The sequence below is a fragment of the Brachybacterium sp. genome (assembly GCF_052095815.1).
Lineage (GTDB): Bacteria > Actinomycetota > Actinomycetes > Actinomycetales > Dermabacteraceae > Brachybacterium.
Window position 1 is genome coordinate 56,872 of the sequence record NZ_JBQDLF010000008.1, and the last position, 55,902, is coordinate 112,773.

Sequence of the window (55,902 nt, forward strand, 5' to 3'; positions counted from 1 at the left end):
CCGCCACATCGCGATCTGGGGAACGGCCGAACCCTCGGGTGCCTGCTCGACCATCCGCCGCAGCCGCTGCGCGTGATCGGCGGTCATCGGCAGCACCAGATCCCAGGCCAGCAGCTCCGTCAGATGGATCGTGCGGGCGGTGTGCTCGAAGGGCCGCACATAACCTGATCGCTCGAGAGCGAGCTCGGTGCGGTCATCCATCGGCATCCCCTCGGCTTCCCAGCTGGTACCGGCCGACCCCACCTCCACCTTCCCGACCAGGTCGCTCTCCAGGATCGCGGCGCGCAGCATCACCGCGGCGGCCGGGGATCGACAGACGTTGCCGGTGCAGACGGTGAGCAGGCGAATGGGCGACATCCCCCTATTGTGTCAAGCTCGGGGCGCTGCGCGCGCAGAACCGCCGGGGAACGTACACTGGTGACGGGAGTGCATGCGGTGCCCGCGGCAGCGCGAGAGCATGATCGCCAGGGCATGATGGCCCGTGACCACGCAACGACGGCTCAGGAGGACACCCATGGCCGACATTATCCGCGCCCACGACGACGACTGGTCGCTCGTGCGCGAGATCCGTCTTCGGTCCCTCAGCACGGACCCGGCCGCCTTCGGGCAGAGCTGGGACAAGGAATCCACCTATGAGGACTCGGTCTGGGAGCAGCGCGTGCGCGATGCCGCCTGGTTCCTGGCCGTCGAGGACGGACAGCCGGTCGCCGTGGTGGCGGCCCGGCGCGAGGAGGACTCCCCCGCCAACGAGCGCGAGCTCCAGGCCATGTGGGTCACCCCGAACTCTCGCCACTCCGGGATCGCCGGGAAGCTCGCCGAGGCGATCTTCGACTGGTCCCGCGAGGACGGCGCAGACACGATCACCCTGTACGTGGGCCCCCGGAACACGGGTGCTCGCGCCCTGTACGAGAGCCTCGGATTCGCCGACACCGGTGACCGCTGGGAGATCGTCGAGGACGATCCCGATGGGGCCTGGCTGAAGATGGCCCGCGGTCTCTGACGCCCGGTGGGCATCAGCACTCGGCTGACCTCCGCCCGCGCCGGGCTCCGTTCGCTGGCCGCGCGCGGCGGTGACGACCGTCCGCACTGGGCGGCACGCATCGAGAACGTCAAGAACACCGCCGTCGGTCATGCCCTGCGTCGGCTCAGCTGGGATCTGCGGCTGCAGCCCTTCCACGGCTACGGCTCCACCGAGCGGGTCCGGGTGCTGGCGAAGGTGCTGTACGCCTCCCCCGGCACCCCCGCAGACTTCCACGACCAGCCGGTCCACGACCTGCGCACGATGGCGGTGCGCGGCTGGCGGAACTTCGCCGGGCAGGTCGCGCCGCACCGCACCGTACAGATCCTGCTGGGTGATCAGCAGTTCACCGCGCGCGCGGACCGCACTGGCATCGTGGACGCGATGCTCGAAGTCTCCCTGCCCCCCGGCCAGCATCAGGCCGTGCTCTGGACCGTCGCCGGCAACGAGGTCACCGCGGACGTGACCGTCTTCGCGCCGGAGACCGAGGTCGGCATGGTCAGCGACATCGACGACACCGTGATGGTGACCTGGCTGCCGCGCCCGCTGCTGGCCTTCTGGAACGCCTTCGTCGTCCACCAGTCCTCCCGCCAGGTGGTCCCGGGAATGCCGATGCTCTACCAGCGCCTGGTGCGCGAGCACCCGGCGATGCCGGTGTTCTACCTGTCCACCGGCGCGTGGAACGTCTTCCCCGTGCTCAAGCGCTTCCTCTACCGCAACGGCTATCCCGATGGCCCGCTGCTGCTGACCGACTGGGGCCCCACCAACACGGGCTTCTTCCGCTCCGGTCCCGAGCACAAGCATCGCGCCCTCGAGCAGCTGGCCACCGAATATCCCCACATGCGGTGGATCCTGGTGGGTGACGACGGGCAGCACGACCCCACGATCTACGCCGAGTTCGCCGCGCGCCACCCCGAGCTGGTCGAGACGATCGCGATCCGCCAGCTCACCGAGCCCGAGCAGCTGCTCGCGCACGGCTCGCGCCGCCCGCTCCAGGACGCGGCGCCCGCGAACGGCTCTCCGCTCACCCTCGCCGCTCCCGACGGCCACGGGCTCCTCGCCGAGTTCCAGAGGGCCGGGAAGATCTCCTCATGACGACGTCATCCCTCGAGACCGGGAAGCACAGAGAGATCCTGCTGCGCACCGCCCACGACGACGACGCAGACGCCGTGGCCGTCCTGGTGCAGGCCGCCTACCGAGGCGAGGGCGGCTGGACCACCGAAGCGCATCTGGTGGACGGTCAGCGCACCGATGCGCAGGAGGTCCGCGGGATGCTCGCGGACCCCGCGGTGTCGCTGCTGGTCGCTGAGCTCGCCGGGCCCGACGGTTCCTCCGGGCCCGCCGGTGAGGTGGTGGGCTGCTGCTACACCCGCCGCGAACCCACCGACGCCGACGGGGTAGACCGTGCCGAGCTGGGCCTGTTCGCCGTGCACCCCTCGGTACAGTCCCGAGGCCTCGGCGCCCGCCTGCTCGAGGCGCAGGCCGAGCACCAGCGCACCGCCGGGGTGGACATGCTCATGATCCAGGTGCTGCAGTCCCGGCCAGAGCTGCACGCCTGGTACGAGCGCCACGGTTTCGTTCCCACCGGGCACAGCGTCCCCTTCGCAGGCGAGGCCGACTGGTTGAAGGTCGAGGGGCTCGGGATGGACGTCATGGAGCGGCCACTCTGCGCACTCTGAGCGGAGAACCCCCTGTCCAGAGGCGGTTTCTCCGACTAGTCTCAGAGGATGAACACCGACGTCCATCACCCCTCCGCAGCCCGCTACGACCGCACCCCATACCGTCGCGTCGGCCGATCCGGCGTGCTGCTGCCCCCGATCTCACTGGGCTTCTGGCAGAACTTCGGCGAGAACCGCGACCCGCTCACCCTGCGCACGATCGTCCGCCGTGCCTTCGACCTCGGTGTGAACCACTTCGACCTGGCCAACAACTACGGCCCTCCGCCCGGCAGCGCCGAGACCCATGTGGGCCGCATCCTCGCGCAGGACTTCCGCCATCACCGCGACGAGCTGGTGATCTCCACCAAGGCCGGATACCGGATGTGGGACGGGCCGTTCGGCGACGGCGGGTCTCGCAAATACCTGCTGAACTCGCTGGATCAGTCCCTGGAGCGCCTGGGGCTGGAGGACGTGGACATCTTCTACCACCACCGCGAGGATCCCGAGACCCCGCTCGAGGAGACGATGGGCGCGCTCGCCCATGCGGTGCGCAGCGGCAGGGCGCTCTATGTCGGCGTCTCGAACTACTCCCCCGAGAAGACCCGGCAGGCCGCGCGGATCCTTGCGGATCTCGGCACCCCGCTGCTGATCCATCAGCCCTCGTACTCGATGTTCAACCGGCATATCGAGAACAGCCTGCTCGATGTCGTCGGCGAGCTCGGGGTGGGCCTGGCGGCCTTCTCCCCGCTCCAGCAGGGTCTGCTCACCAACCGGTACCTCTCCGGCGTGCCGCAGAGCTCGCGCGCCGCCGGCACCTCGTCCTCCCTCTCCGAGCAGCAGGTCCTGGGCGAGGACTACCAGTCGCGGGTGCGCGGTCTGTCCCAGATCGCCCACGAGCGCGGCCAGAGCCTGGCCCAGCTCGCGCTGGCCTGGGCGCTGCGGCACCGGCAGGTCAGCACCGCGCTGGTCGGAGCCTCGTCGGTGACGCAGCTCGAGCAGAACGTCGCCACCCTCGAGAACCTCGAGCTGACCGACGAAGAGCTCACCCGGATCGATGAGTTCGCCATCGACGGCACCGCCAGGCGCTGAGCTGCCCTTGCACGACGCCCGATCCGGATCCCGGTCCTGCCCCTGCACGCCCCCGCCCCCACCCCTTAACCGCTCCCGCACGACATCGAGTGTTTGGTTCTGTGCACTGGGGGGGACCAGTGGTGCACAGAACCTACGACTCGATGAGTTGCCGCGGGCAGAGGGACTGCCGCGGGCAGAGGGGCTGCCGTAGGCGGATGAGCTGCTGCGGCGGGCGGGCTGCCGCGGGCGGGAATCAGCCGGTGTTCTTCAGCCCCGCCGCGACGCCGTTGATGGTGGTCAGCAGTGCACGCTGCAGCTCAGGAGAGAGCTCCTCGCCGCGCTCGGTGGCGGCACGGGCCCGCTGCAGCATCGCGACCTGCATGTAGGAGATCGGATCCAGGTACCGGTCGCGCACCGCGAGGGTGCGCTTGAGCACCGGCTGATTGTCCAGCAGGCCCAGCACCCCGGTGAGCCGCTCGATCTCGGCGACCGAGAGCTCGTACTCCGCCTTGATACGGTCGAACAGCGGCCACAGCCGCTCCGGCACCAGCGAGTGCACGTAGTGCGCGGCGATCGCCATGTCCGTCTTCGCGAGCGTCATCTCGACGTTGCTGATCACGGTGCGGAAGAAGTGCCAGTTGCGGTACATCTCGTGCAGATCAGGCTCGAGCCCTGCCTCGCGCGCGGCCTTCAGGCCGGAGCCGGCACCGAACCAGCCGGGCACGATCTGCCGCGACTGGGTCCAGCCGAACACCCACGGGATCGCCCGCAGGCCGTCCAGGCCCTTCTCGGAGGTCGCGCGCTTGGAGGGGCGCGAGCCGATGTTCAGGTCACCGAGCTGCTCGACCGGCGTCGAGGTCACGAAGTACTCCGGCAGATCCGGGTCGTCCGCCAGCGTGCGATAGCGCGCATAGGAGGCATCAGAGACCTGCTGCATGACCTCGCCGAAGCGGTCCAGCTGCTCAGGCGTCGAGCGCGGGGAGGTGTGCAGTGCGGAGCCCTCGAGCACCGCCGCCAGCGACAGGTCCAGGTTCTCCCGGGCCAGCGTGGGCAGCGTGTACTTGTCCGAGATGACCTCGCCCTGCTCGGTGAACTTGATCTCGCCCTCGAGCACGCCGTACGGCTGGGCCAGGATCGCGTCATACGTCGGGCCGCCACCACGGCCGACGGAACCGCCGCGGCCATGGAACAGGCGCAGCGTCACCCCGTGGCGGGCGGCGACATCGCGCAGCTGGCGCTGCGCCTGATGGATCTCCCACTGGCTGGTGATGACGCCGGAGTCCTTGTTGCCGTCGGAGTAGCCGAGCATGACCTCCTGGAGGTCGCCGCGCAGGCGCACGATCTCCCGGTAGGACGGATCACTGAGCATCTCGTCGAGGATCTCCCCGGCGTGACGCAGCTCGGCGACCTCCTCGAGCAGCGGTGCGAAGCTGATGTCCGAACGGTTCTGGTCGCCGCCGGGCAGGGTGACCAGGCCGGCTTCACGAGCCAGCAGGGCGACGGCGAGGATGTCGTCGGCACCGTGCGTCATCGAGACGATGTAGGTCTCGATCGAGGACTGGCCGTACTGCCGATGGGCGTCCCGGATCTCGCCGAACACCTTGTAGGTGGTGCGGGTGGCGTCATCGAGGATCGTCTCGTCTTCGGCGAGCGCGGTGCCGACCAGCGGGCGCCGGCTCGCGAGCTCCGCGGCCAGCACCTTGGTGCGCTCCTCGCGGCTGAGCTCCATGTAGGGCCGGTCCAGCTCTCCGACACGGTCGAAGAGACGGGCCAGCACCTCATGGTGCTTCTCAGAGTGCTCGCGCACGTCGAGGACGGCGAGGTTGAGGCCGGATCCGGCGAGGACCTGCTGGGCGACGGCGATCGCACCGTCGGCCGCTCGGCGTCCGCCGTGGCGGTTCAGGGCGCCGCGCAGGATGCTGAAGTCGTCCTGCAGCTCCTCGGAGTCGTAGTAGTCCTTGCCGTGGACATGCGGCTCGCCGGTGCGGATCCGCTCGCCGGTGGCCTTGAGCTTGGCGCGCATGGTGCCGAGCTTGAGCCGGTAGGGCTCCTGCTCGAACATCCGCTGCTGCACTTCGTCGACCTCGGACTCGAAGGCGAGGTCCGCGTCGATGCTCGCGCGCAGCTCCTCGTCCTGACCGGTCATCTCGCTGGAGATCGACAGGTCGCCGATGAGCTCGGAGACGACATCGATCGCGAGCTCGACCGCGGTCTCGGCCTGGAGCTGTAGCACCTCGCGGGTGACCTCCGCGGTGACGAACGGGTTGCCGTCGCGGTCGCCACCGATCCAGGAGCCGAAGCGCAGCGGCACCTGACGCTCGCGCAGGTCGGCGCCATGGGCACGCAGCTCCTCGCGCAGGTCGTCGAGGAAGCCCGGCATGGTCTGGCGGTACAGCTGGGTCAGGTAGTAGAGCACATTGCGCGACTCGTCCTGGGGGGTGGGACGCTGGCGGCGCAGCTCGTCCGTCTGCCACAGGGACTCGATGAGCTCGGAGAGCAGGTGATCCTGCCTGCGCCGCTCGGGGGTGCCGTCCTCGGTGTCGTTCTCGAGGATGTCCGAGATCTTGCGGAGCTTGGTCAGCACCGCCCGACGGGATGCCTCGGTGGGGTGAGCGGTGAAGATCAGGCGCACGTCGAGCGAGTCGACGGCCTCCTGCAGGCCCTCAGCGCCGACGGACTCGTGGACGGCCGCGACGGTGCGCGGGACCCAGGACTCGGAGGCCGGACGTTCCTGCAGGGAGCGCACGCGGTAGACCTGCTCGGCCGCATTGGCCAGCAGGAAGTACTGGGCGAACGCCCGGGTCAGAGCAGTGGCCTGCTCGATGGGGAGCTCGGCGAGACGGTTCTGGACGTCCTGGGCGCTGGCCTCGGAGTCCGAGGACTTCGCATCCTTGGTGAGCTTGCGGACCTGCTCGACGAGGTCGAGCATCTCCTGACCGTGCTGGTCGGCCAGCGTGCGGCCGAGCAGGGTCGACAGTCGTCGGACGGTCGCTCGCAGTGGGGCGTCGATATGGGGATCGTCGCCGACGACGGGGAACTCGCTCGTCAAGGTCGGGACGGCGATGGCGTCGGTATCTGGCACAGGGCCTCCTGGGGTCGGCACGCCGAGTAGCGGCCGCCGACACAAGCAGGGCGACCGCGTCGGCGCGGAACGAACGGGCACAGACTACAGCGAGGAGCCGTCGGCGCACCCGCAGGGGACAGTCCGCGGACCGCAGCAGGTCAGCCTGCGGTCCGCGACGGGTCTTTCAGAGCACGGCGCGCAGGAAGTCCTGGGTGCGCTGGTTCTCGGGTTCGCTGAAGATCTTGTCCGGCAGGCCTTCCTCGATCACGGACCCCTTGTCGAACATCATCACGCGGTCGGAGACCTCCCGCGCGAACTGCATCTCGTGGGTGACGATCAGCATCGAGATGTCGGTCTCGGCGGCGATGTCCTTGAGCACCGCGAGCACCTCTCCGACCAGCTCGGGGTCCAGCGCCGAGGTGACCTCGTCCAGCAGCAGGATCTCCGGATCCATCGCCAGGGCGCGCGCGATCGCGATGCGCTGCTGCTGGCCGCCGGAGAGCTCCGAAGGGCGGGCATCCTTCTTCCAGCCCATCCCCACCTTGTCCAGCAGCGCCTCCGCCTTCGCCTCGGCCTCGGCCTTCTTCAGACCCATCACGTGGACCGGGGCCTCGATGATGTTCTCCATCACGGTCATATTGGGGAACAGGTTGAAGTGCTGGAAGACCATGCCGATGTCGGTGGTGGTGCGGCGGCGGCGCTTGTCCGGGATGCGCACGCGCTTGCCGCCCTGCTCCTCGTACTGCAGCGGAGTGCCTCCGATGTGGATGTACCCACCGGTGAGCTCTTCGAGCGTCATCACCAGGCGCAGGATGGTGGTCTTGCCCGAGCCGGAGGGTCCGATCAGGGTGACGCGCTCGCCCTTGGTGACCGTGAAGTTCAGATCGTCGAGCACGGTGTTGTCACCGAACTTCTTGACCACGTCGCGGAACTCGATGTGGGGCACGCCGGGCACGCCGGGGTGCGCAGTGTTCTCAGGCAAGTTTCTTCTCCAGTCGTCGGATCAGGAGGGAGGTGGGATAGCTGGCCGCCAGGAAGATGAGGCCGGCCAGGGTGATCGCCTCGGTGTACCGGAAGTAGGTCGAGCCGTAGTTCTGCGCGACGTTCAGGAGCTCCGGGACGTAGATCACGAACAGGAACGGGGTCTCCTTGAACATGGAGATCGCGTAGTTGCCCAGGGCCGGCACGGTGTTGCGGATCGCCTGGGGGACGACCACCGCTCGCCAGGTGCGCATCCGCGGCAGGGAGAGTGCCGTGGCCGCCTCCCACTGGCCCTTGGGCACCGAGTCGATGCCGGCGCGGTACACCTCGGCCATATAGGTCGTGTAGTGGATGCCCAGCACCCAGATGCCGATGGAGAGCGAGGAGTCGACGTACGGCGAGAGCACGAGGTTCGCGAAGACCAGCTGGACCACCAGCGGCGTCATGCGGATGAACTCGACCACCCAGGTGAAGGGGGTGCTGATGATCCTCGGCGCACTGCGCCGGATGATCGCCACCACCAGTCCGAGGACAAGGGCGATGAGGGTGCCGAGCACTGTGGCGATCAGCGTGATCTTGAAGCCGTCGAACAGCAGGTCCGGAAGGACTGCGAAGGCGTGGTCCCAGCTCCACCAGGAATTCTGCGGGGTCATGCCAGACCACCTCCCATCGGCGTGCCGGAGGCCGCGACGGAGCGATCACGGACGACGCGCGCCGTGCGCCCTCCTGAGGGGGTGGTGCCGGGTGCCTGGAAGAGCGAGCGCCATGCCGTGCGCAATGCCGGGCCGCGCCCGATCTGGTGCTTGGCGCGGATCTCCAGTCCGTTCATCAGGATCACGATCAGCCAGGCGATCAGGTAGTAGGCCAGCAGCGCGAAGGAGTACGCGAACCAGGTGCCGGTGCGGTCACGCAGCTGCTCGACCTGGAAGAAAATGTCGTACAGCAGCACCGTGCTGACGATCGCGCTGCCCTTGAGCAGCTGGATCCACAGGTTGGACAGAGACGGGATCATCAGCGCCCAGGCCTGGGGGATCACGATGCGGAACATGCCACGGGCCGGGCTCAGGCTGAGCGCGCTGACCGCCTCGTACTGCCCCGTGGGCACCGAGCCGATCGATCCGCGCACGACCTCCGCGGCATAGGCCCCGTAGTTCAGGCCGAGGGCGAGGACGCCCACCAGCAGCGGCTCGAGCCGGAACCCGAGCGGGTACGGCAGCTGCGGGAGCACGAAGGCGAGCCAGAACAGCTGGACCACGAGCGAGGTGCCGCGGAAGAACTCCACGAACACGCGGGCCACGCCGCGCACGATCAGGACCTTCGAGAGCTGCGCGAGGCCGAACACGAACGCGATCACCAGCGCGAGCAGCGCTCCCAGGACCGTGGTCAGCAGGGTGACCTGGAGCCCGTCGAGGATCAACGGCATCCGGTCCAGCACCAGCTGGAGGTTCGGGCCGAGGTCCTGGAAGAAGCCGATCACTCCATCCATCTGTACATCACCTCTCGGTCGACGAACGGCCCGGCGCGACCCGCGAGGGGCCGCGCCGGGACGCCGTCATCGATGGAGCTGGGGTCACTGCAGGGAGGACAGGTCACCGCTGCAGAGGATCTCGCTGGTCATCTCCTCGGGCGGCAGCTCCTCCTCGCTGAAGCCGAAGTCGCCGACGATCGAGAGGTAGCGCTCGGGGTCCCCGATGATCGCGGCGAGCTTCTCGTTGTAGGCGTCCAGCAGCGAGGTGTCCTCCTGGCGGAAGACGGTGCCGCCTGCGCCGACCTGCTTCACACCGTCGATCTCCTGGACGAAGCTCTCGGTCACCTCGACGTCGTCGACGGTGTTGTCGGCGAGCCAGTTCAGGGAGATCGCGGTGAGGGCGAAGGCCGCGGCATTGCCGGCCTTGAGCGCATCCACGCCGTCCTGCGGGCCGCCCACCTCGATGCTGTCCAGGCCGAGCGCGGCGACATAGTCGGACTCGACCGCGCCGGACATGGTGGCGACGGTCAGACCCGAGTCCACGAAGGAGTTCATGTCCACCAGGCCCTCCGGGTTGCCCATGGGCACCATCAGCGCGGTCGTGTACTGGAACTCCGGCTCGCTGAACGCGGCCTGCGCACAGCGGTCCGGGAGGATCGACATGCCAGCGCTGACCGCGTCGAACTGCCGGGAGTTCAGGCCCGGGATGAGCGAGCCCCAGTCGGTGAGCTTGCCCTCGACCTTGTCGATGCCGAGCTCTCCGAAGATCTCCCGGTGCAGGGCGAGGGTCGCGCCCATCAGCTCGCCGCCCTCTTCGAAGCTGTAGGGAGCTTCCCCGGCGAAGCCGACGGTGATGGTCCCGGCGTCCTGCAGCTGGCTGAGGAGGTCTCCCCCGCCGCCGCCGTCGCTGCCACCGGCCCCGGTGTCCTCGCCGCCTCCGGTGCTGGTGCGGCTGCAGGCGGCCAGCCCGCCCAGTGCGGCGGCCGACAGGACCAGACCGCTTCCTCGGATGAAGTGTCGGCGGTTCTGCATGGAGATGCTCCCTTGGCGTGTATGTCTCGTGCTCTGCGGTGATGTACGACACTACCTGCTGTCCGACAATCCGCAGATCAGCAATTCGGATCACACCCACGCTAACGGTACCCAAGGGGTGAAGATCGACCTCGAACCGCTTTCGTGATGGTGTCGTGACCCGTGCGGCAGGCCGGCCCCGAGCCGAGATGTGACAGCGATGACTCGCCACGTGCATGCCTGCACCGGTCGGAGGGCGGATGATTAGATGACGCCCCGCGCGTATCGCGCTCGAGCACAGGAGGATGCGATGCCACCTCGCCAGGAAACGGTCCGGCTGCCGATGATGCAGCCCATCCGCCGCCCTTCGATCATCGATCAGGCCGAGCTCGAGCTGCGCAATGCGATCTATTACGGCGACCTGCGCCCTGGTGACACCATCCCCGAGGTGCAGGTGTCCAAGCAGATGGGGATCTCGCGATCCTCGCTGCGCGAGGCCTGCCAGCGCCTGGTGCGTGACGGTCTGCTCACCCAGATCCCGGGCCGCGGACTCTTCGTGACCATGATGGATGCCGAGACCATGTCGGACTTCATCGACTACCGGCTGGGGATCGAGATGCAGGCCGCCTCGATCGTGGCCGATCGCGTCAGCATCCTGCGGGCGAAAGGCGACGACGGCGCTGTCGAGTCGCTGCTGGCCCCGCTGCGCGATGCCCTGGAGCGGACCCGGCGGGCGCTCGAGGCGGAGGAGGTCATCGAGGCAGGCAACGCGGACCTCGAGCTGCACCAGCAGATCGCCGAGCTCGCCCGGAACCGGTTCCTGATCTCCGCCATGAGCACGATCGTGATCCTCACCCGGATGGGGAGCTTCTCGGACCCGCGCGGCTTCGGCGTGCGGGCCGACATCACGGCCGCCCACGAAGCGCTGCTGGACGCTCTCTCGGCGGGCGATGCCTCACGTGCCCGCGCGGTGCTCCGCGAGACCCTGCAGGAGCTGGCTACCCGCCTGCGCAGCGGGGAGAGCCAGCAGGACGTGGTGCGCGACCCCGATCTGCTGGAGTCCGACGGTCCTGAGTGGACCACCCTCGGCGAGGACAGCCAGCTCTCCTGAGCGCTGCCGCCGTCCCCGACCGGTCCGACAGGTCCGTCCGGGATGCGAGAAGGCCCCTCCCCCGCGGTCATGCCGCAGGGTCGGGGCCTTCTTCGTGCCGATCATCCGGCCGATCAGAATCGGCCATCGGCGGAGACGAGAGGATTTGAACCTCCGAGGCGATTTTGGTCGCCTACTCCCTTAGCAGGGGAGCGCATTCGGCCGCTCTGCCACGTCTCCTGGTGCTGGCTCTCGCGCAGCACGCCGCCACAGCATACGGGAGGCCGGGGAGTGCACCAAAGCGAGAGCGCGCAGATCACGTCACATCTGTGAGCAACCCGTTCAGAGGCCGAGCTTCTCCTGCAGCAGCGCGATGTGCTTCGGGGTGCCGACGCGGTACTTCACGAAGGTCAGCACGCCCTCAGCATCGATCCCGAAGGTGGAACGGATGGTGCCCTGGACCAGCTTCCCGTACATGTTCTTCTCGCCCCATGCGCCGTAGGCCTCCATCACCTGGTGGGTCTCATCCGAGGCGAGCGTGTAGGGAAGCTCCTGCTCGGCGACGAAGCGATCGAGCTCTGCCACCGGGTCCGGGGACACCCCGATCACGCGGTAGCCGGCATCGAGGAACAGCTGGTGGTTGTCTCGCAGATCGCAGGCCTGTTTCGTGCACAGGGAGGTGTTCGCCGCCGGGTAGAACCACAGCAGTACCGGGGCGCCGCGCAGCGCGGCGAGATCCACCCGCCCACCGCCGGCGGTGGGAAGGTCGAAGGCGGGGGCGGCATCGCCTACGGCGAGCTTCACAGGCGCGGACGACGCGGGTGCGGTCGGCTCGGGCGCGGACGACGCGGTTGCGGACGACTCGGGTGCGGACGGCATGGGTCTCCTGACGACGATGAGGTGACTGCTCAGCCTAGCGGCGCAGTCTGCGGCGTCCCAGGTAGACCTGCCGGAAGCGGCGCTCGGCGTGCCGATCTCCGAGCAGCAGCAGCTGCCCGGGGGCGGAGGGGATCGACTCGGTGTCATAGCCCACGGTGCCGTCCTCGTCGAGGACCGCGACGATGTGGCAGCCGGTCCTGCGGCGCACCGCGTCATCGCGCACCGATCGGCGCACGAGCGAGGCGGGCCGAGGCACCAGGAACAGCTCGTTGCCCTCGGCGACCAGCACGCGATGGCTGAGGCCCGCGTGGTTCCACAGGTCGGTCGCGCCGGTCGTGGCGTAGGAGAGCACGCTGTCCGCGCCGGCCCGGTAGAGCGTGGCGACGTTGCGCTCGTAGGTGGCGCGGGAGACCACCTGCAGCTCGGGCCGCAGGCGCCGGCAGAACAGCGTGAGGTAGACGTTGAGGTCATCGTCGCGCGGGGTGACCAGCACGGCCGAGGCGTTCTCGAGGCCCGCCCGGCGCAGCACCCGCTGATCGGCGGCATCCCCCTCGACCACGGCGTAGCTCGCCGTCCCCTCGAGCACCGAGTACGAGTTCTCGACCCGGCCCGGCATCACCTCGACGATCGTGTTGGGGATCCCCTCGTCGCTCAGCGCACGGGAGGCGGATCTCCCCACCCGGCCGCCGCCGAGGATCACGACGGGCTCCTCGGAGACCTCCTCGCTCTGGAACTGCTCGTCATACTGGGCGAGATCGGCCGCCTGCCCGGCGAGCACCAGCACCGTGCCGTCGGTGATCCGCAGATCCGGCGTCATCGCTCGCAGCCTGCCCTTGCGCATGATCGCGAGGATCCGCACCCGTGAGCGCAGCAGGGGGATCGCCTCCCCCAGCGTGAGGCCCACCAGCGAGGTGCCGTGGGCGGCCGCCTCGGCGATGAGGGTGGAGCCGAAGGAGCCGATGGCGTGGAACCGCCCGGTCGAGCCGAGCACGCGAGAGGCCATCTCCCTGCCCAGCACCGCTCCGAGCTCGAGCACGTGATCGGCGCCGGCGAGATCGAGCACGTCGACGGAGACCGGCTTCGAGGCGGTCACCGCGATCGGCACCCTGGCGGCGGCCTGGCGCACCGTGAAGGCGACGTTCGTGTTCGCGGTGTCCGAGAGCGTCGAGACCACCAGGCGCGCCCGCGATGCTCCGGCGTTGCGATAGGTCATCGCGGAGTCCAAGGGACCGACGATCACCTGTCGTCCCTGGTCATGCAGCTCTCCGGCGAGTGCGATGTCCTCGAGGACCACGACGGCGGCCACCTGCGACCGCTCAGCCCGGGCGGCGAAGGCCTGGGTGACCGCGTCGGAGCCCACCAGCAGCACGTGATCGCGCAGGGTCGGCGGAACCTTTCGCGGGGTCCGTGCGGCACGGCGCCGGTCCAGCCAGGGGGTAACGACGTACTGGATCACGAAGAAGGGAAGCAGCACCAGCATGTAGACGACCCCGCTGAGCAGCACCCACAGCGAGAACAGCCGGCCCAGGTCGGAGGTGAAGGTGATGTCCCCATAGCCCAGGGTGGACATGGTCGTGATGGTCCAGTAGACCGCGCTGGCCCAGGAGTGATCCGTCACCTCCTGCGCCATCAGGACTTTGAAGACCGCGGAATGGATGATCACCATCAGGGCGCCGATCCCGAGGATCACGACTCCGGCCTTCGACCGTCGGCCGACGAACAGAAGCCGCTCCACGCGCGTGCGCTCACCTGTCGACAGGCCCATTGCTGTCCTCTCCACGGCCGTTCGGGCTGCTCGCCCGTCCGGTGCTCTGACCCGGCTCGCGGGGTCCCTCGGTGCACAGTAGGCCTCACTGGGCACAGGGCGCATCCGACGGGGCCCCGCTGAGCGGAGCGTCACCGCCGGGCTGTGCGCTCGGCCGGCTGTGCTCAGGCGGTGTCGGGCCCGTTCTCCCAGGCATGGGCGACGAGCTCGGCCAGCGTCGCGGTGTCGATGTCCTCGAGCTTCCTGACCCAGACGCAGCCCGCACCCCGCCGGTGCTTGCCCAGCCGGTCCAGCAGCTCCTCGGAACGGGGGAAGCCCTGGATGCCGTAGAGCGCGAGCTCGGCCCTGCGGGGGCTGAAGCCGAGCTGGAAGGTGTCACCCTCGCGGCCGCTGGCGTAGCGGTAGTGGACCTCGCCGTAGCCGATCATGCTGGGCCCCCACATGGTGGCCCGCTCCCCCGTGGCCTCGCCGAACATCTCCAGCAGCATGGCGCCCTCGCGGCGGCGGCGCGCATCGAGCCCGGCGACGTACTGCGCCGGGTCGACCTCCGTGGCGTGGGTGGTGATGTCCGCAGCGCCCGTGCCCGTCGCACCCTTGGTCACGACGTCCTGTCGCTGTGCGGGCGCGGGCGGGTTGCGGAAGGGGACCCCATGGAGCTCGAGCACCGCCTGCAGCCGACGCCCGGCCGCCGGACCCACTCCATGCAGCTGCGCGAGCTGCTGCCAGTCGAGGCCTGCGAGCTGACCGACGGTGTGCAGATCGGAGCCGGCCAGGGCGCGAGCAGCAGGCCGGCCGACGCCGGGGACATCTCCGATGGAGGTGGACAGGTCACTCATGGAGGGAGCGTAGAGCAGTGGCTCCCGCCGCACCTTGCACCCGCCGGTCTTCCCCCGGCTGTCTTCACCCGGCTGTCTTCACCCGGCGAGACCGCTGAGGCCGCTGAGACCTGCACCGTCGGCCCGGGCGATGGAGGCCCGGGGGACGAACTGCGTCGGCAGCCCGAGATGTGCGGGGTCCGCCTCCCGGAGGGTGCCCTCGTGGAGCATCTCGATCGCCCGCGCGCCCATGTCGTAGCGCGGCACCCGGATGGTGGCCAGGCCCGGGGTGACCATGGCGGCGAACGGGATGTCATCCCAGCCCACCACGCTGATCTGGCCAGGCACGTCCACGCCGTAGCTGCGCAGGCGCTCCATCAGCGCCAGCGCCATCAGGTCGTTGTAGACCAGCACTGCGGTGGCATCGGTCTGCAGCAGCGCCTCGGCCGCAGCGCGGCCGCCGTCCGCGGTGGGAGGGAAGGGACCGATCTCGACCCAGTCCAGCTCGGCTTCGGCGCAGATACGGCTGATCACGGAGCGGCGCGCCCGGTCCGAACGACTGACGGCGGGTCCACCCACGTATCCGAGGCGACGGTGTCCGAGCCGACGCAGATGCTGCACCGCCGCGGGGATCCCCGGCTCGGGATCGGCGTAGACGCCGGGCAGCTGAGGCGAGACCCGGTTGACCAGGCTGAGCCGGGTCAGAGTTGCGGCCTCGCGCAGGGAGTCCTCATCCATCCGGCTCGAGCACAGCATGATCCCGTCGACCTGCGGGGCGAGAGTGCGCACCAGAGGCAGCTCACCGTCCGGGGACTCCCCCGCGTCGGTGATCAGCAGCTGGGCGCCGAGCTGGTGGGCGCGCGCCTGGGCTCCCTTGAGCACCGCAGGAAAGAAGGGATTCTCGAGATCGGGCACGATCACCCCGTACACCCCGGCGCGGCCGGTGATCAGCGCGCGGGCGGTGCGATTGGGGCTGTACCCGAGGTCGGCCGCAGCTGCTCGGATGCGGGCCAGCGAGCTCGCGCCGACCATCTCGGGGCGCTGGAAGGCGCGGGACGCGGTCGCGATGGAGACCCCTGCCTGCCGGGCCACGTCCTTGAGCGTCACCGCCATGCTCGCCTCCTCTGCGACCTGCAAAGTTTGCAGTCACTGCGGAGAGCATAGCCGAAACATGGCCCTCCACCCAGGCCAAATGTATGCAATCGTTTACGATGTACGGCGATGGTGGCCGTCGGGACAGCGGACGTCCCTCACCCATCCGAAATGGAGAACTTCATGACCCTGCGCAACGACGCCCTCGAGGCGAGCATCCGCTACGACGGCTCTGCCCGCTCGCTCCAGCTCATCGCCTCCGCGGCGACCGCGCTGAGCTCCTTCGAGGGCGAGGCCGCTGCAGCCGGTGAGGGCCACGTGCTCACCGGCCCCCTGTCCACCGCGAACGCCAAGGCGCTGCAGGCCGCCTTCCCCGCGCTGCGCCCCCAGAAGATCGGCGGCCACCGCACCTCGATCGGCACCGGCGACCGCACCGGCCTCGCCACTCCCGGCCAGGCGCGCGCCTTCGCCACCCAGGGCGCCGGCGTGATGCCGGTCCTCGCCCAGCAGTCGATCCGCGAGATGGACCGCCTGGGCCGCAACGCCCAGTCCGTGATGGATGACGCGATCTTCGGCCTGGTCGAGGCCGGCTGGGACAGCGGCTTCGGCGCCGACTGCGACCACATCAAGACCACCGAGGGCATCGACCGCGGCCTCGACGCGGGCTTCGTGATGTTCACCCTCGATCCGGGCGACATGGTCGCCGACGTCACCGCCGGCGTCTCCGAGGCCGACGCCGCGGCGCTGCCCTGGGACCAGCTCGAGGACTCCCTCGAGGCTCTCAAGCAGCGCTACGTGGGCATGACCCTGGACGTCGGTCATTCGCAGATCGAGGTCACCGAGCAGGACGTCCTCACCGCCGCCGTGAAGTACGGCCGCGCGGTCGTGGAGTCGATGCGCCTGTACCGCCACGTCACCGAGAACGCGAAGCACGAGGTCGAGATCGAGTTCGCCGTCGACGAGACCGCTTGGCTGACCACCTTCTTCGAGCACTTCTACATGGCCTCGGAGCTCAAGCGCCTGGGCGCCTCCTGGTTCAGCTTCGCCCCCCGCTACGTGGACGGCTTCGAGAAGGGCCTGGACTTCCTGGGTGACGCCGAGGAGCTGCGCACGAACCTCGAGGCGCACCACGCGATCTCGCAGCAGTTCGGCGGCTACAAGATCTCGCTGCACTCGGGCTCGGACAAGTTCTCGATCTACCCGCTGTGCGTCGAGGCCACCCAGGGCCTGGTGCACCTGAAGACCTCCGGCACCAGCTACCTGTGCGGCGTCGAGATCGTCGCCGCTCATGACGCGGAGCTCTTCTCAGCCATCTGGGACATCTCCCGCGCCTCCTACGTCGAGGCCCGCGCGAGCTACCAGGTCTCCGCCCACGAGGATCGCACCCCGACGTCGCTGGAGGGCGTGGACCTGCTGGAGCTGATCCGCTCGAACGACGCCCGCCAGATCCTGCACGTCGGCTATGGCGATTCGCTGAACGGGAAGGACGCCTCCGGCGCTTCGATCCACGACCGCTTCCTCGCAGTCGTCGCGGCGAACCAGGCCCAGCACACCGACGTCCTCGCCGCCCACATCGGGAAGCACGTCTCGCCGTTCGCGGCGCCGCTGGCTCGCTGATCCCGCAGCATCCTCAGAGGGCCGGTTCGCGTTTCAGCGCGGACCGGCCCTCCGGCGTATGGCAGCGGTGCAGTCCGGCGTTCCCGCCGAGCCGCGGGTCCTCGTCTCAGCCCCGCGTCTTCCGCGCGATCCGGTGCGGCAGCAGTATCAGCAGCGCGGCCATCAGGCCGAGCAGCAGCAGGCTGACTCCCACGGCGATACCCCGGCTGAGCACCACATCGATCACGAAGCCGGCCACGGCGCTCAGCAGCACCCCGAGCAGCAGGATGGCGGCGTGCAGCAACGTGTTGGCGGTCTTGACCATCTCGTCCTTGGCCCGCTGGCGGAACAGTCGACGGTGCATCCCGACCGGGGTCAGCAGCAGAGCGACGATCAGCAGAGCGAGCAGCAACAGTCCGAGATACCAGCCGATCTGGACCGGGTCGAGCTCCTCGAAGCGCGACTGGAAGGGCAGCACCACCAGGAACGCTGCGAGGATCTGGGAACCGGTCTGCAGCACCCGGATTTCCTGGAGCAGCTCGTTCCAGTTGCGATCCAGCCGCTCGGCCGCGGATTCCTCACGCTGGTAACGCCCCGCGGTCGGCTCCTGCGCGGCGGGCGAGACCTTGTCCGGGCCCTCGCCTGGAACCCCGTCTGGAACCTCGTCTGGAACCTCGTGGACGCCCATCGGCTCAGTGTAGAACCAGCGTCGGCGGTGCAGGACCCGCCCCGGCGGCACGGCCGGTGTGCGGGCCGTGGAACGATGGGTGCCAGGACGATATGAGGAGTCGCGGATGCTGGGTGCGTTGATCGGGACCGCCTTCTGGTGGGCGGTGTATCTGCTGGTGTTCCGTCGGGATCGCCGACGGGTGCGCAACGGGGTGCTGCTGCTGATCGCGCTCTATTCGAGCCTCTCGACGCTGGCTCGCCTGGTCTCCACCGCGCTGCCCCTGGGCGATCTGCTGGTGCTCGTCGGGGCTGGCGTGGCGCTGCTGGGCGTGCTGGTCCTGGGCGTCTTCCTGGTCTGGAACGGGTTGACGATGGTGCGCAAGGAGGGACGCTCTCTGGGCAACCTGCTCTCTGCGCTGGCGGGACTGGCACTCCTGGGAGCGCCGGTGGGCTCCGCGGCAGCGGTGCTCACGATGACCCCGCTGGGCCTCGGCGCCGGGGCGCTGCTGGCTCTGCTCGCCCTCCATGTGGGGTTGGCGTTCCTTGTGTTCCTGTGCGCCTCGATCCCGTACCAGCTGTTCCCGCGGCAGCTGGCGACCAGCGGCGTGATCATCCACGGCTCCGGGCTGATCGACGGCAAGGTCCCGAAGCTGCTGCGCAGCCGGCTGGACCGCGCAGTTGCAGAGCGCGAGCGGCTGCTCGGCGCCGGGCTGGATCCTCTGCTGGTGCCCTCGGGCGGCCGCGGCGACGATGAGCCGCGCGCCGAGGCCGAGGCGATGGCGGAGTACCTGATCGAGGAGGTGGGGGTGCCGGCGGAGCGGATCCGGGTCGAGGCCGCGTCCCGCACGACCGCGGAGAACCTGCGCTTCTCGCACCAGATCCTCGACGAAGCCGGTCATCAGGGCCCGTACGTCGTCTCCACCAGCAGGTATCACGCGTTCCGTGCCGCTCTGCTCGCTCGGTCGCTCGGGTACGCCGATGAAGCGATCGGAGGGCCGACGGCGTTCTACTTCGTGCCCAGCGCCACCCTGCGCGAGTTCCTCGCGATCCTGTCCTACCGCAAGCTCTGGCTCAGCGTGGGCTTCCTGCCCTCACTGGTCTTCGTGGCGCTGCTGGTGCGAGCGGCGACGCTCGCGGTCTGAGCACTCCGCCGGCTAGGCACTCCCCCGGCTGGGTACTCCCCCGGCTGAGGACTCCCCCGTCCGGGCGGCGCCGCGTCACGTCAGCGGCGCCGCGTCACGTCAGCGGCGCTCGTCGAGCGAGCGCACCCCGCGCCAGGCGGCGGGGATCAGCACGGCGGCGATACCGGCCTTGACCAGGCCACCGGCGACGAACGGCCACACCCCGGCGGCCAGGATGCCGCCCAGGCCCAGCTCCGCACCCATCACGGCGTTGAGGATCATGGCGAGGTAGGGCACACCGAGCAGGAACGGCACCACGCTCGCGGCGACGAAGCCGGCCATGGCGAGGAACGGCTTGCGGTCCCAGGCGCGCTCGGCGAACCAGCCCGCCACGAAGGCGGCGGGTACGAAGCCGAGGATGAACCCGAAGCTCGGGGAGAGGACCGCGGCCGGCCCGCCCGTGAACTCGGCGAACACCGGCGCACCTGCCAGCCCGACCAGCAGATAGGTGAGCAGGGCCGTCGCGCCGCGGCGGGAGCCCAGCGCGGCGCCGACGAGGATGACGCCGAGGGTCTGACCGGTGATCGGCACCAGCGGCAGCGGAATCGTGACCTGGGCGAGCAGGGCCACGATGCCGGCGCCCGCGAGCACCAGGCCGGCGTCCTGCAGGCGGGTGCGGTGCGGGGCCAGGGCGTCGGCCAGGACAGGGCGGCGGGCCGGGATGGCGATCGCGGACATGGGGCTCCTCGGGAACGGTCGGATGCAGCAGGGGCCAGCCTACGCATTGACCGCATCCCGTCGCGACCGGTCCAGCGCGCTGCGAGCCAGGCGTTCGCAGTCCAGCGCACAGACCCCGGTGTTCACCACCTCGCGATCACCCCTTGCTGATCACAGTCTGCCGATCACAGTCTGGCGATCACCCCCAGGTCGGTCCTCACCCACCACGCACCGCTCCCCCGCCGCTCCGGCGGCCGTGCGTAGCGGTACTCGAAGTACCGCACCCGGATCCCCGTCGGCGCCCGACCCTCGAACGGATCGGTGCGCAGCAGGCGCCGTACGCCGGGGTCGCCGCTGCGCAGCTTCTCGAGCAGCGCCACGAACCAGGCCTGCGGGCCGGGACGCAGCGCCAGGAACCACATCTGCCAGTCCAACCGCAGGTGATAGGGCGCGAACTGCCTGGAGCGCCGGCGCACGTCCCCGGGCTTGCCCTTGAACTCGTACGGCAGCCATTCCTCCTCGTCAGCGGTGTCCGGGTCCGGGGCGCGGGTGCCCTCGATGACCACCTCGAAGCGTCTCTCCGTCATCGATCCGAAAGCCCCGTAGGCGTTGACCAGGTGGAAGCGGTTGAAGCTCGCATTCATCAGCTGCCGGGACGAGAAGAGGTTGCGCAGCGGCTTCCACGAGAGCACGAGCAGCCCCGCGAACACGGCGAGGATCAGCAGCTGCCACCACAGCGGCGAGGCATCGACGGCGGGCGGGGCGCCGGCTGCGAAGGGATCCCCGCTCCTCGGCCATCGCGGCCAATGCTGCCATCCCCAGCCCGGCCAGGGCCCGCCGGTCGCCCAGCGCAGGAACGAGTCGCTGATCGCCGCGAAGGCGACCAGGATCGTCAGCCAGTTCAGCCAGGCGTAGTTGCCGGTCAGCACGAGGAAGAGCTGGGTGAGGATCACCGCGACCGCCGCGATCGAGGCGAACGGCTGCGGCAGCAGGATCAACCAGATCACCCCGAGCTGCACGGCATGGCTGCCGAGCACCTCGAGTCGGTGCCACCAGCGCGGCGCGAGGTGGGCCAGGCGGCTCAACGGACCGGGCATCGGCTGGGTCTGGTGGTGATGATCCATCGCGGTGAGGTCCCGCCAGGAATCGTCGCCGCGCAGCTTGATCATCCCTGCCCCGAACTCGAGGCGCAGCAGCATCCAGCGCAGGAAGAACAGGATCAGCAGCGGCGGCGCGACCGCGTGGGAGCCGAGGAAGCCCACCAGGAACCCGCACTCCAGCAACATCGATTCCCAGCCGAAGCCGTAGAACACCTGGCCCACGGAATGTATCGACAGGTACAGCAGCCACATCACGCCGAACACCGCGATCATGGACCATGCGGGCCCCTGCTGCGGCAGACCCACCACCACCGCGGCACCGAGCACGATGCCCACCAGGCACATCACCCGCAGCAGGCGATCGCTGTACGGGGTCCGGCGCCAGCGGAACAGAGTCGGCCCGGCGCGGTCGCCGACACGCTCGAGGAACTCAGTCGCCGGGAGCAGACCCCGCTCCCCCAGCAGCACGGGGAACTGGTGGAAGCTCGAGAGGAAGGCGAGCATGAACACCGCCGCGACCCCCCGCTGGATCACCTCGCGGGCGATCAGATGGTCGTGCCCGTCCAGCAGGGCGAGCCAGCTCGTCCATTCCATGGCGTCCACGGCGTCCACCTCCGGGCTCGGGGTCTCCGCCTCCGATCATCCGCCGCCGGGCCGGAACTGTCACGGGCGCGCCCATGTCCCGGCGCCGACTCCCGCGCTCACAGCACGAAGGGTGCGAGGGTGCTGGCCGCCCACCAGCTGCAGGCGCCGAGCACGAGGGCGAAGCTCGCGGTCCACATCCAGGCTGGCACCGGGGTCAGCTGGGCGAGCTGGGCCGGATCGTCGGAGCTACCGCCGCCGGTGATCACCGCCCCCAGGTGACGCCAGGCACCCAGCAGCAGGAACACCCCGGTGGCCAGGGTCAGCAGCGCGGCGAGCGCGGGACTGCCCCACCACCAGAGGGCGCCGACGCCCACAGCAGTGCCGAGCACCGCGGCCAGGGTGTGCAGCGAGCGGGAGAAGAACAGCGAGAGCACGAGCACCACCAGAGCGATGGAGAGGGCGGTGCGCGCCCAGCCGTGCAGGGAGATCTGGACCAGCAGTGCGCCCACGATGGCGGGGGCCGGGTATCCGGCCCAGGTGGAAGCCACCCGGCCGACGCCGCGCCGCGGGCCGACGGTGACCGCGTGACCGGACATGTCGGCGCTGACCACGAAGCCGGTGAAGCGTCGTCCCATCAGGATCCCGATGACCGCGTGGCCGAGCTCGTGCACGATCGTCACCGCGAGCCGGGCGAACCTCCACAGCGGAGGCAGCACCACGACGACCAGTGCGAGGACGAGCGCGAGCAGTGTCCACCAGCCGGTGGCGGGCGCAGCGTCGGGCATGAGGCGGCCCGTGATCTCGCGGCCGATCTGCTCGAGGGTCATGGAGCCATGGTGACAGCTCCGGCCTGGAGCGCGCTGGGAGCGTGCCAGACTGTCCGCACCCGTCGACGACGACTCGAAGGACCTGGTGGCACCGCATGCCGGACATCGACCCCGCCCTCGCCCGATGGATCACCGCCCCCGGTGAGGATCCGCAGAATCCGCTCCTGCGCATGTCGTTCGAGCTGGCCTCGCCGCCGGTCGCGGCGCGGCTGCTGGTGACGGGCCTGGGCACCTTCCGCGCCTATCTCAACGGCGCTCCGATCAGCGACGGTCTGCTCGACCCGGGGCTGACGGATCCTCGCCGACGGGTGCAGGTGTGCGAGGTGGACGCTGCGGAGCTGCTCACCCGCGGCGAGAACGTGCTCGGCATCGAACTGGGCCGCGGCTTCCATGCGACGACCACCCCGAACGAATGGCGCTGGCATCTGGCGCCCTGGCGGGGCCCGGTGCGGGCCTGGGCGCGGCTTCGGATCGATCTGGCCGACGGCACCACCCGGGCGCTGTCCACCGGGGAAGGGTGGCGCACCCGGCCGGGCCCGGTGGTCTTCGACTCGATGTACGAGGGTGAGACCTTCGCTCCCACCGAGGACCCGGCCGCATGGCGGTTGCCGGGCTATGACGATGCCGGCTGGGCGCCGGTGCTGGTGGACCGTCCCGGCAGCGGGTCCCGCCGGGCGCAGAGGTCTGCTGAACCGCTGCTGGTGCACCAGGTGCAGGAGCCCGTGGTGGTGCGCGAGGAGCTCCTCCCGACCCTGGTCTCCTCCACTCCGCAGCGGGTGGTGCTGGATATGGGACGGGTGATCGCCGGCTGGTGCCGCTTCACGCTCCCCGCTGAGGTGGGGCCGTGGGCGCCCCCGGTCGAGTTCGTGGCACGGCACGGGGAGAAGCTCCTGGCCGACGGCACAGTGGATGACGTGAACCAGCACATCCACACCGATCGCTTCCAGCAGGACCGGGTGCTGCTGCAGCCTGCCTTCGCACGTTCCTTCGCCCCGCGGCACAGCTACAAGGGGTTCCGCTATGTGCAGCTCGAACCGCTCTCGGGCGACCTGGCTGGGCTCCAGGTCACCGGGGTCCTCGCCCATGCGGATCTTCGCGAGGTCAGCAGGCTGAGCTCGTCGGATCCGTATCTCGAACAGTTCGACGCGGCGATGCGCGCCTCCCTGCTGAACAACATGCATCACGTCCCCACGGATACCCCGATCCAGGAGAAGAACGGGTGGACCGGTGATGCGCTGACGGCGCTCGCGGCGATGACCACGAGCTTCGATATGCGCCGGATGCTGCGCAAGTGGTTGGCGGACCAGGTCGACGGGCAGCGGGCGGACGGATCCCTCGCGGTGATCTCGCCGAATCCGGACTGGGGGTATGACGAGCTCTCGCCCGCCCCGGAGTGGACCTGCCTGCTGCCGACGCTGCTGGACGAGATGGTCACCGAGTACGGCGAGGTGGGGCTGGTCGCGCTGCACGGTCCAGCGGCGGCGAGCTATCTCGCTCATGAGCTCTCCCGACGTGACCAGGAGGGGCTGATCTCGGGGGTGCTCGGCGACTACCTCAGCCCGGGCAGCCCCGGCCCTGCCCCGGAGGACAAGCGCCTGTCCGGTTCGCTGTTCGTGGCAAGGGCCCTGCGCTCCCTCGCCCATGCGGTGGACCTGGCCACGCTCGAGAGCGGCGGTGCGGGTGGTGACCCCTGGACCGCGAGCGGCGAGAGCATCGAGGGGGTGCCGGATCCGGAAGCATTGCGGGCCGACGCCACCGCGCTGGAGGAGGCGGTGAACGCCGTCTTCCTCGACCCCGTCGCGGGTCGCTACCGCGATCCCGGCACTCTAGAAGATTCCACCGCTCCAGAGGATTCCGCCGCTCCCGAAGATTCCGGCACTCGCGCCGAGGGCGGGAGGGCGAACACTGCGGATTCTCCCGGCCCTGCGGGCGCTGCCGCACCCGCCTACCGCCAGACCAGCAACCTGCTGCCCCTTGCCTTCGGGACGGTCCCGCCCGAGCACGTCGAGGCGGTGGTGGCGAATCTGGTGGCGGATATCGAGGCGCGCGGGGATCACCACGACTGCGGGCACATCGGAGTGCGCTTCCTGCTGCCGGTGCTGTCGGCGCACGGTCATGGCGAGCTGGCCTGGCGGGTGCTGAACTCGCCGACCGCGCCGGGATGGAAGGCGTGGCTGGAGGCGGGGAATTCGACCTTCATGGAGATGTGGGAGAACCCCCGCTCCTGCTCCCACTACTTCATGGGCACCCCCGCGACCTGGCTCCATGAATGGGTGGTGGGGCTGCGGCGAGGGCCCGACGGATGGCGGGACTTCGTGGTCGAGCCCGATCCGCGGGTGCCGGTGGCCCACATCGCCTTCTCCCGCGAGACGGATCTCGGGGAGATCGTGATCGAGGTGGTCCGCGAGGAGCGCGTGATGACGCTGGTGGTCCCTGAGGGAGCCCGTGCACGGGTGCTCCTGCCCGGAACCGAGAAGGTCTGCGAGGCAGGGCGCCACGTCGTGACCTGGTGACAGCACGACGCCCGCCGTGCCCGGCCGAAGCCGGACCCGACGGGCGTCGAGGTCATGCGGCCGATACGTAGATCGGCCGGAGCGCTCAGAGGGCGCGGATGTTCACTGCCTGCAGACCCTTGGGGCCCTGCTCGGTCTCGAACTCCACGCGCTGGTTCTCCTCGAGGTCGCGACGGCCGGTGCCGGCGATGGCGCTGAAGTGAGCGAACACATCGGCGGAGCCGTCCTCGGGGGCGATGAAGCCGTAGCCCTTGTCGGAGTTGAACCAGGTGACGATGCCAGTAGCCATGGCGATATTCCTTCGTTGTCGTGAACCACATTCGTGGCCCGGGTATCCGTGACGACGGCGCCGCCGCGGATGGGTTGTGCCCCTGGCGTCACGGCGACCGATGCGGTCACCGCTGCCGTTCTGGGGGGCGGGTGCGGCCACGAGGGCCGCCTGAGCCGCGGCCAGCGACACGAAGTCGCCGATGCGGCCGAACTGGGGCCCGTAGGCCGTGTGGACCGGCGCGTCAGCGGAGGTGCTGACGACATGGCCGGCGAACTCTCCGGCGAGCGTGGCGACGTGGACGTCGTCATCGGCTCGGAGCCAGGAGAGGGTCTGGTGCGCTGCAACGGCTGCGGTGGCAGTCATCGGCGCGATCGTGAGGTGTGACGCAGAAGCGTCGTCGTACAAAGGCAGTGCGGAGGAGGTAATGAAGTCCCAATTTCGTCGGAAGTGCTGCGCGACCGTCGTCGGTCGCCTCCGAGGGAGGCATCCTGCGCCGTGCGTGTCTTCCACAGATCCTGCCATATGACCGGGCCGTGTGGACGACTTCGAGAAGACTACGGCATGAACCCTTGTGCTCGAACCCCGATGTGACCCACCGTACGTCCGGGACATCGCGACGGCATCGCCCCCGGGGCCCCAGGCCCTCAGTCCTCCCAGCGCACCTGTGCGGGCTCCTTGTCCGGGCGCCATCCGCGCCAGACCGGATGGCGCAGGCGACCGTCCTCGGTCCGTTCGGCGTGCTGCACCTCGCCCACCAGATCCGCGCGCACCCACTCGGCGTCACGGCGATCCGCTGCTGGCACGTTGTTCGCCGCAGGGGTCTTCCGGGTCCGGGAGCGGAGGGCGGTGGCGATCTGTTCGAGATCTCGGCCCGAGAAGCCGCTGCCCACCCGTCCCGCATAGCGCAGGACACCCTCGGTGTCGGGGACAGCGAGCAGCAGGGAGCCGAGGGTCCCAGAGCGCTCCCCCTTGCCGTGTCGCCACCCGATGACCACGACCTCCTGGTGGTGGGCGTTCTTGAGCTTGATCCAGGTGCGCGAGCGCTTCCCGGCCTGGTAGATGCCGCTCTCCTTCTTCGCCATCACCCCTTCGAGCTGCAGCTGCTGGGAGATCTCGATCGCATGCTCGACGTCACCGTGGTCGGCGTGGGGCAGCTGGACGTGCTCGGTCACGCTGACGGCGTCGAACAGCGCTTCCCGGCGTTCCAGATAGGACGCTCGCACCAGCGACTCACCGCCGCGGACCAGCAGGTCGAACAGCATCACGTGGACCTCGACCTCCTCCCGCGCTCGGGCGACGTCGCGCTCGCGGGTCAGCCCGAGTCGCTGCTGGAGCCGGGAGAAGGACGGCCGGTCGCTCCCATCCAGCGCCACGATCTCCCCATCCAGCACGGTCTCGCCAGCGACCCTGAGCTCCGGGTCCACGGCGTCGTGCAGCTCCGCGAGCTCGGGGAAGGTCGCGGTGAGGTCGTTGCCGCCACGGCTGGTCAGCCGCACGGCACCCTCGGTGACGGTCGCGATGACGCGCACCCCGTCCCATTTCATCTCGAAGGCCCACTCGTCCTCCTGGCGAATGTCGCCTCGAGTGCCGAGAGTCGCGAGCATCGGTGAGAGCGGCTCTCCCATGCCGGCCGCGCTCGACCCGGCCGGCTCCTCGTCCTCGCTGCGCCGCGGAGGCTTCCGCGACCGCGTGGTCGGCGCGCTCTGGGGTGCAGACCCGCCGCCCTCTCCGCCCTCGCTGTCGCCGTCACCGTCGGGCTGGTCCTTCATGAGGTGCAGCAGCCAGTTCGCCGCCGCCTTCTCCTTCGCGGCGGCGGACTTCCCTGATCCGCCCATCCCGCCGGTGTGGATGAAGGCATAGCGTCGCGGAACCCCGCCGAGGCCGCCGTCCGGGCGACCGTGGCAGACCACGATCACCTCCTTGCCCTCGCGCCATTTCTCGATCTCGACGGTGCCGGTATCCCAGAGGGCGACCTCCCCACCGCCGTACTCCTGTGCGGGGATGGTGCCTTCAAAGGTGCCGTACTCGAGGGGATGGTCCTCGGTCTGCACGGCGAGCCGGTTCTGGTCCGTCTCCAGCGGCGGGCCCTTCGGCACCGCCCAGGAGACCAGCACCCCGGAGTGCTGGAGACGGAAGTCCCAGTGCAGGCGTGAGGCGTGATGCTCCTGGATCACGAACATCGGCTCCTCGGAGTGCAGAGCCTCGAGCGCCTCCTGTGCAGCTGCGGAGCCGGTGTCCGGGTCGCGCTTCGGCGCGGGGACGGGCTCGGGGGTCTTCTCCGGGTCCCGCTTCGAGCGATACACCTCGAGCCGGTCCCGGGCGCGCTTTACCGCGGGTGCCTTCCCTGCGGCCGCGATGCCCAGCGGTGCGATCGGGTCGATGCCCTCCTCGAGCCGCTCGAGCACCTCGGCCATCTCGAGCTGTTCGAGGCCGGGGTCCTCGATCTCCTCCCAGGTGCGCGGGGCGGCGACGGTGGGCCGCAGTCTTCCTCGCAGCGAGTACGGGCAGATGGTGGTCTTCTGCCCGTTGTTCTGCGACCAGTCCACGAGCACCTTGCCGCGGCGCGATGACTTCTTCATCTCGCTCACGACCTGCTCGGGGTGGTCCTGCTCGAGAGCCCGGGCCAGCTGATGCGCGACCTGTGCGATCTCGTCGGCCGTGCTGCTGCCGTCCAGCGGCGCGTACAGATGGATCCCCTTGGATCCGGAGGTCACGGGATAGGAGTCCAGGCCCATATCGGCGAGGATCTCGCGGCACCATCCCGCCACGAGAGCGCAGTCCGCCAGCCCTGCGCCTTCTCCGGGATCGAGATCCAGGACCATCCTGTCGGGACCTGCGGGTTCGAGGTGCTCGTCGAAGCGCCACTGCGGGGTATGGATCTCGAGGGCTGCGAGCTGGGCGAGCCAGACCAGCACCGCGACCTCGTCCACCAGCGGGTAGGTGGCGGTGGCCTCGCTGTGCCGGATCTCGGCGCGCGGCACCCAGTCCGGTGCGTGATCCTCCAGATCCTTGCGGAAGAACGCCTTGCCGGGCCGCTCGGTGGTGCCGACCCCGTCGACCCACCGTTTTCGCGTCGCGGGACGACGCGCGGCCTGCGGGATCAGCAGCGGCGCGATGCGGTGGAAGTAGTCGATCACCTCGCCCTTGGCGGTGCCCGTGGAGGGGTAGAGGATCTTGTCGAGGTTCGAGAGCTTCACCCTCCGTCCGTCCACCTCGACGTGCTGTGCGGGGATGGCCATGGGCCCACTGTGCCCCCGATCGCCGCATTCGTCACCCCCCGGGATCGTTCATCTCCCATAGGTGCACAACCGTCCGACCGCTCGTTCCTGGTCACCGCCGGTTCTCCGTGATGTCATGGGGCATGCGCGCAATCTGGAGCGGTGAGATCACCTTCGGCCTCGTGAACGTGCCGGTGAAGCTCTACGGAGCCACCCGCTCGCACGACATCTCCTTCCATCAGGTCCACGATGAGGATCACGGGCGGATCCGGTATCAGCGCACCTGCGAGGTGTGCGGCCGAGAGATCGACTACGAGCACATCGACAAGGCCTACGACGATGGCGACAAAACGGTGGTGCTCACCGACGAGGAGCTGGACGCGCTGCCGGCGGAGGACAACGACGAGATCGACGTCGTGCAGTTCGTGCCTTCGGATCAGGTGGATCCGATCCTGCTCGGCACCTCGTACTTCCTCGAGCCGGTGGGGCGTTCCGCGAAGGCGTATGTGCTGCTGCGGCGCACGCTGGAGGAGACGGAGCGGACCGCTGTCGTGACCTTCACCCTGCGCACCAAGACCCGCCTCGGGGTGCTGCGGATCCACGGGGACCTGCTCGCGCTGCAAACCCTGCGCTGGCCCAAAGACCTCAAGGAGGTCGACTTCGGCCCCAAGAAGTCGAAGATCAGCAGCAAGGAGATGGCGATGTCGGCGTCCCTGGTCGAGCAGTTCAGCGATGACTTCGACCCTGAGCAGTTCACCGACGAGTGCCAGGCGCAGCTTCGCGAGCTGGTCGACGCCAAGCTCGAGCAGGGAGACTCCGTGGACACCGACGCGACCTTCGGGAAGGACAGCTCGAAAGACGAGGCCGACGCGGCTGGCGGCGGCGGGAAGGTCATCAGCCTGATGGACGCACTGGAACGCAGCGTGCAGAAGCGCCGCGGATCGGGATCATCGCCGGCACAGCAGAAGGACGAGACGGAGAAGAAGGGGTCGGGCCCGACGCGGAAGAAGTCGGACTCGGCGAAGAAGTCCTCGCACTCCACGGCGTCGAGCGCGAAGAGTTCCGGTGCCTCCAAGAAGTCCGGCGGTTCCAAGAAGTCCGGCGGTTCCGGGAAGTCCAGCGCCTCCAAGAGTTCCGGCTCCTCGAAGAAGTCCGGGTCCTCGGCCAAGAGCACAGGCACGAAGACCAAGGCTCCGAAGGCCAAGAAGGCTGCAAAGAAGTCCTCCGGTTCGTCGGCGGAGCGCTCGAAGAAGTCGGCGTAGGCCTCACCTCCCAGGGCACCGTCCGCCTCCGCCCTGCTCTCGCAGGGGCGAGGCGCCGTCGGCACCGAGGATCCTCATGGCGACATCTCCCGCGCTCGACGGGATCCCTGGGCTGCGACCACGGCGATCAGGGCGAGGGCGAAGCCGCCCAGCTGGACGGCCGTGAGCTGCTCGCCGAGCACGAGGAAGCCGAGCACAGCCGCAACGAGTGGGGAGAGCACCGGGAGGAACGCAGCGCTCCCCGCTGGCATCTGACCCAAGCCCCGGAACCACAGCACGTAGGCGAGAAGCCCTCCCACAAGCGCGAGCCAGGCATAGCCCATCGTCGCCTGCGCGTCGAGCGCCGGCGGCGTGCCTTCGACGGCAAGGGCGAGAGGGAGGATGATCAGGCCGCCAGCGGTGAGCTGCCAGCCTGCGAAGGCGATGGGGCCGACGGGTGGCCGCCACCGCTTGGACAGCACCGTGCCCACCGCCATCGAAGCCACGCCACCGATGCCCGCGAGGATGCCGAGCGGATCGAGCGCGGCATCGGGCCCGAGCACCGTGGCTGCGACTCCGAGCACAGCCAGGACTCCCCAGATCAGCCGACGCACCGTCGGCCGCTCCCGGAGCAGGACAGCGGCGAGCACCGCGACCAGCAGCGGCCCGGTGGCGCCGAAGACTCCCGCCACTCCCCCGGTCAGCAGGTAGGCGGCGAGGAACAGCAGCGGGAAGAAGGCGCCGATGTTGAGCGTGCCCAGCAGCAGGGAGCGCCACCACCAGTGGCCGTGCGGGAGGGCGCGGCCGATCGCGAGGGCGAGCAGGCCTGCCGGCAGAGCGCGCAGAGCCCCGGACCACAGGGGATGATCCGGAGGCAGCAGTTCGGTGGTGACGAGGTAGGTGGTCCCCCAGGTGATCGGGGCGATCGCCGTCAGCGCGACAGTCAGCGCGGCGGCCGACCCAGGGCGCGGAGCCGACGGCGTGCCACTCGCGGAAGCATTCCCGCCCCGCGATCTTTCGATGTCTAACTGTTTCATGGTTGAGAATGTATGCCTGCGATAGAGTCCCGTCAAACAGTTAGATGTCGAAGGTTCGCTCACGCTGGCCCCACCGCGAGCGATCCATCCGCGCCAGGAGGGAATGACATGGCAGACCGCGTGAGCGACTTCCTCGCCCAGTGGGCCCGGGAGCGACCGGATCTCGACGCCACCCCGATGGGGGTGATCGGACGCCTTTCGCGGGTCGACGAGATTGCCGGCCGCACGCTGCAGGCGACGTTCCGGGGCGTCGGCCTGCATCGCGGGGAATTCGACACCCTCGCCGCCCTGCGACGGTCCGGGTCCCCGTTCACCCTCACCCCCGGCGAGCTGGCCGCCTCGAGCATGGTCACCGGCGCCGCGATGACCAACCGCCTGCAGCGTCTGGAGGACAAAGGGCTGCTGCAGCGGACGATGGACCCCTCCAACCGGCGCCGCGTGCTGGTGCGCCTCACCGACGCTGGGCGGGAGCTGGTCGACGAGATCGTGGTCCCCCATGTCAACGCCGAGCAGGAACTGTTGGACGCCCGGCTCACGCGCGAGGAGCAGACTCAGCTGGCGAAGCTGCTGGAACGCTTCCTGGAGAACTCGGGCGACGTCTCCACCCACGACACGAGCAAGGACTGACCCGCATGGGCAAGAACCTCAGCCACCAGAATGCGTCGGGTCGGAGAACGACCGGCGAGCCGTCCCAAACACAGGCCCAGACACCGACGACCATCGTCATCACCGGCGCGTCCGACGGGATCGGCGCCGCCGCAGCCCGTCAGCTCGCCGGCACGGGCGTCCGCCTGCTCGTAGTCGGTCGCTCACCGGAGAAGACTGCGGCCGTCGCGCGGGAGATCGACGCCGAACACTTCATCGCCGACTTCGCTCGTCTCGATGACGTGCGCCGCCTCGCGGCGGCGCTCTCAGCGGCGACCGCCGAGCACGGCATCGACGTGCTCGCCAACAATGCCGGCGGAATCTTCGGCGACCGCACCCCGACCGTCGACGGTTTCGAGAAGACGCTCCAGGTCAACCACCTCGCCCCATTCCTGCTGACCAACCTCCTGCTGCCACGCCTGCTGCCCGGGGGCGCCTCGGTCGTGAACACCTCAAGCATGGCGAACCGGCTGTTCGGGCACCTGGACCTCTCCGACCTCGGCAACGAGCGGAGATACAGCCCGCGCAAGGCCTACGGGGATGCAAAGCTCGCGAACGTGCTGTTCACCCGCAGCCTGCACGCGAAGTTCCACGACCAGGGGCTCTCTTCCGCGGCATTCCACCCCGGGCTGGTGCGCACGAGCTTCTCCGCCGGATCGGCGAGTTCGATGCGCTGGTTCTATCAGTCGCCGCTCGCGCGCTTCGCACCGATGATCAGCCCCGAACAGGGCGGCGCGACCCTGGCCTGGTTCCTCACCGGCGTGCCGGGTTCGACCTGGACCTCCGGGCGCTACTACGACCAGGACCGGCCCACCACGCGCGTGAACCCGCAGGCCGACGACCTCGCTCTCGCCGAGGGGCTGTGGCAGCGCAGCGCCGAGCTGGTGGGTCTGTCCCCCACCCGCTGACGCCCGGTGACGCCCGGTGACGCCCGGTGATGCCCGGTGACCGAGGCTGCCGATCGCGTACTGCTGAGCGCCCAGCGCTCGGACGGTGTGGAGGCTCCCGGCCGGACGGGGCAGGATGGGCGGTCAGGACCCCACCCCGATCAGCACCAGGAGCCCCCATGACCGCAGTCGTCGTCACCGCGATCTTCTACCCCAAGCCCGGCAAGAAGCAGGAGCTGGCCGAGGCCATGCATCGCGGCATCGCCGCCGTGCACGGAGAGAACGGCTGCGAGCTCTATGCGATCCACGACGCCGAGGACGGCACCATCACGATGATCGAGAAGTGGTCCTCCGTCGAGGCGCTCGACACCCACGGCGACAGCGATGAGGTCAAGATCCTGCGCGCCGATGTGGCGGACCTGGTCGAGAAGCCGGGCCTGGTCACCCGCATGACCCCCATCCCTGCAGGCACGGAGGCGCAGGGACAGCTCTGACCTCTGAACCCGCCGGAGCCTGGTTCTGCCCACAGCAGAGGCTCCGGCGGGGTCGTCGCAGGCGGCGTACCGTCATCCCATGACCACGCTGGAGCCTCTGCTGCGAGAGCTGATCGGCGGCGCCCTGCGCCGTCGCCGACGGGAGCACGGACGCACCCTCACCGATGTCGCCGGGCAGGCCGGGGTGAGCATGCAGCACCTCTCGGACGTCGAGCGTGGGCGCAAGGACGCCTCGAGCGAGATCCTCGCTGCGATCTGCGGAGCGCTCGGCGTGACGGCCGCCCAGTTGATGTCCGAAGCGGCACAGCCCTCGGCTCGGTCCTCAGCGCAGTCCGCAGCGCGGTCCTCAGCTCAGTCCTCGGCTCTGCCCGCAGCCACGCCCGCAGCCCGGTCGTCGGCCCAGCCCTACGCCCGGCCCGTCCTGCTCGACCTCGCCCGTGCTCCGCGCTCGGCGCCGCCTGAGCTCGAGATCGAGCCTGAGCTCGGGGCGAGGTCCGTCGTCAGCGGACGGCACCGACCCTCCCTCCGCCCGCTCCGCCCGCGCGACGTCATGCTGTCGGCCGCCTGAGCAGAATCTCGTCGGCGAGCCCGTATTCCACGATCGCCGCGGCATCCAGCACCCGCTCGCGTTCGAGGTCCTGCCTCACCTGCGAGGCGTCGCGGCCGGTCGACTCTGCGAGCAGCTGTTCCAGCTGGCGGCGCACCCGTTCGACCTCCTCGACGGCAAGGATCAGGTCCGGGATCGCTCCGCGTCCGCTGGCCTCGAGCGGTCGCAGCACCGCGCGCGAGTGCGGCAGCACGGCCCGCATCCCGGGAGTTCCCGCGGCCAGCAGCAGCACCGGCGCGGCGACGACCTGGCCCACGCAGGTCACCGCGATCGGGCTGCGCACATAGGCGAGCGCGTCGTGGATGGCGAGCACTGCCTGCACGTCCCCGCCGGCGGAGTTCAGGTAGATCTGGATGGGGGTGTCCCGCGACTCGTTCTCCAGGTGCAGCACCTGGGCGATGATCGTGTTCGCCACCCCGTCGTCCACCTCGGTGCCGAGGTAGACGATGCGGTCGCTGAGCAGGCGGGAGAAGATGTCGGCCGTCCGCTCGCCGCCGCCTGCGGTGCGCTCGATGACGCTGGGGATGGTGTAGCTGCTCATCGTCCGAGTCCTGTCGTCGTGGTGGCGGACCGCATCGGGAGGATCTCGCGGAGGTCGGCGACCACCTGGTCGCAGAATCCGTAGGCGACCGCGTCGGCTGCGGACCAGAAGCGGTCGCGCTCCGAGTCGCGGGCGATCGTCTCTCGCGGCTGCCCGGTTCGCTCTGCGGTGATGTCGATGAGCAGATCGCGGTTCGCGCGCAGGTCCTCGGCCTGGATCTCGATGTCGGCTGCAGAGCCGCCGAAGCCCGCGGATCCCTGATGCATGAGCACCCGCCCGTGCGGGAGGATGCTCCGCTTGCCGGGGGTGCCGTGCGTGAGCAGGTACTGGCCGGCGCTGTAGGCCATGCCCAGAGCGACGGTGCGCACATCGCAGGGCACCAGGTCCATGAGGTCCCCGATCGCGAGCATGGCGGGCACCAGCCCGCCAGGAGAGTTGATCAGCAGCGTGATGTCGCTGTCGGGGTCCTCGGCGGCCAGGAGCAGCAGTCCGGCGCTGAGCTGGGCGCCATTGTCCTGATCGAGCTCCCGATCCAGCAGCAGGACGCGCTGGTGGAGGAGGCCGAGATCGATGCGGTCGGTGAGGGCGGCGGTGGTCGTGGCTGGAGGTGAGGTGGTGGTCATGTGGCGAGTCTTCGCCGGGCCGGTGGCGCGGCGCCAGCATCTCCGCTCTGGGTTGATCAGTCCTGCGCTGATCAGTTCAGGGCTGATCAGCTGTGCGCTCATTAGCTGTGCGCTGATCGGCCCAGCGTTGAGGGGCCCAGCGTTGATAGGGCAGCGTTGATCAGCCCTGGGCGGAGGCCGGCCCGGCGCGGGTCCCCCGCCGTGTGAACGCAGATCACGGCAGGCTCGCCAGGACCCCGCGACGAGGAGGAGACTCGCGCCACCGCCCTGACCGAGGAGAGCCCGATGACGCAGCACACCCCGACCGCCGCCGCCGAGCGGGCCGATGCCGAGCGGGCCGACGTCCCCGCCTCCTGGACCAACTTCCGGCGCCGCCGGGACGAATCCCTGGCCGCACGCCACGGCATCCTCTCCCAGGTCGCGCTGCACTGGATCGACCCGTCGGCCGGGCCGCAGCATCTCGGCGAGGTCCCCGGCAGCTGGGAGATCATCGAGGATCGACCGGTCGTGCGCTTCGGAGGCACGGAGCTCACGCTGCTCGCCGACTCCTCGGAGATCGGCGTCCGCGCCGATGACGGGGTCGTCGTCACGACCGTGACCTCCGCGGGTGACGTCCGCCTGGCGAGCTTCGGCGAGGACGTGCAGATCGATGTGATCCGTCGGGGCGGGCGGATCGGCCTGCGCCTGCTCGACCCGGCGGCGCCACGACTGGCCGCCTTCGACGGGGTGCCGACCTTTCCCTACGACCCCGCCTCTGTGCATACCGGGACCTTCCGGCCCCAGCCCGCCACGGTGCGAGTCGGCTCGGCGCTGCCGTGGCTCGAGCAGGAGCTGTCCTCCCCCGGGGTCGTGACCCTCGAGATCGCCGGCACCGAGGTGGATCTCGTGCTCACCGGCGAATCCAGCATCCTGTTCACCGACGAGACCTCCGGCTCCGAGAGCGCCCACTGGCGTCAGGTCAGCGCACAGCTGGACGGCGACCGGGTGCACGTGGATCTCAACTTCTCCCTGAACTTCCCGTCCGCCTTCAGCGCCTGGGGCACCTGTCCGCGCCCGCCGGCGGGCAACCACCTGCCGCTGGCCGTGCGCGCCGGGGAGGCCCGGGTCGAGCCCACGGAGCGCTGAGCGGCTGCCGAGCCTCTAGGATCGCGGGATGCCAGACCGTCCCGATCCCGAGACCGGCGAGACCCCCGAAGTCTCCGACGGCCCTGCCCGCACGCGCGGCGGGGTGCCCTGGGGCTCCGTGCTGCGCAACGTCACCCTCGTGCTCGCCGTGCTGGTGATGGTGTGGCTCGCGCTGAACGTGCGCCTGCCGTCCGTGGACGAGCTGCGCGCGGACATCGCCGAGCTCGGTGCCTGGGGTCCGCTCGCCTTCATCGCGCTCTACGCGGCGGTGGCCCTGACACCGATCCCGGTGACGATCATGGCGGTGGCCGGCGGGATGCTCTTCGGGGTGCCCGGTGGCACCGTGCTGTCGATGATCGGGGTGACGCTCGGCTGCTGGGGCGGCTACTGGGTGGCGCGGGGCCTGGGCCGGGACACGGTGATGCGCGCTCTCGGATCGCACGCGGAGCTGGTCGAGGACCGCCTCGAGAACGGCGGGTTCTATGCGGTGTGCACGCTGCGACTGATGCCCGGCATCCCCTACTGGCCGGTGAACTACGGCAGCGGCGCTTTGGGCATCAGCAGCCGCGACTTCCTCATCGCCACTGCGCTCTCGGCGCTGCCGGGTCAGATCTCCCTCATCGCCGTCGGAGTGTTCCTGGTCGAGCCGGGCATCGCCTCCGGTGCGGTGGTGGCGATCTCCTGGACCATCGTGATCGCACTGACGCTGCTGTCCTATCGCCGGTGGAGGGCCACCCGCAGCACGGAGCATCCCGAGGACGCCATCCCCTCTGCTACCACTGACAACGCCTGATTCCGGTCTAGACTGCTCCCACGCCGCCGGAGCACCCCTCAGCACGATGTCCGGGGTAGGCCCCGATCGGTCGCAGCGCGCCAGCCGGCGCGCGTCGCAGGCGGACTCCTACCAGGTGCGCACCGTGGGCCAGCAGCCCACCAGCACCACGGTCGACGGATTCCGTGCGATCAACTCGGCACAGGACCCGGACACCCTGACCGAGGAGATCGCCTCCGCGGACCTGGTGACCACCGCCGTCGGTGCCCATATCCTGCGGTTCGTGGCGCCGAACATCGCCGCCGGGATCGCTGCCCGCCCCGCCGGGGCACCGCCGCTGGCGGTGCTGGCCTGCGAGAACGCGATCAATGCCACGGATCTGCTCGAGCAGGAGATCCGCAACGCCTATCAGGGCGACGATCTCGAGGAGAAGGCACTGTTCGCGAACACCGCAGTGGACAGGATCGTGCCCGTCCAGGCGGAAGGCGCAGGTCTGGACGTCACCGTCGAGGACTTCTACGAGTGGGCGGTCGAGCGCGGCCCCTTCAACGGTCACGAGCTCGAGGTCCCGGGGATCACCTGGGTCGATGACCTGGGGCCGTACATCGAACGGAAGCTGTTCACGGTCAACACCGGCCATGCCACCACCGCCTGGCACGGCTGGGCGGCAGGGCACGCGACGATCGCGGAAGCGATCTCGGATCCTGCCGTCGCGGTCGAGGTCGAATCGGTGCTCGCCGAGACCTCCTCGCTGCTGGTGGCCGTGCACGGCTTCTCCGAGGAGGAGATGGCCTCCTACCGGAACAAGGTGCTAGGCCGTTTCGCGAACACCTCGCTGCCGGACCCCGTCGAGCGCGTGGGCAGGGCGCCGCTGCGCAAGCTCTCCCGCGAGGACCGGATCGTCGGCCCGGCGGCCGCCCTCGCCGAGCGGGGGATGCAGCATGACGGCCTGCTGGCCGCCTTCGGCGCGGCACTCGCCTTCACCCCGGAAGGGGACGAGGAGGTGGACCGCCTGCAGGAGATCCTGCGAGGAGGCGATGCAGACGCCGCCGCCGCGGAGATCACCGGCCTCGAGCCCACCCATCCGCTGTTCCCCGAGGTGCGTGCACTGATCGCTGCACGCACCACGCGCTGAGCACCCGTCCGGTCCACCCCGCCCTGCCCATCTGGGCACGGTATATTCCCCACACACACGTGACCCCACGAAAGGCACACACCATGGCAGAGCGCACCGTCAAGATCGCCAGCTCCTCCGGGCTCCACGCCCGTCCGGCCGGCATCTTCGCCCAGGCCGCAGCGGAGCAGCCCGCAAGCGTGACCATCGAGAAGGCCGGCGGCAGCGCCGTGCAGGCATCGAGCATGCTGATGCTTATGACCCTCGGGGCCGGCAACGGCGACGAGGTGACCCTGCGGGCCGAGGGCGACGGCGCCGAGGAGTCCGTGAACGCACTCGCCGCACTCCTGGAGAAGGACCTCGACGCCGAGGCGTGAGCAGGCCGCGCACAGCGACGAAGGGCGCCCCACCGATCCTGGTGGGGCGCCCTTCGTCCTGCAGAGAGCAGATCAGCGCGTCACAGGCCGAGCTCGCCGAGGATCGGCAGGCCGGCGCGGACGGTGCTGATCGCGTCCTCCGCGGTGCGTGCGGCGACGGCCTTCGCTGCGAGCTCCTTCGCCTGCTCGAGCGTCACCGTGGAGAGCACCTTCGCGACCGCCGGCAGCGAGCGCGGGGTCATCGACAGGCTGTTCACCCCGAGGCCCACCAGCACCACCGCGAGGCCGGAGTCACCGGCCGCCTCGCCGCACACGCCGACGGGCTTGTTCGCGCTCTCACCGAAGGCTTCCGGATCCCCTCCGGCGCTCCGCGCCCCCTCACAGGTCGCCTTGACCAGCGAGAGCACGGACGGCTGCCAGGGCTTGTTCAGATGCGCCAGAGAGCCCAGCTGACGATCGGCGGCCATCGTGTACTGCGTGAGATCGTTGGTGCCGATCGAGGCGAAGTCGCAGGCGCTGAGATGACGATCCGCGGTGATCGCGGCCGCCGGGGTCTCGACCATGATGCCGGCCGGTTCGAGCCCGCGCTCCCGGCACATCGCCACGAAGTCCTCGGTCTCCGGGACCGTCGCGATCATCGGGGCCATCACCCAGGGCTTGGCCTCGGACTGCGCCGCGGCCGCCGCGATCGCGTCGAGCTGGTTGGTGAGCACCGAGCGCTTCTCCCAGGAGGTGCGGTAAGCGCGCACCCCGAGAGCGGGATTCGGCTCGTCGGCGTCGGTGAGGAAGGGCAGGGGCTTGTCCGCGCCGGCGTCGATGGTGCGCACCACGACCTTCTTGCCGGCAAGGTGCGCGAAGGTCTCGACATACGCCTTCGTCTGCTCCTCGACGGACGGCTCGTCCTCACGGTCCAGGAACAGGAACTCGGTGCGGAACAGGCCCACCCCGTCGGCGTTCGCGGCGGCGGCCTTCTCTGCGTCCTTGGCGCCGCCGATGTTGGCCAGCAGCTGCACCCGGGTCCCGTCGGAGAGCACTCCGCCGCCGCCCTCGTAGCTCAGCGGATTCTTCTGCAGCTCGGTCCAGGCCGCGGCGAACCGATGATGCTCCTCGGTGACCTCATCGGTGATGGTGCCGAGCCCGGCATCGACGAACACCTCGGTGCCGTCGGCGAACTCGTGGATGCTCTTGGCCGCGACGATCGCGGGCAGGCCCAGCTGACGGGCGAGGATCGCGGTGTGCGACTGGGGGCCGCCGTCGGAGGTGACCAGCGCGATCACGCGTGCGGGATCGAGCGTGGCGGTGTCCGCGGGGGCGAGGTCGATGGCGGTGAGCACGAAGGGCTCGTCGACCTCGGGGATGCCGGGGGCCTGCTCGCCGCGCAGTTCGGCGACGATGCGGGCGCGCACGTCGCGCACGTCGGTGGCGCGCTCGGCCATGTACCCGCCGAGCCCCTCGAGCATGCTGGCGACCTGGTCACCGGCTTCCCACACGGCCCGCTCCGGGGTCTTTCCGCCGGTGAGGACGAAGCCCTGGGCGGTCTGGGTGAGTGAGGGATCCGCGGCCATCTGCGCCGTGGCCTCGAGGATCTTCTTCCCGTCCCCCGCCGCGCGCTCGGCGAGCCGGATCAGGGTGGCCTGCACGGCGGCGGCTGCGGCCGGGATCCGCTCGGCTTCGGCAGCGCGGTCCGCACCTTCGGCAAGGGTGTCGCCGGACGAAGGCTCGGCGACCGGCGGCGCCATCGCGCGGATGGTGCCGATCACCCGGCCAGGGCTGACTGCGACACCGGTGTACTGAGCCATCATTGCCATCTCCTCTGAGGAGGTCGGAAGGGGTTCTTGGCCGTCATCGTACGCGGAGCACGACGTCGTCCGCGCCCCTACGATGGCGCGATGAACGCCATGGCCTGGGAGCATCTGCACGAACCCGATCTGCGCGGGCGCACCGTCGTGATGACGGGAGCGAGCGACGGCCTGGGGCGGGAGGCGGCGCTCCAGCTCGCCCGCTGGGGCGCGGACCTGGTCCTCGCGGTGCGCAGCCGGTCCAAAGGTGAGGTGGTCCAGTCCCGGATCGTGCGCGAGACCGGCCGGGAGGAGGCAGTCCGCCTGGTCCAGCTCGACCTGGCGGAGCTCTCCTCTGTCCGCTCCGCGGCCGCTCAGATCGCGGAGCTCACGGACGCCCGCGGGATCGATCTGCTGATCCATGTCGCGGGACTGGTGACCCGCCGCCGGGGGCTCACCGCGGACGGCTTCGAGCTGATGACCGGAGTGAACGCCCTGGCGCCGCTGCTGCTGACGGATCTGCTGCTGCCGCTGGTGCGGGGGCGGGTCGTGGTGACGGCCTCGCAGGCGCACGCCTTCGGTGAGATCGACCTGTCCGATCCCTACTTCTCCCGCAGCGGCTGGTCCCTGCGCGCCGCCTATGGACGCTCGAAGCTCGTGACGATGCTGTGGGGGCGCGAGCTCTCCGAGCGGCTGCAGGAACGGGGCGGGCCGGTGGACCTGCAGCTCGTGCACCCTGGCTGGGTGCTCACGAACCTGCAGAACGCGACCGGCTCCGCCCGTCTGGATCGGCTGGTCACCGAGGTGACCAGGCCATTCGCCATGCCGCCGACGGGAGGCGCCGCCGCGGTGCTGTTCGCCGCGACCCAGCCGCTCCCGCCCGGCTCCTACCTCGGTCCCGACGGACCCAGGGCGCTGCGGGGGCGGCCGACGCTCCTGCGCCGCTCCGGCCCGGCGCTGGACCGCGACCTGGCGCGTGAGGTCACGGCCTGGGCACGGTCAGAGGTGGCGGCGGTCTGAGGACATCAGTTCGCGGAGTCCGGGGACTGCGGCGAATCCGCCGAGACCGGGCTCGGGGCCGACTGCGCCGAGACCGGCGACTGAGCGGACACAGGAGACTGTGCCGACGGGGCCGACGGGGCCGACGGGGCGGACTGGGCGGACACAGCTGACTGCGCTGACACCGCCGACACCGGCGACCGAGCGGACTGCGCGGACTGCGCGGACACCGCAGACTGCGCCGACACCGCCGACACCGCCGTCGGGGCTGACTGCGCCGAGAGCGCCGAGACCGCAGTCTGCGCGGAGACGGGGCTGTTGGCCGTCAGCATCAGCTCGACGGGCGGCACCGCGCTCGCCAGGTCCTCGCTCACTGCGCCCTCGCTCACCAGGTCCTCACTCGCCGGACTCGGCACCGAGAGGGTGGAGGCGTCCTCGGCAGGACGCTCGGCAGCCTGCACGGTGCTCTGCTCGACGGTGGTGTCGTCCACACCCTCGACGGGCCCGCCCGCGGTCATCGCGTAGGCCACTCCCGGGATGAGCACTGCTGCCGTGGTCCCGGCCGCCACTGTCCAGATCGTCTTCGCCCGCATCGTCATCTCTCCTCCGTCGGCCCGTGCTCCGGGCTGCTTCCGTTTCTGTGATGCCCTCAGGAAACACCGCCCGGATGAGACCAGCCCAAGATCCGGATGAGGCCGTTCTCATCGATGTGACCGCCTGTGACGCAGGGGTCGACGCCGGTGCCCGCCCCGCGCAAGACTCCTCGCAGACCACGACGATCGAGGAGCACGCCATGAGCACCACCGACCAGATCACCGACCACGGCACCGCGCCCTCCTCCTGGTCGGACTTCCGAAGCCGGCGCCACCGCTCCCTCGCCGACCCTCACGGGATCCTCGCCCAGGTGGGTCTGCACTGGGTGGATCCCGAGCAGGCGGCCCGGTCCTTCGACGACGTGCCCGGCAGCTGGGAGATCGCGGGCAATCAGCTCACGGTGACCTGGCAGGGCGAGGAGCTCGAGCTCCTCGCGTCGTCACCGGAGGTGGAGGAGACCCGCGAGGGCGAGCTGCACCGCGCGACGATCACGACTCCCGGAGATGTGCGCGTGGCGCGGTACGGCGCGGACGTGCAGATCGACGTGATCCGTCGCGGCGGCCGCACGGGGCTGCGCCTCCTGGACCCGGCTGCGCCCCGACGCACCACGTTCTCCGAGGTCCCCACCTATCCCTACGACCCGGGGCTCGTGCTCACCGGCACCTGGACCGCTCGGCCCACCGAGGTGACCGTCGGTTCCGCGCTGCCCTGGCTCGAGCAGCGTCTCCCCTCCCCTGGCGTCGCCTCGCTCGAGATCGGGGGCAAGCGCGTGCAGCTGGTGCTCACCGGCGACGCGAACGTCCTGTTCACCGACGAGACCTCGGGAACCACCAGCGCCGACTGGCGGGTGGTGACCGCGGAGCTCGACGGGGACACGATCACGGTGGACTTCAACCGGGCCGTGAACTTCCCGGCGGCCTTCAGCGCCTGGGCCACCTGCCCGCGCCCGCCCGCCGCGAACCACCTCGCGGCCGCGATCCGGGCCGGGGAGAAGCGGGTGACGCGCACGGAGCGGTGACGCGGAGGGTGCGGGATTCGAACCCGCGGTACAGGGTCACTGCACATTGGTTTTCAAGACCAACTCATTCGGCCGCTCTGACAACCCTCCTCATGCCCGGAGGCACCCGCGAGAGTCTACCGCCGCAGCGCCTTGTCCACCTCCACCACCGCGAACACCACCACTCCGGCGGCGATCGGGACCAGCCAGCCCGTCCAGCCCACCGCACCGGAGGCGAAGGCGGTCTGCATGAACGGGACATAGACGAAGGCCAGCTGCAGCAGAAGCATGATCGCGATGCAGGCCCAGGAGATCGGGTTCGTCGTGAGCAGCTCTTTGCGCAGGCTCGTGGTGCGAGTGAAGCGCGAGGCCAGCAGATAGAAGATCTGGCCCACCACCAGGGTGTTGACCGCGATCGTGCGGGAGACCTCGAGCGGAACGCCCTGGGCCTGGCCCAGCAGGAACACCCCGATGGTGATCCCGCCCAGCAGCAGCGAGACGTAGACGATCCGGATCATGCCAGCGAGCGGGATGATCGACCCGCCGGGCTTGCGGGGCGGGCGGCGCATGATGTCGGGCTCCCCCGGCTCGAAGGCGAGCGCGAGCGCGAGGGTGACGGCGGTGATGGTGTTCACCCACAGCACCTGCACCGGGGTCAGCGGGAGCGTCATCCCCATCAGCACGGCGACCAGGATGACCAAGCCCTGCGCGCCATTGGTGGGCAGGATGAACGCGATCGCCTTGCGGAGGTTGTCGTAGATGGTGCGGCCCATCTCGACGGAGTCCGCGATGGTCGCGAAGTTGTCGTCCGCGAGCACCACATCGGCCGCCTCCTTGGTGGCCTCAGTGCCCTTGATACCCATGGCCACCCCCACGTCGGCCTTCTTCAGCGAGGGGGCATCGTTGACGCCGTCTCCGGTCATCGCGACCACGTCACCGCCGTCCTGCAGCGCCGTGACCAGCCGCAGCTTGTGCTCAGGACTGGTGCGGGCGAAGATCAAGCGGGTGTGTGCGAGCTCGGCGAACTCCTCGTCGTCCGCGGCGTCCAGCTCCGCGCCGGTGACGGCGCCGTGCTCGTCCTCGATGCCCATCTCGCGACCGATCGCGGTGGCGGTGCCGGCGTGGTCACCGGTGATCATCATGACCCGGATGCCGGCACCCTGGACGAGCCGGATGGCCTCGATGGCCTCCTGGCGGGGTGGGTCGATGATCCCGTACAGACCCAGGAACGTGAAGCCGCCGGAATCGACGTCCGACGGGGCGAGCGAGTCGGTGGCGTCTCCGGCCCGGCGCACCGCCGCGGCGAGCACCCGCAGGCCCTGGCCGCTCAGCTCGTCGATCACCCGGTCCCAGTGCTCGCGATCCAGCGCTTCGCGCTCGTCCAGGCCCATCCCCTGGAACTCGGAGCGGTCCAGCAGCCGGTCGGGGGCTCCCTTGAGGTTCACCACCCGGCCGACGCCCTCGATCTCGTCGAGGGTCGCCATGTACTTGTATGCGGAGTCGAAGGGCACCACGGCCAGGCGGTGCTCGTCGTCGCCCTCAATGCCGGCCTTCATCGCGAAAGTCCTCAGTCCGCCATCCGTCGGCTCGCCGGAGAGCACCCACCGGTCGTCCTTCCGCGAGACGGTGGAGTCGTTGGTGCGTGCGGCGACCTCGGCGAGCATCCGCAGGTCCCCGCGGTCCTCGGCGTCGATGACCTGCCCGTCCAGCTCGATGTCCCCCTCGGGCGCATACCCGGTGCCGCGCACGTCATAGGTGCCGGCGGGGGTGACCACGGTGCGCACCGTCATCTCGTTCCTGGTGAGCGTGCCGGTCTTGTCCGAGGCGATGACGGTGACGGAGCCCAGGGTCTCCACCGAGTTCATACGCCGGGTGATGGAGTTGCGGCCGGCCATCTTCTGCACGCCGAGCGCGAGGGTGATGGTGAGGACCGCAGGCAGCCCCTCAGGGATCGCGGCAACCGCGAAGCCGATGGCCGCCATCACGAGTTCGCCGAGCCCGTACTCGTACAGCGCCCAGCCGGCCACGAACATCAACGCGGCGGCGATGACCACGACGATCGAGAGCTTGGTGGAGAAGGAGGACATCTGCCGCGTCAGCGGGGTTTCCATCGATTCCACCTCGTCGAGCATTGAGGTGATGTGCCCGATCTCGGTATGGCGTCCGGTGCCGACCACCACGCCGCGGCCCGAGCCGGAGGCGATGGTGGTGCCGGAGAAGGCGATCGCGCTACGATCGCCGAGCGCGGCGTCGACCTCGACAGAGCGCGGCGACTTCTCCACTGCGAGGGACTCGCCGGTCAGGGCGGACTCCTCGGCGGTGAGGTTGGTGGCCTCGAGGATGCGGACGTCGGCCGGGACCTTGTCCCCGCCGCCGAGCCGCACCACATCCCCAGGGACCAGGTTCTCCGCCGGGATCGTCGACCAGGAGCCGTCGCGCCGCACCTGCGCGTCCAGGGAGAGCATGGAGCGGATGCCCTCGAGGGCGTCGGCGGCCTTGCCCTCCTGGACGTACCCGATCACGGCGTTGATCAGCACGACCGCGAGGATCACGACGGTGTCGACGACATGCCCCATGAGCGTGGTCAGCACGCCGGCGCCGAGCAGGACGTAGATCATCGGGTCCTTGAACTGGCGCAGGAACCGTCGCAGAGCCGATTCCTGCTGACCGCTCGGCAGGGCGTTGGGGCCGTGGTGCTCGAGACGCCGGGAGGCCACGTCCGCCGGGAGCCCGTCGGCCGCGGTCCCGAGCTGCTCGAGGACCTGATCGACCGGAACCGCGTGCGGCGTGGGAATCAGGGGCTGCTCGCCGGCCGACGAGGAGGTGGGTGGCTGGGGGGACGTGGTCACGGTGCTCATCGTCCCTCCATCATCACCCCGTGAGCTGAGGGATCACGAGGACTTCCGTCACCGGAGCCTGGGTGCCGACCGGGCGACGCCCGAGAAGCGGCGGCCTACCGCGTCGAGCTCGCGAGCCAGCGCCGATGCGCTGAGATGGCGGCCTGGGCGGGACAGCGCAGCTGGGCCAAGGAGTCGATGAAGCGGAAGGGGTTCTCCCCGCGGTACAGAGCCATCCGATCCGTGGTCGCGAGCGCCGTGATCCGGCGGCCCGCTGGATGCCTGAGCACCACGACGACGGCTCCTGTGGTCCAGTACGTTCTGCTCTGCTCGATCACGGCAACCTGCTCCCACGGGATCCGGTGGGTGCGTAGGTAGTGGACCAGGGTGAGTCCGTCGTCGTCGACGATGAACTGGAGCCGGGTGCCGATCACCACTATCGCGATGACGAGGAGCAGGACCACCACACACATCACCGCACCGAGCACACCGATGACGGAGTCCAGGGTGAGCAGCATCGCACCCATTCCGAGCAGGACCAAGCCGGCGAATCCCGCGACACAGCCCAGAGCCCCGCGGACCCAACCAGTCTTCAGCGCCCGATACCTGATCTCCGCCACCACTGCCGTCACGCCACCTGGGTGCGACGCACCAGCAGCAGCCACACTCCCGCCGAGGCCGCCCCGATCAGGGCGATCACCACCATCCATGGGCCCCAGCCCATGGTCATGACCTCCAGCAGGTTCTGCCCGAAGCCATCCAGCAGAAGCACACCCGCGAGGATCCCCACGCCGATCAGCGCAAGGATCGCTCCGGCCACCCAGAGGAAGGCCTGACCGAACCGCAGGAAGGCGGCGGTGATGGCGGCACCGAGGAACAGCGTGCCCAGGATCAGCAGGAAGGTCTGCATCAGGGTCTGCCACGGTGCGCCGGTGCCGGTGTAGAAGACGTCGAAGAAGCGGATGCTCAGGCCGAAGCCGTCGGTGGCCTGTTCGATGGTCTTCCCGATGGTGACCAGGACGGAGTAGACCACGGCGTTTCCCAGGAACACCGCGCTCAGACCGGTGGCGAACTCCCGGCGGGTCAGTCCGAGGCCGAGCGCGAGGGGGAAGTACTGACCCATGGAGGTGAAGCCGTAGCCGATCAGCGGCCCCAGCAGGGCGAAGATCGCCCCGTTCCATTGCATGCCGTAGTACATCCCAGCCTGGGCCTCAGGCCCCTGCGACCCGACGATCAGGCCCACCGCCAGGATGACCACGAAGGCGAAGGTGACGGCGACCAGGGGCCATCCGAAGGCCTGCATCCGATTGACCAGGTGCATGTCGATGACGTTGCGCGAGCGCATCAGGGTTCTCCTCTCAGGTCACCGGGCAGCAGCCGCGGCGGTGGTGCGGTGGACGATGTAGTTCTGCAGCGAGACGGGGGCGACCTGGAGTCCGGCTGCCCGGGCGCGGTCCGCACTGCCCGGCTCGGCATGCACGGTGGCGGTCGCGAGCGCACCGATCTCCTGGACGCGGAGCACATCGGCCCCGGCGATGAAGGCCGTGACCTCGTCCAGCCGGCCGGAGAACTCGATCGCCGCGCTCTGCAGCTCTTCGGCCTCGGCGGAGATCGCGACCCGCCCCTCGTCCAGCAGCACCACGTGCTCGAGCAGGTTGGAGACCTCGTCGATGTGGTGGGTGGAGAGGATCACGGTGCGGGGGTGTTCGGAGAAGTCGGCCAGCAGCCGGTCGAAGAACAGGCGGCGGGCCACCGCATCGAGGCCCAGGTAGGGCTCGTCGAAGAAGGTCAGCGGGGCTCGGGAGGCCAGGCCGATGATGATGCCGACGGCCGAGAGCTGCCCGCGCGAGAGCTTCTTGATGGCCCGCTTCTCCGGCAGCCGGAAGTCGGCGACCAGCTCCCGGGCGAGCCCCTGGTCCCACGCGGGATAGAGCCCTTCGGCGATGCGCAGGATGTCCGATGGCCGGAATCCGTCGGGGTACTTCTGGCTCTCCTGGATGAAGCAGGTCTTAGAGAGCACCTCGGCGTTCTCGACCGGGCTCTGGCCCAGCATCCGCATCTCACCGGAGGTGGCGAAGATCTGTCCGGTCAGCAGCTTCATGAGCGTGGTCTTGCCGGCGCCGTTGCGGCCCAGCAGTCCGTGCACCCGGCCTGCGGCGAAGTCGAGGGAGACGTCGTCGATCGCGGCGACGTCACGGAAGTGCTTGGTGAGGTTGCGGGTCTCGATAGCACTCATTGCAGTGCCTCCATCATCTCGGTGATCTCTCGGTGGTCGATGCCCAGGTGCGCGGCTTCGCGCAGCAGTGGGGCGAGGTAGTCGCGGGCGAAGTCGTCGCGCCTGCGCTGTCTCAGCAGCGCGGTCGCGCCGACGGCGACGAACATTCCCACTCCTCGGCGTTTGACCAGGACGCCGGCGTCGGCCAGGAGGTTCAGCCCCTTGCCGGCGGTGGCGGGGTTGATGCGGAGGAACGCGGCCAGCTCATTGGTGGAGGGCACCGGGCCGTCCTCCGGATGGGTCCCGTTGAGGATCCCGTCCTCGATCTGCTCCGCCACCGCGATGTAGAGCGGCTTCGTCTCATCCAGCACAGAAGCCTCCCAGTCGTGAGGACCGCCAGCCATCTCGGCCCGTTGGTTCATTACTCCACTAATGAACCACAGAACCGAAGAGCCGTCAAGAGGTCGACAGGCTCCCCGCCGGGCAGCTTTCCCGATACCGGCCCATGGGGGCACCGGTCAGGGAAGCGCGCATAGGCTGGAGCCATCCGCCCCCGAGCGAGAGGAGCGCCCCATGCGCGCCATAGTGATCGAATCCGAGGGCGCAGCCCCGCGCCTGCTGGAGCACGCCGACGAGTCCCTGCTCAGCGGGGACGTCGAGCTGGACGTGCTGGCCTCCAGCGTCAACTTCAAGGACGGCATGGCCCTGGCCGGTAAGGGCATCGCCCGTGCCCATCCCCTGATCCCGGGCATCGACCTGGTGGGACGGGTGACTGGCTCGGCTGGCTCGGCCGACGAACGCTTCTCCGCCGGAGACCTGGTGATCCTCAACGGGGACGGCATCGGCGAATCCCTCCATGGCGGCTTCGCCACCCGAGCCCGGGTGCGCCCCGACGCGCTCGTTCGCCTTCCCGCCAGCCTCTCCCCCGAGCGGGCCGCCGCGATCGGCACCGCGGGGTTCACCGCGATGCTCGCAGTGCTGCGACTGGAGGATTCCGGCCTGACCCCGGACGCCGGGTACATCCTGGTCACCGGGGCCTCCGGCGGCGCGGGCTCGATCGCGGTCGCGCTGCTGGCAGGCCGCGGCTTCCGGGTGCTCGCCTCGACCGGCCGGGTCGAGGAGAACGGCGAGTACCTGCGGGATCTCGGCGCGGCCGATGTGCTGGACCGTCGGGAGCTCTCCGAGGAGCCGGGCCGGCCGCTGCAGTCCCAGCGCTTCGCGGGGGCGATCGACGGGGTGGGCAGCACCACGCTCGCCAACATCCTCGCCCAGACCGCCTGGGGCGGCACAGTCGCCGCCTACGGCCTCGCCCAGGGTCCGGATCTGCCGACGACGGTGCTGCCGTTCATCCTGCGTGGGGTGGCCCTCGCAGGGGTCAACTCCGTGGAGTGCCCGCTCCCGCTGCGGCAGCGCGCATGGGACGCCCTGGCCGACGAACTCGATCTCGATCTCCTGGACGGGATGACCACCAGCATCGGCCTGTCCGAGACCATCCCCTATGCCGACAAGATCCTGGCCGGGCAGGTCCGCGGCCGCACGATCGTGGAAGTGACCCAGTGACCATGCGTGCAATGACCATCACCGAAGACCATCGCCTCGAGCTCGCCGAGCTTCCCGAGCCCGTCCCCGCACCTGGCGAGGTGCTGGTCGATGTCGTCGCTGCGGGGGTCAACCGCGCCGATCTCGCCCAGACCGCCGGGAAGTACCCGCCGCCGCCCGGCGCCTCGGAGCTGCCGGGTCTGGAGGTCTCCGGGTACCGACGAGACACCGGCGAGAAGGTCGTGGCACTGCTCGCGGGCGGCGGCTACGCGGAGGTCGTCGCGGTGCCGAAGGAGCTGCTGCTGCCGATCCCCGCCGGGTTCACCCTGGTCGATGCGGCCGGCGTGATCGAGGCGGCCGCGACCGTGGTCTCCAACCTCGTGCTCGAAGCCGGCCTGCACGAGGGCGAGACGATCCTGATCCAGGGCGGCACCGGCGGCATCGGCAGCGTCGCCATCCAGCTCGCCCGGCATCTGGGAGCACGGGTGCTCACCACCGTCGGCTCCGATGCCGCGATCGCGACGGTGCGCGAGCTCGGTGCCGACATGGCCTGGAACCGCCACACCACCGATCTGCTCGAGGCAGTCCGGGAGACCGGCGGGGTCGATGTCGTCCTCGACGTGGTGGGAGGGTCGGCGCTGGCCGATCACGTGGGGATGCTGCGCGAGAGCGGCAGAGTGGTCATCATCGGAACCCTCGGCGGGGCGAGCGGAGACCTGCCGATCGGGAAGCTGATGGGCAAGCGCGGCCGGGTCATCGGCACCACTCTGCGTTCACGCCCGCTGGAGGCCAAGCACGGAATCCTCGAGGCCGTCCGGTACCTGGCGTGGCCGTTGCTGGAGTCCGGTGAGCTGCGGGTCCCGATCCACGCGCGCCTGCCGCTGGAGCGTGCCGAGGATGCCCACGCGATCCTGCGCGAAGGCGGCCATCTGGGCAAGGTGATCCTCGAGGTCGCAGCCCCGGCGAGCAACTCCGGCGGTGGCCGGCGCCGGCGGGAGTAGCTGGCACGGGGCTCGTGGAGCCCTGCCCCCATCTCGGTCATTTCGGTCGAACATCTGCAACCGGTTGCCTTCAGCGAGAGGGCGACCTTAGGGTAGAAGAGCATTTCTCACTCGCCGCATCACTGACCCAATGGAGGGTTCACCATGCACGCGCAGTCCCCCACCCCGCTCGCCGATGACCCAGCCCTCGACGAGCCAGCCCCCGCCCACCGGCTGCGCCGCTTCGGAGGCCTGCTCGCGACCGCCGCCCTGACCGGAGCACTGCTCGTCGGAGGCTCCTCCCCCGCCATCGCCGACGATCCACCACCGACCGAGCCCGCCCCTGCAGGGGTTCCGAGCGACGACCCGCGGGTCCTCGACCTCCTCGCCCAGGACGAGAACCTCGAATACCTCGGCACTCCGGTGACCTCGAAGATCGCCAGCCAGGCCGGCCAGGGCATCATCGATGGTCGCCACGTTTCATACCAGCTGTTCAAAGGCGCCCCGTCGACCGATTACCCCGCCACCTTCGCCGTCACCGACATTGAGACTGGCGAGCAGCTGGACACCTGCGTCGTCACCGGAGCCGAAGCCGCCCGGAACCTGAACGTCGCGACCGATGGCAAGGTCTACTGGGGCACCTACCACGACTACCACCTCTGGCAGTACGACCCGGCCACTGGCGATTGCCTGGATCTGGGCCTGACCGACCCTGCCCAGTCCAATGCCCACGCCTTCGGCCTCTCCCCCGGGCCGGACGGCTCAGTGTTCATCGGTGCCTACCCCGATTCGCGGCTGCTGAAGTACGACCCCGCCACCGAGCAGATCGAGCACCTGGGAACCGTCGATCCCGACGGCGAATACATCCACTCGATCGCGTACCACGAGGCGACCGACACCGTCTATGTCGGCTCCGGCGGCATCTCCCCGCGGATCTGGAAGATCACCGAGGGAGGACACGGGGAGAAGACGCTGCTGGTGGATGAGTCCACTGCCCCGGGTATCAACAGCGCGGGCCAGTTCGTGGGTCGCATGGACATCGTGGGCGACAAGGTCATCGCCCAGATCGGCCTGCGCATGCTAGTGCTCGATCTCGACGGCGGTATCGTCCACTGGGATGTGGACCAGACCCGATTCTTCTTCGGCTACCACACCATTCCCGGCACCGATCCGACCGAGGCGGTCTTCTCCACCGGAGGCGGCGTCCTGATGGTCTACAACACCGTGGAGAACACCTTCCGCACCACAGAGATCACCATCGGTGGGTACCTGTCCAATGGCGTCGTCGACGACTCGAGCGGCGTCCCACTGCTCTACGGCACCTCGCAGGACGGCGTGTTCGTCGCCAATCTCGACTCCGAGACCCTTGTGAGCGAAGCACCGGTCGAGTTCGCGCAGCCCACGCTGATCCAGAAGCTGTTCGTGGGCCCTGAGGACTCCGTCTGGGCCTCGGGCTACATGGTGGGCCTGAACGACATCGACAAGACCGGCGCCGATCACGGCACGACCCTGCAGCAGGGCCAGTTCGAGTCCTCCGCAGTGCGTGACGGGAAGCTGTACCTCGGCGCGTACGGGCACTCAAAGCTGAAGATGCTGGATCCCGCCACCTACGACCCGACTGATGCCGCCACAGTCTCGCAGCTGTTCACCAGTGAGGCCCAGGGTCAGGACCGTCCGTTCGGGATGGCGTACAACCCCGAGCGTGACGAGATCTACATGGGATCCGTGGCGATCTACGGACAGACTCAGGGCGGCCTCGCGATCTGGGAGGGCGGCACGGGCGAGCATGTCTGGCTCACCGAGAAGATCGGAGCCGATGAGAACGTGGTCTCCGTCGTCTACAACGAGTCCGACGGCATGGTCTACATCGGCACCACCGTCGACGGCGGCCTCGGCTCGACCCCGAGCGGGAACACCTCCGGGAAGCTGATCGTCCTGGACCCGGAGACCCGCACCGTCGTGGACCGGATCGACCCTGCAGGTGAGGAACGTGAGGGCGTCACCGGCCTGATGGTCGATGACGAGGGCGCGGTATGGGGCGTCGCGGAGCAGTCGCTGTTCCGCTACGACCCGGCCACCGGCACCTCCACCGTGAAGGGCAACGTCGGCGGGGCATATTCCGAGGGCACGACCTACTGGGCCTACGGCTACGTCCACCAGTCCTCCGCGGACGGGCGGATTTACGTCACCGCTGGCTCGCGCTTCTCGGTCCACGACCCCGCCACCGGCGAGACCACTCGCATCGCCTCGGGCGTCGGCTGGAGCGTCGTCGACGGTGCAGGTGATGTGTACCTGAGCGCCGGGGCGCACCTCTTCCGCTACAACGTGGAGGCGGCGGTCACCTGCGATGAGACCCTCACCGAAGACCACAGCGGCTCCCTCACTGTGACCGAGGGGACGACCTGCATCGAGGGTGCCACCGTGCGCGGCGCGGTGAGCGTCGCCGAGGGAGCCGGGCTGCAGCTGACCGACGCCGCCGTGCGCGGCCCGATCACCTCGACCGGCGCCGAGGTCATCTCCATCCAGGCCAGCGAGATCCGCGGCCCGGTGAGCATCTCCGGCACCACGGGGTTGCTCGAGATCCGCGGATCCACCATCAGCGGTCCGCTGACGATCGACGGCACGACGGAGGGCGTCACCCCGATCCTCACCGATTCGCGGGTCGAGGGTCCGCTCTCGTGCACCGGCAATGCGGTCGCCCTCGACGATGACGGCGCACCGAACACGGTCCGCGGTCCGGCCACCGGGGACTGCGCCGGGATGTGAGCGAGCGCTGACGCACAGAAGACTGCCTCCCTGGTTTATGAGTAAACTCGTTACTCATAAACCAGGGAGGCAGTCTTATGAGCAACGACGACCAGACGTGGCCTGCACTCGCGACGGAGGTACAGTCCTGGACTCCCACTGCGGGATTCGGAATCCGTGCAGACCGATACCCGGGTGAACAACGCTACGAGTCGGCCATCGTCCCCGAGATCGCCGGCGTGACTCCGCGTGTCTCCTCCGAAGTGATGACCGCAGCAGAGGACGCGGCGCTCTCCTTGAGCAGACTCGATGCGGAGCTCGGAGAACGGGTGGCCTCCTTCGCCCCGGTGCTGCTGCGCTCCGAAGCCGCCTCATCCTCACAGATCGAGAACCTCACCGCTTCTGCCCGCTCGATCATGAGCGCCGAGCTCGGGGCCAGGACCGGACAGAACGCCGTCCAGATCGCCGCGAACACCCGAGCGATGACGGCAGCCATCGAGCTGGCCGACGAACTCTCCGAATCATCGATCCTGCGGATGCACGAGGTGCTGCTGAGTTCCCAGCCCCGGCACACACCGGGACGTTGGCGCGACGAGGCTGTGTGGATCGGGACCCGCTCGGACACTCCTGTCGGTGCCGAGTTCGTCGCGCCGCACCATTCCCGGATCCCACACCTGATCGATGATCTTGTGTCGTTCCTGCACCGATCCGATATGCCGTCGCTGATCGCGGTGGCGGTGAGCCATGCGCAGTTCGAGACCATCCACCCTTTCTCCGACGGCAATGGCCGCACCGGACGCGCCCTGGCCCAGTCCCAGCTGAGGCGCCTGGGAGTGACTCGGAACGTCGCGATCCCGGTCTCAGCCGGTCTGCTCGCCGACGTCCCCGGCTACCACTCCGCGCTCGGCGCCTACCGGAACGGAGACATCACCCCGATCATCGCGGCGTTCTCCGACGCGTCGCTCCGCGCCGTGCGCAACACACGTGAGCTGGTCGATGAGATCGAGGAGATCCGGGCGGGTTGGACGGAGCGGCTCACGGCCAGGCGCTCGAGCAACGCGTGGAGGTTGCTCGATGTGCTCATGCGGCGCCCTGTGCTCACCTCCGCGGCCGCGGCCGCAGAGCTCGGCGTGAAGCAGCCCAACGTCTATCCCCCGCTGAAGGCCCTCGAGGATGCCGGGATCCTCGCCTCGAAAAACGAGTATCAACTGGGCCCGTTCTGGCGCTCCGACGAGATCCTCGCGGCCATCGACCGGTTCGCCGAGCGTGCTGGTCGGCGAAGCCTGACCTAGCACCCGCCCGTCAGCCCAGCAGCTGCTCGAGCACCAGCACGGTGCCGTCCTCGTAGATCGAGTCGGTGACGATGTCCGCCACGTCCTTCACGCCCTGCGGGGCCTGACCCATGGCCACGCCCACCGCGGCCCAGGTGAGCATCTCGGTGTCGTTGAACCCGTCTCCGACTGCGACCGTGTGGGCGCTGTCGATCTCGAGCCGGCTGCGGAGCACTTCGAGGGCGCTCGCCTTGGAGATGCCGGGAGCGGCCATGTCGAGCCAGGCGGTCCAGCCGATCGAGTACTCCACGCCGTGCACCCCGGACTCGGCGATGACCTTGCTGAACTCCTGCGGAGACAGGTCCGGGACGTGGACGACCACGCGCACGGCCTCGAGCTCCATCAGCTCGTCGAGCTGGCTCTCGATCGCCTGGACGCCGAAGCTCGCGTCCTGGAAGCCGGCCGTGGAGCGGAAGCTGCCGTCGACCATCTCCACCGCGTAGTGGGCATCGGGTGCGACCTCGCGCAGGGTGCGCAGGGCGTGCCCGGGCTGGAAGGACCGGGTGTCGATGATGCGGTGCCCGCCCTCGAGCTCCGGGTCCATCTGAACGGTGACCGCCCCGTTGGAGCAGACGGCGAAGCCGTGGGTAACCCCCGCGGCCTCGACGATCGGGAGGGTGGCCCCGAGGGAGCGGCCGGTGGCGATGACGACGGTGTGCGCCTCCGCCGTCTGCTGCAGCACCTCATGCATCTCCGCACTCATCACGCCGTCGTGGTCGACCAGGGTGCCGTCCACATCCAGGCCGATCAGCAGCTTCTGCGCGGAGAGCCCGGTGAGGAGCTCCTGGAGGCGCGCACGAGTCGCGTCACGGTCGGTGGTCGAGGCCTGGGTCGAGGTCTGAGTCGTCATGTCCGGCAGTGTGGCACCGGCATCCGACGAGCGGGTGAACCCACGGTGACGACGAGCACTGAGCATGCTGCGCAGGCGGCGCAGGGGTCGGGGGGCCGGCATCTCAGGCAGCGCCCCCCACGACCTCGAAGATCTCGCGCCCGCCGAGGAAGGGCCGCAGCCCCTCCGGGACGACCACCGATCCGTCGGCCTGCTGGTGGTTCTCGAGGATCGCGGCGATGAATCGGGTGGTGCCCAGGGTGCCGTTCAGGGTCGCGACCGGCCGCAGCCCGTTCTCGGTGCGCTCTCGGATGTTCAGCCGCCGTGCCTGGAACTGGGTGGTGTTCGAGGTGGAGGTGAGCTCGCGGTAGGTGTTCTGGCTCGGCATCCACGCCTCGCAGTCGTACTTGCGGGCGGCGGAGGTGCCGAGGTCGCCGGCGGCGGTGTCGATGATCCGGTAGGGCACGTCGATGCGCGCCATCATGTCCCGCTCCCAGCCGAGCAGCCGCTCGTGCTCCTCGTAGGAGTCCTCGATGCGGCAGTAGGAGAACATCTCGACCTTGTGGAACTGATGCACGCGGATGATGCCGCGGGTGTCCTTGCCGTAGCTGCCGGCCTCGCGGCGGTAGCAGGCGCTCCAGCCCGCGTAGCGCAGCGGGCCGTCGGAGAGGTCGATGACCTCGTCCTTGTGATAGCCGGCGAGCGCGACCTCGCTGGTGCCCACGAGATAGAGATCATCACCCTTGTCGAGGTGGTAGACCTCATCGGCGTGCTCGCCGAGGAAGCCGGTGCCCTCCATCGACTCGGGCAGCACCAGGGTGGGCGTGATCATCGGAGTGAAGCCCGCATCGGTCGCCAGGGAGATCGCGGAGTTCAGGATCGCGAGCTCGAGCTGGGCGCCGACGCCGCGCAGGAAGTAGAAGCGTGCGCCGGAGACCTTCGCCCCGCGCGCCATATCGATCGCCTTGAGCCCCTCAGCGATCTCCAGATGGTCTTTGACCGGGTGGTCGAAGCTCGGAACCTCACCGACGTGCTCACGCACCACGAAGTCGGCCTCGAGCCCCTC

The 55,902-nt window shown here is 69.5% G+C and carries 51 protein-coding genes and 2 tRNA genes (2 of these 53 cut by a window edge); 23 read left to right on the forward strand and 30 right to left on the reverse strand.

What is annotated here, in order from left to right; all coding sequences use genetic code 11:
- A protein-coding gene (locus ACTH43_RS05235) for an arsenate reductase/protein-tyrosine-phosphatase family protein (protein WP_441443870.1) crosses the window boundary here: on the reverse strand, positions 1-357 show its 5' portion. Its footprint begins 162 nt before the window's first position; the window shows 357 of its 519 coding nt (coding positions 1-357); its start codon is at positions 355-357; the stop codon falls past the left edge of the window.
- 157 nt (positions 358-514) lie between these two features.
- Here ACTH43_RS05235 and ACTH43_RS05240 point away from each other — a divergent pair, with 157 nt between their 5' ends.
- Genes ACTH43_RS05240 through ACTH43_RS05255 form a run of 4 tightly spaced genes read left to right on the forward strand, consistent with a single transcriptional unit; the run spans position 515 to position 3,765 of the window.
- Positions 515-1,000, forward strand: a complete 486-nt coding sequence (locus ACTH43_RS05240; RefSeq protein ID WP_441443871.1) for a GNAT family N-acetyltransferase — start codon at positions 515-517, stop codon at positions 998-1,000.
- A 6-nt stretch (positions 1,001-1,006) separates the two neighbouring features.
- The gene (locus tag ACTH43_RS05245; protein WP_441443872.1) at positions 1,007-2,113 is read left to right on the forward strand and encodes an App1 family protein; all 1,107 of its coding nucleotides are present in this window, start codon (positions 1,007-1,009) and stop codon (positions 2,111-2,113) included.
- Positions 2,110-2,697 (forward strand): GNAT family N-acetyltransferase, encoded by a 588-nt coding sequence (locus ACTH43_RS05250; protein WP_441443873.1) that lies wholly within the window; start codon positions 2,110-2,112, stop codon positions 2,695-2,697. The genes ACTH43_RS05245 and ACTH43_RS05250 overlap by 4 nt, the downstream gene beginning before the upstream one ends.
- Before the next feature lie 48 nt (positions 2,698-2,745).
- Complete coding sequence (locus ACTH43_RS05255) at positions 2,746-3,765, forward strand: aldo/keto reductase (protein ID WP_441443874.1); 1,020 nt, start codon at positions 2,746-2,748, stop codon at positions 3,763-3,765.
- A gap of 235 nt (positions 3,766-4,000) precedes the next feature.
- Here ACTH43_RS05255 and ppc read toward each other — a convergent pair whose 3' ends face one another.
- The 5 genes from ppc to ACTH43_RS05280 form a co-directional block, all read right to left on the reverse strand.
- Positions 4,001-6,829 carry a phosphoenolpyruvate carboxylase gene (gene ppc, locus ACTH43_RS05260; protein ID WP_441443875.1) on the reverse strand — a complete coding sequence of 943 codons (2,829 nt, stop codon included), beginning with the start codon at positions 6,827-6,829 and terminating at the stop codon, positions 4,001-4,003.
- Positions 6,830-6,995: 166 nt separating this feature from the next.
- Complete coding sequence (ehuA, locus tag ACTH43_RS05265) at positions 6,996-7,793, reverse strand: ectoine/hydroxyectoine ABC transporter ATP-binding protein EhuA (RefSeq protein ID WP_441443876.1); 798 nt, start codon at positions 7,791-7,793, stop codon at positions 6,996-6,998.
- A complete protein-coding gene (ehuD, locus tag ACTH43_RS05270) occupies positions 7,786-8,445 on the reverse strand; it encodes an ectoine/hydroxyectoine ABC transporter permease subunit EhuD (RefSeq protein ID WP_441443877.1) in 660 nt (219 codons plus the stop codon). The genes ehuA and ehuD overlap by 8 nt, the downstream gene beginning before the upstream one ends.
- Positions 8,442-9,278: an ectoine/hydroxyectoine ABC transporter permease subunit EhuC gene (gene ehuC / locus ACTH43_RS05275; protein ID WP_441443878.1), complete on the reverse strand. Its 837-nt coding sequence runs from the start codon at positions 9,276-9,278 to the stop codon at positions 8,442-8,444. Before ehuC ends, ehuD begins: the two co-directional genes overlap by 4 nt.
- Positions 9,279-9,362: 84 nt before the next feature.
- Positions 9,363-10,292: a transporter substrate-binding domain-containing protein gene (locus ACTH43_RS05280; protein WP_441443879.1), complete on the reverse strand. Its 930-nt coding sequence runs from the start codon at positions 10,290-10,292 to the stop codon at positions 9,363-9,365.
- A 289-nt stretch (positions 10,293-10,581) separates the two neighbouring features.
- Between ACTH43_RS05280 and ACTH43_RS05285 the strand changes: the two genes are divergently transcribed.
- Entirely contained in the window at positions 10,582-11,382 is an 801-nt protein-coding gene (locus ACTH43_RS05285) for a GntR family transcriptional regulator (protein ID WP_441443880.1), read from the forward strand.
- Positions 11,383-11,512: 130 nt separating this feature from the next.
- Here ACTH43_RS05285 and ACTH43_RS05290 read toward each other — a convergent pair.
- The 5 genes from ACTH43_RS05290 to ACTH43_RS05310 form a co-directional block, all read right to left on the reverse strand.
- A tRNA-Ser gene (locus ACTH43_RS05290) sits at positions 11,513-11,601 on the reverse strand.
- A 102-nt stretch (positions 11,602-11,703) separates the two neighbouring features.
- Positions 11,704-12,240, reverse strand: a complete 537-nt coding sequence (locus tag ACTH43_RS05295) for a peroxiredoxin (RefSeq protein WP_441443881.1) — start codon at positions 12,238-12,240, stop codon at positions 11,704-11,706.
- A gap of 34 nt (positions 12,241-12,274) precedes the next feature.
- Positions 12,275-14,005, reverse strand: a complete 1,731-nt coding sequence (locus tag ACTH43_RS05300) for a potassium channel family protein (protein WP_441443882.1) — start codon at positions 14,003-14,005, stop codon at positions 12,275-12,277.
- A 164-nt stretch (positions 14,006-14,169) separates the two neighbouring features.
- Positions 14,170-14,841: a DUF1801 domain-containing protein gene (locus tag ACTH43_RS05305; RefSeq protein ID WP_441443883.1), complete on the reverse strand. Its 672-nt coding sequence runs from the start codon at positions 14,839-14,841 to the stop codon at positions 14,170-14,172.
- A gap of 78 nt (positions 14,842-14,919) precedes the next feature.
- The gene (locus ACTH43_RS05310; RefSeq protein ID WP_441443884.1) at positions 14,920-15,933 is read right to left on the reverse strand and encodes a LacI family DNA-binding transcriptional regulator; all 1,014 of its coding nucleotides are present in this window, start codon (positions 15,931-15,933) and stop codon (positions 14,920-14,922) included.
- Positions 15,934-16,095: 162 nt separating this feature from the next.
- On the opposite strand from ACTH43_RS05310, the gene ACTH43_RS05315 reads away from it, so the two are divergent.
- Positions 16,096-17,529, forward strand: a complete 1,434-nt coding sequence (locus ACTH43_RS05315) for a tagaturonate epimerase family protein (RefSeq protein WP_441443885.1) — start codon at positions 16,096-16,098, stop codon at positions 17,527-17,529.
- A 106-nt stretch (positions 17,530-17,635) separates the two neighbouring features.
- On the opposite strand, the gene ACTH43_RS05320 is transcribed toward ACTH43_RS05315, so the two are convergent.
- On the reverse strand, positions 17,636-18,196 hold the full coding sequence (locus ACTH43_RS05320) for a DUF6328 family protein (protein WP_441443886.1): 561 nt from the start codon (positions 18,194-18,196) through the stop codon (positions 17,636-17,638).
- Positions 18,197-18,302: 106 nt separating this feature from the next.
- Here ACTH43_RS05320 and ACTH43_RS05325 point away from each other — a divergent pair, with 106 nt between their 5' ends.
- Positions 18,303-19,319: a YdcF family protein gene (locus ACTH43_RS05325; protein WP_441443887.1), complete on the forward strand. Its 1,017-nt coding sequence runs from the start codon at positions 18,303-18,305 to the stop codon at positions 19,317-19,319.
- A gap of 99 nt (positions 19,320-19,418) precedes the next feature.
- Here the strand turns inward: ACTH43_RS05325 and ACTH43_RS05330 are convergent, their stop codons facing one another.
- The 3 genes from ACTH43_RS05330 to ACTH43_RS05340 form a co-directional block, all read right to left on the reverse strand.
- Positions 19,419-20,036 (reverse strand): biotin transporter BioY, encoded by a 618-nt coding sequence (locus tag ACTH43_RS05330; RefSeq protein ID WP_441443888.1) that lies wholly within the window; start codon positions 20,034-20,036, stop codon positions 19,419-19,421.
- Positions 20,037-20,200: 164 nt separating this feature from the next.
- The gene (locus ACTH43_RS05335) at positions 20,201-21,709 is read right to left on the reverse strand and encodes a lipase maturation factor family protein (RefSeq protein WP_441443921.1); all 1,509 of its coding nucleotides are present in this window, start codon (positions 21,707-21,709) and stop codon (positions 20,201-20,203) included.
- Positions 21,710-21,816: 107 nt separating this feature from the next.
- Positions 21,817-22,527, reverse strand: coding sequence for a M50 family metallopeptidase (locus ACTH43_RS05340; RefSeq protein ID WP_441443889.1), 711 nt, complete (start codon positions 22,525-22,527; stop codon positions 21,817-21,819).
- A 95-nt stretch (positions 22,528-22,622) separates the two neighbouring features.
- Between ACTH43_RS05340 and ACTH43_RS05345 the strand changes: the two genes are divergently transcribed.
- A complete protein-coding gene (locus ACTH43_RS05345) occupies positions 22,623-25,040 on the forward strand; it encodes a family 78 glycoside hydrolase catalytic domain (RefSeq protein WP_441443890.1) in 2,418 nt (805 codons plus the stop codon).
- Between the two features lie 85 nt (positions 25,041-25,125).
- On the opposite strand, the gene ACTH43_RS05350 is transcribed toward ACTH43_RS05345, so the two are convergent.
- Positions 25,126-25,329, reverse strand: a complete 204-nt coding sequence (locus tag ACTH43_RS05350; protein WP_299300980.1) for a cold-shock protein — start codon at positions 25,327-25,329, stop codon at positions 25,126-25,128.
- A gap of 626 nt (positions 25,330-25,955) precedes the next feature.
- Positions 25,956-28,550: an ATP-dependent DNA ligase gene (locus tag ACTH43_RS05355; protein WP_441443891.1), complete on the reverse strand. Its 2,595-nt coding sequence runs from the start codon at positions 28,548-28,550 to the stop codon at positions 25,956-25,958.
- Positions 28,551-28,672: 122 nt separating this feature from the next.
- Between ACTH43_RS05355 and ku the strand changes: the two genes are divergently transcribed.
- Positions 28,673-29,791, forward strand: a complete 1,119-nt coding sequence (gene ku, locus ACTH43_RS05360; RefSeq protein ID WP_441443892.1) for a non-homologous end joining protein Ku — start codon at positions 28,673-28,675, stop codon at positions 29,789-29,791.
- A 74-nt stretch (positions 29,792-29,865) separates the two neighbouring features.
- On the opposite strand, the gene ACTH43_RS05365 is transcribed toward ku, so the two are convergent.
- Complete coding sequence (locus ACTH43_RS05365) at positions 29,866-30,807, reverse strand: EamA family transporter (RefSeq protein ID WP_441443893.1); 942 nt, start codon at positions 30,805-30,807, stop codon at positions 29,866-29,868.
- 108 nt (positions 30,808-30,915) lie between these two features.
- On the opposite strand from ACTH43_RS05365, the gene ACTH43_RS05370 reads away from it, so the two are divergent.
- From ACTH43_RS05370 to ACTH43_RS05385, 4 genes are all read left to right on the forward strand, one after another.
- Positions 30,916-31,434 (forward strand): MarR family winged helix-turn-helix transcriptional regulator, encoded by a 519-nt coding sequence (locus ACTH43_RS05370; protein ID WP_441443894.1) that lies wholly within the window; start codon positions 30,916-30,918, stop codon positions 31,432-31,434.
- Between the two features lie 5 nt (positions 31,435-31,439).
- Complete coding sequence (locus tag ACTH43_RS05375) at positions 31,440-32,360, forward strand: SDR family NAD(P)-dependent oxidoreductase (protein WP_441443895.1); 921 nt, start codon at positions 31,440-31,442, stop codon at positions 32,358-32,360.
- A 158-nt stretch (positions 32,361-32,518) separates the two neighbouring features.
- Complete coding sequence (locus ACTH43_RS05380) at positions 32,519-32,833, forward strand: putative quinol monooxygenase (RefSeq protein ID WP_345078620.1); 315 nt, start codon at positions 32,519-32,521, stop codon at positions 32,831-32,833.
- A gap of 79 nt (positions 32,834-32,912) precedes the next feature.
- Positions 32,913-33,401, forward strand: a complete 489-nt coding sequence (locus tag ACTH43_RS05385; RefSeq protein WP_441443896.1) for a helix-turn-helix domain-containing protein — start codon at positions 32,913-32,915, stop codon at positions 33,399-33,401.
- On the opposite strand, the gene ACTH43_RS05390 is transcribed toward ACTH43_RS05385, so the two are convergent.
- Positions 33,382-33,981, reverse strand: coding sequence for a ClpP family protease (locus ACTH43_RS05390; protein WP_441443897.1), 600 nt, complete (start codon positions 33,979-33,981; stop codon positions 33,382-33,384). The two genes, ACTH43_RS05385 and ACTH43_RS05390, sit on opposite strands and share 20 nt — an antisense overlap.
- Positions 33,978-34,604, reverse strand: coding sequence for a ClpP family protease (locus tag ACTH43_RS05395; protein ID WP_441443898.1), 627 nt, complete (start codon positions 34,602-34,604; stop codon positions 33,978-33,980). The genes ACTH43_RS05390 and ACTH43_RS05395 overlap by 4 nt, the downstream gene beginning before the upstream one ends.
- 285 nt (positions 34,605-34,889) lie before the next feature.
- Between ACTH43_RS05395 and ACTH43_RS05400 the strand changes: the two genes are divergently transcribed.
- The 4 genes from ACTH43_RS05400 to ACTH43_RS05415 all read left to right on the forward strand — a co-directional run bounded on the left by ACTH43_RS05400 (position 34,890) and on the right by ACTH43_RS05415 (position 37,992).
- Complete coding sequence (locus ACTH43_RS05400; RefSeq protein WP_441443899.1) at positions 34,890-35,729, forward strand: DUF1684 domain-containing protein; 840 nt, start codon at positions 34,890-34,892, stop codon at positions 35,727-35,729.
- A 28-nt stretch (positions 35,730-35,757) separates the two neighbouring features.
- Positions 35,758-36,522 (forward strand): TVP38/TMEM64 family protein, encoded by a 765-nt coding sequence (locus ACTH43_RS05405; RefSeq protein WP_441443900.1) that lies wholly within the window; start codon positions 35,758-35,760, stop codon positions 36,520-36,522.
- A gap of 46 nt (positions 36,523-36,568) precedes the next feature.
- Positions 36,569-37,636 carry a mannitol-1-phosphate 5-dehydrogenase gene (locus tag ACTH43_RS05410; protein WP_441443901.1) on the forward strand — a complete coding sequence of 356 codons (1,068 nt, stop codon included), beginning with the start codon at positions 36,569-36,571 and terminating at the stop codon, positions 37,634-37,636.
- An 83-nt stretch (positions 37,637-37,719) separates the two neighbouring features.
- Positions 37,720-37,992, forward strand: coding sequence for an HPr family phosphocarrier protein (locus ACTH43_RS05415; protein WP_441443902.1), 273 nt, complete (start codon positions 37,720-37,722; stop codon positions 37,990-37,992).
- 80 nt (positions 37,993-38,072) lie between these two features.
- On the opposite strand, the gene ptsP is transcribed toward ACTH43_RS05415, so the two are convergent.
- Positions 38,073-39,791, reverse strand: coding sequence for a phosphoenolpyruvate--protein phosphotransferase (gene ptsP / locus ACTH43_RS05420; RefSeq protein ID WP_441443922.1), 1,719 nt, complete (start codon positions 39,789-39,791; stop codon positions 38,073-38,075).
- Positions 39,792-39,881: 90 nt separating this feature from the next.
- Between ptsP and ACTH43_RS05425 the strand changes: the two genes are divergently transcribed.
- Positions 39,882-40,790 carry an SDR family NAD(P)-dependent oxidoreductase gene (locus tag ACTH43_RS05425; protein ID WP_345078648.1) on the forward strand — a complete coding sequence of 303 codons (909 nt, stop codon included), beginning with the start codon at positions 39,882-39,884 and terminating at the stop codon, positions 40,788-40,790.
- Positions 40,791-40,795: 5 nt separating this feature from the next.
- On the opposite strand, the gene ACTH43_RS05430 is transcribed toward ACTH43_RS05425, so the two are convergent.
- Positions 40,796-41,368, reverse strand: coding sequence for a hypothetical protein (locus ACTH43_RS05430; protein WP_441443903.1), 573 nt, complete (start codon positions 41,366-41,368; stop codon positions 40,796-40,798).
- A gap of 194 nt (positions 41,369-41,562) precedes the next feature.
- Between ACTH43_RS05430 and ACTH43_RS05435 the strand changes: the two genes are divergently transcribed.
- Positions 41,563-42,381: a DUF1684 domain-containing protein gene (locus tag ACTH43_RS05435; protein ID WP_441443904.1), complete on the forward strand. Its 819-nt coding sequence runs from the start codon at positions 41,563-41,565 to the stop codon at positions 42,379-42,381.
- 2 nt (positions 42,382-42,383) lie between these two features.
- Here ACTH43_RS05435 and ACTH43_RS05440 read toward each other — a convergent pair.
- From ACTH43_RS05440 to ACTH43_RS05465, 6 genes are all read right to left on the reverse strand, one after another.
- Positions 42,384-42,471, reverse strand: a tRNA-Ser gene (locus ACTH43_RS05440).
- A gap of 26 nt (positions 42,472-42,497) precedes the next feature.
- Entirely contained in the window at positions 42,498-45,218 is a 2,721-nt protein-coding gene (locus ACTH43_RS05445) for an HAD-IC family P-type ATPase (RefSeq protein ID WP_441443905.1), read from the reverse strand.
- A 95-nt stretch (positions 45,219-45,313) separates the two neighbouring features.
- Positions 45,314-45,739, reverse strand: a complete 426-nt coding sequence (locus ACTH43_RS05450) for a PH domain-containing protein (protein ID WP_441443906.1) — start codon at positions 45,737-45,739, stop codon at positions 45,314-45,316.
- Positions 45,740-45,825: 86 nt separating this feature from the next.
- Positions 45,826-46,542 (reverse strand): hypothetical protein, encoded by a 717-nt coding sequence (locus ACTH43_RS05455; protein ID WP_441443907.1) that lies wholly within the window; start codon positions 46,540-46,542, stop codon positions 45,826-45,828.
- Between the two features lie 18 nt (positions 46,543-46,560).
- A complete protein-coding gene (locus ACTH43_RS05460; protein WP_441443908.1) occupies positions 46,561-47,433 on the reverse strand; it encodes an ABC transporter ATP-binding protein in 873 nt (290 codons plus the stop codon).
- The gene (locus ACTH43_RS05465; RefSeq protein WP_441443909.1) at positions 47,430-47,834 is read right to left on the reverse strand and encodes a GntR family transcriptional regulator; all 405 of its coding nucleotides are present in this window, start codon (positions 47,832-47,834) and stop codon (positions 47,430-47,432) included. The genes ACTH43_RS05460 and ACTH43_RS05465 overlap by 4 nt, the downstream gene beginning before the upstream one ends.
- A gap of 151 nt (positions 47,835-47,985) precedes the next feature.
- Between ACTH43_RS05465 and ACTH43_RS05470 the strand changes: the two genes are divergently transcribed.
- The 4 genes from ACTH43_RS05470 (at position 47,986) to ACTH43_RS05485 (ending at position 53,968) form a co-directional block, all read left to right on the forward strand.
- The gene (locus tag ACTH43_RS05470) at positions 47,986-48,972 is read left to right on the forward strand and encodes an MDR family oxidoreductase (RefSeq protein WP_441443910.1); all 987 of its coding nucleotides are present in this window, start codon (positions 47,986-47,988) and stop codon (positions 48,970-48,972) included.
- Positions 48,973-48,974: 2 nt separating this feature from the next.
- Entirely contained in the window at positions 48,975-49,952 is a 978-nt protein-coding gene (locus ACTH43_RS05475; protein WP_441443923.1) for an NAD(P)H-quinone oxidoreductase, read from the forward strand.
- A gap of 144 nt (positions 49,953-50,096) precedes the next feature.
- Positions 50,097-52,697: a hypothetical protein gene (locus tag ACTH43_RS05480; RefSeq protein WP_441443911.1), complete on the forward strand. Its 2,601-nt coding sequence runs from the start codon at positions 50,097-50,099 to the stop codon at positions 52,695-52,697.
- A 245-nt stretch (positions 52,698-52,942) separates the two neighbouring features.
- Positions 52,943-53,968 (forward strand): Fic family protein, encoded by a 1,026-nt coding sequence (locus tag ACTH43_RS05485; RefSeq protein WP_441443912.1) that lies wholly within the window; start codon positions 52,943-52,945, stop codon positions 53,966-53,968.
- A gap of 10 nt (positions 53,969-53,978) precedes the next feature.
- On the opposite strand, the gene ACTH43_RS05490 is transcribed toward ACTH43_RS05485, so the two are convergent.
- Both ACTH43_RS05490 and serS read right to left on the reverse strand, forming a co-directional pair.
- Positions 53,979-54,857, reverse strand: a complete 879-nt coding sequence (locus ACTH43_RS05490; protein WP_441443913.1) for an HAD family hydrolase — start codon at positions 54,855-54,857, stop codon at positions 53,979-53,981.
- Between the two features lie 103 nt (positions 54,858-54,960).
- A protein-coding gene (gene serS, locus ACTH43_RS05495; protein ID WP_441443914.1) for a serine--tRNA ligase crosses the window boundary here: on the reverse strand, positions 54,961-55,902 show its 3' portion. The gene runs 330 nt beyond the window's last position; the window shows 942 of its 1,272 coding nt (coding positions 331-1,272); its start codon lies beyond the right edge, outside the window — the gene reads right to left on this strand; the stop codon is at positions 54,961-54,963.

Coding starts and splice junctions, on each gene's coding strand:
- ACTH43_RS05240 (WP_441443871.1), top strand. CDS start 515: ATGGCCGACATTATCCGCGCCCACGACGACGACTGGTCGCTCGTGCGC.
- ACTH43_RS05250 (WP_441443873.1), top strand. CDS start 2,110: ATGACGACGTCATCCCTCGAGACCGGGAAGCACAGAGAGATCCTGCTG.
- ACTH43_RS05255 (WP_441443874.1), top strand. CDS start 2,746: ATGAACACCGACGTCCATCACCCCTCCGCAGCCCGCTACGACCGCACC.
- ehuD (WP_441443877.1), bottom strand. CDS start 8,445: ATGACCCCGCAGAATTCCTGGTGGAGCTGGGACCACGCCTTCGCAGTC.
- ehuC (WP_441443878.1), bottom strand. CDS start 9,278: ATGGATGGAGTGATCGGCTTCTTCCAGGACCTCGGCCCGAACCTCCAG.
- ACTH43_RS05280 (WP_441443879.1), bottom strand. CDS start 10,292: ATGCAGAACCGCCGACACTTCATCCGAGGAAGCGGTCTGGTCCTGTCG.
- ACTH43_RS05285 (WP_441443880.1), top strand. CDS start 10,582: ATGCCACCTCGCCAGGAAACGGTCCGGCTGCCGATGATGCAGCCCATC.
- ACTH43_RS05295 (WP_441443881.1), bottom strand. CDS start 12,240: ATGCCGTCCGCACCCGAGTCGTCCGCAACCGCGTCGTCCGCGCCCGAG.
- ACTH43_RS05300 (WP_441443882.1), bottom strand. CDS start 14,005: ATGGGCCTGTCGACAGGTGAGCGCACGCGCGTGGAGCGGCTTCTGTTC.
- ACTH43_RS05305 (WP_441443883.1), bottom strand. CDS start 14,841: ATGAGTGACCTGTCCACCTCCATCGGAGATGTCCCCGGCGTCGGCCGG.
- ACTH43_RS05310 (WP_441443884.1), bottom strand. CDS start 15,933: ATGGCGGTGACGCTCAAGGACGTGGCCCGGCAGGCAGGGGTCTCCATC.
- ACTH43_RS05315 (WP_441443885.1), top strand. CDS start 16,096: ATGACCCTGCGCAACGACGCCCTCGAGGCGAGCATCCGCTACGACGGC.
- ACTH43_RS05320 (WP_441443886.1), bottom strand. CDS start 18,196: ATGGGCGTCCACGAGGTTCCAGACGAGGTTCCAGACGGGGTTCCAGGC.
- ACTH43_RS05325 (WP_441443887.1), top strand. CDS start 18,303: ATGCTGGGTGCGTTGATCGGGACCGCCTTCTGGTGGGCGGTGTATCTG.
- ACTH43_RS05330 (WP_441443888.1), bottom strand. CDS start 20,036: ATGTCCGCGATCGCCATCCCGGCCCGCCGCCCTGTCCTGGCCGACGCC.
- ACTH43_RS05335 (WP_441443921.1), bottom strand. CDS start 21,709: ATGGAATGGACGAGCTGGCTCGCCCTGCTGGACGGGCACGACCATCTG.
- ACTH43_RS05340 (WP_441443889.1), bottom strand. CDS start 22,527: ATGACCCTCGAGCAGATCGGCCGCGAGATCACGGGCCGCCTCATGCCC.
- ACTH43_RS05345 (WP_441443890.1), top strand. CDS start 22,623: ATGCCGGACATCGACCCCGCCCTCGCCCGATGGATCACCGCCCCCGGT.
- ACTH43_RS05350 (WP_299300980.1), bottom strand. CDS start 25,329: ATGGCTACTGGCATCGTCACCTGGTTCAACTCCGACAAGGGCTACGGC.
- ACTH43_RS05355 (WP_441443891.1), bottom strand. CDS start 28,550: ATGGCCATCCCCGCACAGCACGTCGAGGTGGACGGACGGAGGGTGAAG.
- ku (WP_441443892.1), top strand. CDS start 28,673: ATGCGCGCAATCTGGAGCGGTGAGATCACCTTCGGCCTCGTGAACGTG.
- ACTH43_RS05365 (WP_441443893.1), bottom strand. CDS start 30,807: ATGAAACAGTTAGACATCGAAAGATCGCGGGGCGGGAATGCTTCCGCG.
- ACTH43_RS05370 (WP_441443894.1), top strand. CDS start 30,916: ATGGCAGACCGCGTGAGCGACTTCCTCGCCCAGTGGGCCCGGGAGCGA.
- ACTH43_RS05375 (WP_441443895.1), top strand. CDS start 31,440: ATGGGCAAGAACCTCAGCCACCAGAATGCGTCGGGTCGGAGAACGACC.
- ACTH43_RS05380 (WP_345078620.1), top strand. CDS start 32,519: ATGACCGCAGTCGTCGTCACCGCGATCTTCTACCCCAAGCCCGGCAAG.
- ACTH43_RS05385 (WP_441443896.1), top strand. CDS start 32,913: ATGACCACGCTGGAGCCTCTGCTGCGAGAGCTGATCGGCGGCGCCCTG.
- ACTH43_RS05390 (WP_441443897.1), bottom strand. CDS start 33,981: ATGAGCAGCTACACCATCCCCAGCGTCATCGAGCGCACCGCAGGCGGC.
- ACTH43_RS05395 (WP_441443898.1), bottom strand. CDS start 34,604: ATGACCACCACCTCACCTCCAGCCACGACCACCGCCGCCCTCACCGAC.
- ACTH43_RS05400 (WP_441443899.1), top strand. CDS start 34,890: ATGACGCAGCACACCCCGACCGCCGCCGCCGAGCGGGCCGATGCCGAG.
- ACTH43_RS05405 (WP_441443900.1), top strand. CDS start 35,758: ATGCCAGACCGTCCCGATCCCGAGACCGGCGAGACCCCCGAAGTCTCC.
- ACTH43_RS05410 (WP_441443901.1), top strand. CDS start 36,569: ATGTCCGGGGTAGGCCCCGATCGGTCGCAGCGCGCCAGCCGGCGCGCG.
- ACTH43_RS05415 (WP_441443902.1), top strand. CDS start 37,720: ATGGCAGAGCGCACCGTCAAGATCGCCAGCTCCTCCGGGCTCCACGCC.
- ptsP (WP_441443922.1), bottom strand. CDS start 39,791: ATGGCTCAGTACACCGGTGTCGCAGTCAGCCCTGGCCGGGTGATCGGC.
- ACTH43_RS05425 (WP_345078648.1), top strand. CDS start 39,882: ATGAACGCCATGGCCTGGGAGCATCTGCACGAACCCGATCTGCGCGGG.
- ACTH43_RS05430 (WP_441443903.1), bottom strand. CDS start 41,368: ATGACGATGCGGGCGAAGACGATCTGGACAGTGGCGGCCGGGACCACG.
- ACTH43_RS05435 (WP_441443904.1), top strand. CDS start 41,563: ATGAGCACCACCGACCAGATCACCGACCACGGCACCGCGCCCTCCTCC.
- ACTH43_RS05445 (WP_441443905.1), bottom strand. CDS start 45,218: ATGAGCACCGTGACCACGTCCCCCCAGCCACCCACCTCCTCGTCGGCC.
- ACTH43_RS05455 (WP_441443907.1), bottom strand. CDS start 46,542: ATGCGCTCGCGCAACGTCATCGACATGCACCTGGTCAATCGGATGCAG.
- ACTH43_RS05460 (WP_441443908.1), bottom strand. CDS start 47,433: ATGAGTGCTATCGAGACCCGCAACCTCACCAAGCACTTCCGTGACGTC.
- ACTH43_RS05465 (WP_441443909.1), bottom strand. CDS start 47,834: ATGAACCAACGGGCCGAGATGGCTGGCGGTCCTCACGACTGGGAGGCT.
- ACTH43_RS05470 (WP_441443910.1), top strand. CDS start 47,986: ATGCGCGCCATAGTGATCGAATCCGAGGGCGCAGCCCCGCGCCTGCTG.
- ACTH43_RS05475 (WP_441443923.1), top strand. CDS start 48,975: ATGCGTGCAATGACCATCACCGAAGACCATCGCCTCGAGCTCGCCGAG.
- ACTH43_RS05480 (WP_441443911.1), top strand. CDS start 50,097: ATGCACGCGCAGTCCCCCACCCCGCTCGCCGATGACCCAGCCCTCGAC.
- ACTH43_RS05485 (WP_441443912.1), top strand. CDS start 52,943: ATGACCGCAGCAGAGGACGCGGCGCTCTCCTTGAGCAGACTCGATGCG.
- ACTH43_RS05490 (WP_441443913.1), bottom strand. CDS start 54,857: ATGACGACTCAGACCTCGACCCAGGCCTCGACCACCGACCGTGACGCG.